The sequence below is a fragment of the Herbaspirillum sp. genome, from assembly GCF_017744395.1.
Taxonomy (GTDB): domain Bacteria; phylum Pseudomonadota; class Gammaproteobacteria; order Burkholderiales; family Burkholderiaceae_D; genus Herbaspirillum.
This window is the reverse complement of record NZ_JAGIBI010000003.1, coordinates 576,716-633,944: the sequence shown is the minus strand read 5'-3', so window position 1 is coordinate 633,944 and position 57,229 is coordinate 576,716. Positions and strand designations below refer to the sequence as shown.

Annotated in this window: 49 protein-coding genes and 1 tRNA gene (2 of these 50 cut by a window edge); 23 read left to right on the top strand and 27 right to left on the bottom strand. The window is 64.0% G+C overall.

Translation table 11 applies throughout. The features are described from left to right. On the bottom strand, window positions 1–260 hold the 5' portion of the coding sequence (locus J7548_RS11675; RefSeq protein ID WP_290974753.1) for a DUF2282 domain-containing protein. It extends 19 nt beyond the left edge of the window; 260 of the gene's 279 nt are visible here — the first part of the coding sequence; it begins with the start codon at window positions 258–260; its stop codon lies beyond the left edge, outside the window. Between the two features lie 229 nt (window positions 261–489). On the opposite strand from J7548_RS11675, the gene J7548_RS11670 reads away from it, so the two are divergent. From J7548_RS11670 to J7548_RS11660, 3 genes are read left to right on the top strand one after another with little or no spacing between them, the layout of a single operon-like run. Beyond that, window positions 490–1,116: a DUF1109 domain-containing protein gene (locus J7548_RS11670; RefSeq protein ID WP_290974935.1), complete on the top strand. Its 627-nt coding sequence runs from the start codon at window positions 490–492 to the stop codon at window positions 1,114–1,116. 16 nt (window positions 1,117–1,132) lie between these two features. Further along, window positions 1,133–1,747, top strand: coding sequence for a sigma-70 family RNA polymerase sigma factor (locus J7548_RS11665; RefSeq protein ID WP_290974752.1), 615 nt, complete (start codon window positions 1,133–1,135; stop codon window positions 1,745–1,747). 3 nt (window positions 1,748–1,750) lie between these two features. Then, a complete protein-coding gene (locus J7548_RS11660; protein ID WP_290974751.1) occupies window positions 1,751–2,392 on the top strand; it encodes a DUF1109 domain-containing protein in 642 nt (213 codons plus the stop codon). 43 nt (window positions 2,393–2,435) lie between these two features. On the opposite strand, the gene J7548_RS11655 is transcribed toward J7548_RS11660, so the two are convergent. The 4 genes from J7548_RS11655 to J7548_RS11640 form a co-directional block, all read right to left on the bottom strand. Continuing rightward, on the bottom strand, window positions 2,436–3,824 hold the full coding sequence (locus tag J7548_RS11655) for an FAD-dependent oxidoreductase (protein WP_290974750.1): 1,389 nt from the start codon (window positions 3,822–3,824) through the stop codon (window positions 2,436–2,438). 83 nt (window positions 3,825–3,907) lie between these two features. Beyond that, window positions 3,908–5,356: a phosphonoacetaldehyde dehydrogenase gene (gene phnY / locus J7548_RS11650; RefSeq protein ID WP_290974749.1), complete on the bottom strand. Its 1,449-nt coding sequence runs from the start codon at window positions 5,354–5,356 to the stop codon at window positions 3,908–3,910. Window positions 5,357–5,401: 45 nt separating this feature from the next. After that, window positions 5,402–6,634 (bottom strand): phosphonoacetate hydrolase, encoded by a 1,233-nt coding sequence (phnA, locus tag J7548_RS11645; RefSeq protein ID WP_290974748.1) that lies wholly within the window; start codon window positions 6,632–6,634, stop codon window positions 5,402–5,404. Window position 6,635: 1 nt separating this feature from the next. After that, window positions 6,636–7,367: a phosphonate utilization associated transcriptional regulator gene (locus tag J7548_RS11640; RefSeq protein WP_290974747.1), complete on the bottom strand. Its 732-nt coding sequence runs from the start codon at window positions 7,365–7,367 to the stop codon at window positions 6,636–6,638. 146 nt (window positions 7,368–7,513) lie between these two features. On the opposite strand from J7548_RS11640, the gene J7548_RS11635 reads away from it, so the two are divergent. From J7548_RS11635 to J7548_RS11610, 6 genes are all read left to right on the top strand, one after another. Further along, entirely contained in the window at window positions 7,514–8,551 is a 1,038-nt protein-coding gene (locus J7548_RS11635) for a putative 2-aminoethylphosphonate ABC transporter substrate-binding protein (protein WP_290974746.1), read from the top strand. 66 nt (window positions 8,552–8,617) lie between these two features. After that, the gene (locus J7548_RS11630) at window positions 8,618–9,748 is read left to right on the top strand and encodes a putative 2-aminoethylphosphonate ABC transporter ATP-binding protein (protein WP_290974745.1); all 1,131 of its coding nucleotides are present in this window, start codon (window positions 8,618–8,620) and stop codon (window positions 9,746–9,748) included. Continuing rightward, entirely contained in the window at window positions 9,745–11,484 is a 1,740-nt protein-coding gene (locus tag J7548_RS11625; protein ID WP_290974744.1) for a putative 2-aminoethylphosphonate ABC transporter permease subunit, read from the top strand. Before J7548_RS11630 ends, J7548_RS11625 begins: the two co-directional genes overlap by 4 nt. Before the next feature lie 25 nt (window positions 11,485–11,509). After that, entirely contained in the window at window positions 11,510–12,640 is a 1,131-nt protein-coding gene (locus J7548_RS11620) for a 2-aminoethylphosphonate--pyruvate transaminase (RefSeq protein ID WP_290974743.1), read from the top strand. 237 nt (window positions 12,641–12,877) lie between these two features. Continuing rightward, complete coding sequence (locus J7548_RS11615) at window positions 12,878–13,915, top strand: M4 family metallopeptidase (protein ID WP_290974742.1); 1,038 nt, start codon at window positions 12,878–12,880, stop codon at window positions 13,913–13,915. Beyond that, the gene (locus tag J7548_RS11610) at window positions 13,908–14,261 is read left to right on the top strand and encodes a protealysin inhibitor emfourin (RefSeq protein WP_290974741.1); all 354 of its coding nucleotides are present in this window, start codon (window positions 13,908–13,910) and stop codon (window positions 14,259–14,261) included. The genes J7548_RS11615 and J7548_RS11610 overlap by 8 nt, the downstream gene beginning before the upstream one ends. 155 nt (window positions 14,262–14,416) lie before the next feature. Here the strand turns inward: J7548_RS11610 and J7548_RS11605 are convergent, their stop codons facing one another. Beyond that, window positions 14,417–14,662, bottom strand: coding sequence for a hypothetical protein (locus tag J7548_RS11605; RefSeq protein ID WP_290974740.1), 246 nt, complete (start codon window positions 14,660–14,662; stop codon window positions 14,417–14,419). Between the two features lie 252 nt (window positions 14,663–14,914). On the opposite strand from J7548_RS11605, the gene yddG reads away from it, so the two are divergent. Next, the gene (gene yddG, locus J7548_RS11600) at window positions 14,915–15,838 is read left to right on the top strand and encodes an aromatic amino acid DMT transporter YddG (protein WP_290974739.1); all 924 of its coding nucleotides are present in this window, start codon (window positions 14,915–14,917) and stop codon (window positions 15,836–15,838) included. A gap of 873 nt (window positions 15,839–16,711) precedes the next feature. Here the strand turns inward: yddG and J7548_RS11595 are convergent. Both J7548_RS11595 and rpoD read right to left on the bottom strand, forming a co-directional pair. Further along, window positions 16,712–16,790 (bottom strand) — tRNA-Ile (locus J7548_RS11595). Between the two features lie 56 nt (window positions 16,791–16,846). Further along, the gene (gene rpoD / locus J7548_RS11590) at window positions 16,847–19,069 is read right to left on the bottom strand and encodes an RNA polymerase sigma factor RpoD (protein WP_290974738.1); all 2,223 of its coding nucleotides are present in this window, start codon (window positions 19,067–19,069) and stop codon (window positions 16,847–16,849) included. A 112-nt stretch (window positions 19,070–19,181) separates the two neighbouring features. Between rpoD and J7548_RS11585 the strand changes: the two genes are divergently transcribed. Next, window positions 19,182–19,421, top strand: a complete 240-nt coding sequence (locus tag J7548_RS11585; protein WP_290974737.1) for a hypothetical protein — start codon at window positions 19,182–19,184, stop codon at window positions 19,419–19,421. 396 nt (window positions 19,422–19,817) lie between these two features. Here J7548_RS11585 and dnaG read toward each other — a convergent pair whose 3' ends face one another. The 8 genes from dnaG to J7548_RS11545 form a co-directional block, all read right to left on the bottom strand. After that, window positions 19,818–21,611, bottom strand: a complete 1,794-nt coding sequence (dnaG, locus tag J7548_RS11580; protein WP_290974736.1) for a DNA primase — start codon at window positions 21,609–21,611, stop codon at window positions 19,818–19,820. Between the two features lie 34 nt (window positions 21,612–21,645). Then, entirely contained in the window at window positions 21,646–22,092 is a 447-nt protein-coding gene (locus J7548_RS11575) for a GatB/YqeY domain-containing protein (protein WP_290974735.1), read from the bottom strand. A 248-nt stretch (window positions 22,093–22,340) separates the two neighbouring features. Further along, window positions 22,341–22,553: a 30S ribosomal protein S21 gene (gene rpsU, locus J7548_RS11570; RefSeq protein WP_006462949.1), complete on the bottom strand. Its 213-nt coding sequence runs from the start codon at window positions 22,551–22,553 to the stop codon at window positions 22,341–22,343. Window positions 22,554–22,746: 193 nt separating this feature from the next. Then, on the bottom strand, window positions 22,747–23,952 hold the full coding sequence (locus J7548_RS11565; protein ID WP_290974734.1) for an NAD(P)/FAD-dependent oxidoreductase: 1,206 nt from the start codon (window positions 23,950–23,952) through the stop codon (window positions 22,747–22,749). A gap of 396 nt (window positions 23,953–24,348) precedes the next feature. Continuing rightward, on the bottom strand, window positions 24,349–25,584 hold the full coding sequence (locus J7548_RS11560) for a YbdK family carboxylate-amine ligase (protein ID WP_290974733.1): 1,236 nt from the start codon (window positions 25,582–25,584) through the stop codon (window positions 24,349–24,351). Beyond that, window positions 25,581–26,789, bottom strand: coding sequence for a cation:proton antiporter (locus J7548_RS11555; protein WP_290974732.1), 1,209 nt, complete (start codon window positions 26,787–26,789; stop codon window positions 25,581–25,583). Before J7548_RS11555 ends, J7548_RS11560 begins: the two co-directional genes overlap by 4 nt. 258 nt (window positions 26,790–27,047) lie before the next feature. Continuing rightward, window positions 27,048–30,473, bottom strand: a complete 3,426-nt coding sequence (locus tag J7548_RS11550; protein WP_290974934.1) for a UvrD-helicase domain-containing protein — start codon at window positions 30,471–30,473, stop codon at window positions 27,048–27,050. Further along, window positions 30,464–33,217 (bottom strand): PD-(D/E)XK nuclease family protein, encoded by a 2,754-nt coding sequence (locus J7548_RS11545; protein WP_290974731.1) that lies wholly within the window; start codon window positions 33,215–33,217, stop codon window positions 30,464–30,466. Before J7548_RS11545 ends, J7548_RS11550 begins: the two co-directional genes overlap by 10 nt. A 589-nt stretch (window positions 33,218–33,806) precedes the next feature. Here J7548_RS11545 and trxA point away from each other — a divergent pair. Both trxA and rho read left to right on the top strand, forming a co-directional pair. Further along, a complete protein-coding gene (trxA, locus tag J7548_RS11540) occupies window positions 33,807–34,133 on the top strand; it encodes a thioredoxin TrxA (RefSeq protein WP_016836562.1) in 327 nt (108 codons plus the stop codon). 128 nt (window positions 34,134–34,261) lie between these two features. Further along, window positions 34,262–35,524, top strand: coding sequence for a transcription termination factor Rho (gene rho, locus J7548_RS11535; protein ID WP_008325783.1), 1,263 nt, complete (start codon window positions 34,262–34,264; stop codon window positions 35,522–35,524). An 85-nt stretch (window positions 35,525–35,609) separates the two neighbouring features. On the opposite strand, the gene J7548_RS11530 is transcribed toward rho, so the two are convergent. Both J7548_RS11530 and J7548_RS11525 read right to left on the bottom strand, forming a co-directional pair. After that, on the bottom strand, window positions 35,610–35,972 hold the full coding sequence (locus J7548_RS11530; RefSeq protein ID WP_290974730.1) for a cupredoxin domain-containing protein: 363 nt from the start codon (window positions 35,970–35,972) through the stop codon (window positions 35,610–35,612). Then, window positions 35,969–36,868: a metallophosphoesterase gene (locus J7548_RS11525; protein WP_290974933.1), complete on the bottom strand. Its 900-nt coding sequence runs from the start codon at window positions 36,866–36,868 to the stop codon at window positions 35,969–35,971. The genes J7548_RS11530 and J7548_RS11525 overlap by 4 nt, the downstream gene beginning before the upstream one ends. A 144-nt stretch (window positions 36,869–37,012) precedes the next feature. On the opposite strand from J7548_RS11525, the gene J7548_RS11520 reads away from it, so the two are divergent. The 5 genes from J7548_RS11520 to J7548_RS11500 all read left to right on the top strand — a co-directional run bounded on the left by J7548_RS11520 (window position 37,013) and on the right by J7548_RS11500 (window position 42,244). Beyond that, complete coding sequence (locus J7548_RS11520; RefSeq protein WP_290974729.1) at window positions 37,013–37,561, top strand: sigma-70 family RNA polymerase sigma factor; 549 nt, start codon at window positions 37,013–37,015, stop codon at window positions 37,559–37,561. Further along, on the top strand, window positions 37,561–38,325 hold the full coding sequence (locus J7548_RS11515) for an anti-sigma factor (RefSeq protein WP_290974728.1): 765 nt from the start codon (window positions 37,561–37,563) through the stop codon (window positions 38,323–38,325). Before J7548_RS11520 ends, J7548_RS11515 begins: the two co-directional genes overlap by 1 nt. 249 nt (window positions 38,326–38,574) lie before the next feature. Then, the gene (locus J7548_RS11510; protein ID WP_290974726.1) at window positions 38,575–38,847 is read left to right on the top strand and encodes a type B 50S ribosomal protein L31; all 273 of its coding nucleotides are present in this window, start codon (window positions 38,575–38,577) and stop codon (window positions 38,845–38,847) included. A 245-nt stretch (window positions 38,848–39,092) separates the two neighbouring features. Then, a complete protein-coding gene (locus tag J7548_RS11505; RefSeq protein ID WP_290974932.1) occupies window positions 39,093–40,817 on the top strand; it encodes a glycosyltransferase in 1,725 nt (574 codons plus the stop codon). Between the two features lie 29 nt (window positions 40,818–40,846). Continuing rightward, the gene (locus J7548_RS11500) at window positions 40,847–42,244 is read left to right on the top strand and encodes an MATE family efflux transporter (protein ID WP_290974724.1); all 1,398 of its coding nucleotides are present in this window, start codon (window positions 40,847–40,849) and stop codon (window positions 42,242–42,244) included. Here J7548_RS11500 and J7548_RS11495 read toward each other — a convergent pair. Then, complete coding sequence (locus tag J7548_RS11495; RefSeq protein ID WP_290974722.1) at window positions 42,234–44,360, bottom strand: EAL domain-containing protein; 2,127 nt, start codon at window positions 44,358–44,360, stop codon at window positions 42,234–42,236. The two genes, J7548_RS11500 and J7548_RS11495, sit on opposite strands and share 11 nt — an antisense overlap. Window positions 44,361–45,262: 902 nt before the next feature. Here J7548_RS11495 and J7548_RS11490 point away from each other — a divergent pair. Next, entirely contained in the window at window positions 45,263–45,721 is a 459-nt protein-coding gene (locus J7548_RS11490; RefSeq protein WP_290974720.1) for an XRE family transcriptional regulator, read from the top strand. Window positions 45,722–45,751: 30 nt separating this feature from the next. On the opposite strand, the gene ybiB is transcribed toward J7548_RS11490, so the two are convergent. Beyond that, window positions 45,752–46,732 carry a DNA-binding protein YbiB gene (gene ybiB, locus J7548_RS11485; RefSeq protein WP_290974718.1) on the bottom strand — a complete coding sequence of 327 codons (981 nt, stop codon included), beginning with the start codon at window positions 46,730–46,732 and terminating at the stop codon, window positions 45,752–45,754. A gap of 127 nt (window positions 46,733–46,859) precedes the next feature. Here ybiB and tsaD point away from each other — a divergent pair, with 127 nt between their 5' ends. Continuing rightward, window positions 46,860–47,897 (top strand): tRNA (adenosine(37)-N6)-threonylcarbamoyltransferase complex transferase subunit TsaD, encoded by a 1,038-nt coding sequence (gene tsaD, locus J7548_RS11480; protein ID WP_290974716.1) that lies wholly within the window; start codon window positions 46,860–46,862, stop codon window positions 47,895–47,897. 46 nt (window positions 47,898–47,943) lie between these two features. Here tsaD and plsY read toward each other — a convergent pair whose 3' ends face one another. The 4 genes from plsY to J7548_RS11460 form a co-directional block, all read right to left on the bottom strand. Further along, window positions 47,944–48,561 carry a glycerol-3-phosphate 1-O-acyltransferase PlsY gene (gene plsY / locus J7548_RS11475; protein WP_290974714.1) on the bottom strand — a complete coding sequence of 206 codons (618 nt, stop codon included), beginning with the start codon at window positions 48,559–48,561 and terminating at the stop codon, window positions 47,944–47,946. Between the two features lie 44 nt (window positions 48,562–48,605). Then, the gene (locus tag J7548_RS11470; protein ID WP_290974712.1) at window positions 48,606–49,103 is read right to left on the bottom strand and encodes an aminoacyl-tRNA deacylase; all 498 of its coding nucleotides are present in this window, start codon (window positions 49,101–49,103) and stop codon (window positions 48,606–48,608) included. Window positions 49,104–49,220: 117 nt separating this feature from the next. Then, window positions 49,221–50,144, bottom strand: a complete 924-nt coding sequence (gene xerD / locus J7548_RS11465) for a site-specific tyrosine recombinase XerD (RefSeq protein WP_290974710.1) — start codon at window positions 50,142–50,144, stop codon at window positions 49,221–49,223. Window positions 50,145–50,148: 4 nt separating this feature from the next. Beyond that, window positions 50,149–50,658 (bottom strand): methylated-DNA--[protein]-cysteine S-methyltransferase, encoded by a 510-nt coding sequence (locus tag J7548_RS11460; RefSeq protein ID WP_290974708.1) that lies wholly within the window; start codon window positions 50,656–50,658, stop codon window positions 50,149–50,151. A 91-nt stretch (window positions 50,659–50,749) separates the two neighbouring features. Between J7548_RS11460 and J7548_RS11455 the strand changes: the two genes are divergently transcribed. Further along, complete coding sequence (locus tag J7548_RS11455) at window positions 50,750–51,406, top strand: VOC family protein (RefSeq protein ID WP_290974706.1); 657 nt, start codon at window positions 50,750–50,752, stop codon at window positions 51,404–51,406. A gap of 434 nt (window positions 51,407–51,840) precedes the next feature. Here J7548_RS11455 and J7548_RS11450 read toward each other — a convergent pair whose 3' ends face one another. The 3 genes from J7548_RS11450 to J7548_RS11440 all read right to left on the bottom strand — a co-directional run bounded on the left by J7548_RS11450 (window position 51,841) and on the right by J7548_RS11440 (window position 54,804). Then, window positions 51,841–53,121: a TRAP transporter large permease subunit gene (locus tag J7548_RS11450; protein ID WP_290974705.1), complete on the bottom strand. Its 1,281-nt coding sequence runs from the start codon at window positions 53,119–53,121 to the stop codon at window positions 51,841–51,843. Further along, the gene (locus J7548_RS11445; RefSeq protein ID WP_290974704.1) at window positions 53,118–53,678 is read right to left on the bottom strand and encodes a TRAP transporter small permease; all 561 of its coding nucleotides are present in this window, start codon (window positions 53,676–53,678) and stop codon (window positions 53,118–53,120) included. The genes J7548_RS11450 and J7548_RS11445 overlap by 4 nt, the downstream gene beginning before the upstream one ends. 121 nt (window positions 53,679–53,799) lie before the next feature. After that, window positions 53,800–54,804, bottom strand: a complete 1,005-nt coding sequence (locus tag J7548_RS11440) for a TRAP transporter substrate-binding protein (RefSeq protein ID WP_290974703.1) — start codon at window positions 54,802–54,804, stop codon at window positions 53,800–53,802. Window positions 54,805–55,007: 203 nt separating this feature from the next. Between J7548_RS11440 and J7548_RS11435 the strand changes: the two genes are divergently transcribed. Both J7548_RS11435 and J7548_RS11430 read left to right on the top strand, forming a co-directional pair. Continuing rightward, window positions 55,008–57,026, top strand: coding sequence for a PAS domain S-box protein (locus J7548_RS11435; protein ID WP_290974931.1), 2,019 nt, complete (start codon window positions 55,008–55,010; stop codon window positions 57,024–57,026). Window positions 57,027–57,080: 54 nt separating this feature from the next. Further along, window positions 57,081–57,229, top strand: the start of a protein-coding gene (locus J7548_RS11430; RefSeq protein WP_290974702.1) for a response regulator. Its footprint extends 442 nt past the window's final position; only the first 149 of its 591 coding nucleotides appear in the window; the start codon lies at window positions 57,081–57,083; the stop codon falls past the right edge of the window.

Genomic DNA, 57,229 nt, shown 5'->3' with positions numbered 1-57,229 from the left:
CCCATGCCGCGCGGGGTCTTGATCGATGTGCAGGTGCCGGCCGGCACGTTCTTCCAGGCGTTGCCCTGGTAGTCCATCTTGGCGGTGCCAGCGCAGGTGGTGCCTTCGCCTGCCTTGCAATCATTCTGGCCGGCCATCGAGACGCCGTAGCACTTTTCGACCGCGGGCTTGGCGGCGGGCTGCTGGGTTTGCGCCATGGCGACGCCCGAGGCCAGGGTGGCGAGAGTGAAGGTAGCGGTGGCAATGGTACGGATGTTCATGGTGCGACTCCTTATGTGATGGAAAGTGGATGCGACCGGCGTGTCGTTGCTGCCGGTCTGTACGTTATTTCGCCGCCCCGTGCGCCGCGGTTACAGCCGGCGGCGCAAATATATTTTTCGCTTGCCCTGTAACCGGATCGGCCCGGCCGGCGAATAGAAAGAAAAGCGGCGCCACGGCGCGCCGATGACGAAGAAGGGAAACCGGATGAAAACAATGGAATTGGTCAACATGCTGGCGGCCGGGAACGATGGCGGCAAATGCCCGCGCGGCGGCCCGGGCGCCCGCATGGCGGCCGCGCTCGCGATGGGGCTGGCCGGTTCCGCGCTGCTGCTGGCCGTGATCTACGGCGTGCGCAGCGACATGCCGGAACTGCTGCTGCAGCCGCGCTTCTGGCTGAAGGTATCGTTCCCGCTGGCGGTGCTGCTGGCGGCGCAGGATGTGGCCGCGCGGCTGGCCCGCCCAGGCATGCGCATCGGCCTCGGCCCCGCCGCCGCCCTGATGCTGCCGCCGCTGGCGCTGTGGCTGGCCGGAGCCGGCTGGCTGGCGCTGGCGCCGCCCTCGCAGCGCCTGGAACTGCTGCTGGGCGCCACCTGGGAAGTCTGCTCGCTCAACATCGCCCTGCTGTCGCTGCCGACGCTGGCGGCCATGTTCTGGTTCATGCGCGGCCTGGCGCCGACCCGGCTGGCGGCCGCCGGCGCCGTCGCCGGCCTGGTGGCCGGCGCCCAGGGCGTGCTAGTCTATTCGCTCTACTGCGTGGAAATGGCGCCGCCGTTCTGGGGCATCTGGTACGTCCTGGGCGTGCTGGCGCCGACGCTGCTGGGCGCCTTGTCCGGCCCCGTGTTGCTGCGCTGGTAAACAAGTGGCATACCCCATGACCAAAAGCCAACCGTTCCCCGCCCATGAATTGCCCGCCTTCGGGGACAATGCCGGCGGCCGCTCCGCCCATCCGGCGGAAGAGCGCCTCAAGGCCCTGCTCCTGGCCGGGCTGGAAGGCGACGCGGCGGCCTACCGCGACTTCCTGTCGGAATTGAGCGGGCGCTTGCGCGCCTTCCTGCGCAAGCGGCTGCAGCATATGCAGGACGAGGTCGAGGACATCGTCCAGGAAACCCTGCTGGCCGTGCACAACGCGCGCCACACCTACCGCCCCGACCAGCCGCTCACGGCCTGGGTATACGCCATCGCGCGCTACAAGCTGATGGATTTCCTGCGCGCGCGCTCACGCCGCGAAGCCCTCAACGATCCGCTGGAAGACGAGCACGAACTGTTCGCCGCCTGCGACGAGGAGCCGGCGCAAGCGCGGCGCGACGTCGGCGCGCTGCTGGAACAATTGCCCGACAAGCAACGCCTGCCGATCGTGCACGTCAAGCTGGAAGGCCTGTCGGTCGCGGAAACCGCGCAACTGACCGGCATGACGGAATCGGCGGTCAAGGTAGGCATCCATCGCGGCCTCAAGGCGCTGGCCGCCAAAATTCGAGAGAAACTGTGAACCATGAAAACCGATGACCTGATATCGATGATGGCTACCGGCGTCGCGCCGGCAGACCGCCGCCTGCCGGCGCGGCGCATGGCGCAGGCGCTGGCGCTGGGCGGCGCCGGTTCGCTGGCGCTGCTGTTGCTGCTCTACGGACTGCGTCCCGACCTGAAGGCGATGCTGTCGGTGCCGCTGTTCTGGATCAAGCTGGCCTTCCCGGCCGCGCTGGCGGCGGGTTCGCTGCTGGTGCTGCGCCGCCTGCTGCGTCCCGGCCTGCGCGTAGGCATCAACTGGGCCGGCGTCGCCGTACCGTGCGCCGCCATCTGGAGCGGCGGCGCGCTGGTGCTGCTGGCCGCGCCCGCGGCCGAACGCATCGGGCTGCTGATGGGGCTCACCTGGCGCACCTGCCCTTTCAACATCGCGCTGCTCTCGCTGCCGCTCTGCGCCGCCATCGTCTGGGCGGTGCGCGCGATGGCGCCGACGCAACTGCGCCTGGCCGGCGCCATCGCCGGCCTGCTGGCCGGCTCCGCCGCCGCCGTGGTGTATTGCCTGCACTGCCCGGAAATGGGCGTGCCGTTCTGGGGATTGTGGTATTTCCTCGGGATGACGATCCCTGCCGTGGCGGGCTTTCTGTTCGGGCCACGCCTGCTGCGCTGGTAATCCTTTTCAAGGACCGTGCGCCAGACGCGTCGGACCGTTTCCGCTATGCCTTGTCGGACTTGCCCGCGGCATTGGCCAGCTTGCTGAGCTGGCGGTCGATCCAGGCGGGCGTACGGTTTTCGTCTTCGGCGCGCTCCTTGCGGCGGATGGCGTTGCGCACCACGATCGAACCGGCATAGCGCAAAGGCTCCGGCGGGAATAAGCCTAGCGGGCCTTGCGTAAGCGGGCTGCGGGTCCAGGCGTTGTCCTCGTCCAGCACCAGCGACGACAGGATCTGCCCGCCCATGTAACTGGGCCCCACGCCATTGCCCGAATAGCCGAAGCCATAATAGATATGCGCGGCGCCCTCCAGCCGGCCGAAAAAGGGAAAGCCGCTGACCGAGCGGTCCGAAGGGCCGTTCCAGCTGGCCGTGATGGGCGTGCTGCGCAACGTCGGGAAAAAGCCATGCAATGCCCGCGTCAGTTCCGCCTCGTAGGGCGAGCGCTGGTCGAACACCGGCGCGATGCGCCCGCCGCGGGCGAAGGTATTGCCGCCCTTGCCCAGCATGAGCCGGCCATCCGCCGTGCTGCGGTAGTAGTAGACGAAGGTGCGCGAGTCAAGCACCGAGACGCCGTCGACGAGACCCATCGCATGCAGCAATTCGGGACAGCGTTCGGTGATGACCATGTCGCTGGAGACGATGGCGATGCTGCGTTCGAAGCGGGGAAAGGTTTCGGCCATCCAGGCATTGAGCGCGAATACCAGCTTGGCCGCCTTGACGCTGCCGCAAGGCGTGCGCACGACGGCCGGCGGGCCAGGCTGGAAATCCAGCATGGGGCTGCGTTCATGGATGCGGATGCCCATCTGCATGGCCGCGCGGCGCAGGCCGCGCACCAGCTTGCCGGGATGCACCGTGGCGGCGATGGGCGAATACACGCCGGCCAGGTTGCGCGCCGAACCGGAGCGCCGAGCCACCTCTTCGCGCGGCAATGCATGGTAGGAATGGATGCCGGCGGCCTCCAGCGCCCGCATCACCGGATCCATCGTGCCGATCTGCGCCTGCGAGGTCGCCGTGTAGAGCGTGCCGTCGCGTCGGAACTCGGCATCGATGCCGTGCTCCTGCAGGAAGGCGCCGATGTGATCGACCGCTGCTTCCGAAGCCAGCACCAGTCGCCGCGCCTCGGCCTCGCCGAACAGCCGCCGCAAGGTAAGGAACTTGGCCGACCAGGTCAGCAGGCAGCCGCCGTTGCGCCCGCTGGCGCCGGCGCCGCACAGGTCGCGCTCCAGCACGACGATGTCCAGCGCCGGATTGCGCTGCTTGGCCTGGATCGCGGTCCACAGCCCGGTAAAGCCGCCGCCCACGATGCAGACGTCGGCACGCTGTTCGCCCTGCAATGCCGGCGCGAGATCGCCGTCGCCGAACAAGGCTTGCTCAATCCAGAAAGGCCGCATGGCCGGCTCCCTAATATGGATGGGTATGGGGATACGGCCGTTTCCGGCGCCACCAGCGGCACAGGAAACGGCGCAGGCTGCGCTTACCAGGGCAGCGAGTAGGTCTTGGTATTGGTGAAGCTCTTCATCGCCTCCAGCACGCCCTCCTTGTAGCCCAGGCCGGAGTCCTTGATGCCGCCGAAGGGCGTGAGCTCGAGCCGGTAGCCCGGCACCTCGCGCACGTTGACGCTGCCCACATTGAGTTCGCGCACGAAGCGGGTGATGTAGTCGAGCCGGTTGGTGCACACCGAGGACGACAGGCCATAGGCGGTGCCGTTGGAGATGCGGATGGCTTCGTCGATATCGCGGAAGCGGATCACCGGCGACACCGGGCCGAAGGTCTCGTGCTTGGCCACCGTCATCTCGGGGCGCACCTGGTCGAGCACGGTCGGCGCATACAGCGCGCCGCGGCGCACATGGCCGGCCAGCAGTTTGGCGCCGTCGGCAATCGCTTCGCTCACGACCTTTTCGAAATGGATCGCGGCTTCTTCGTCGATCACCGTGCCCATGTCGGTATGCGGGTCCATCGGGTCGCCGTATTTGACGGCCTTGGTTTTCTGCGCCAGCAGCTCGACGAACTGGTCGGCCACCTTTTCGTGCACCAGCATGCGCTTGACGGCGGTGCAGCGCTGGCCGGAATTCTTGTAGGAGCCGCCGGCGGCCAGCGTGGCCGCTTCTTCCACGTCGGCGTCTTCCATGACGATGATGGGATCGTTGCCGCCGAGCTCCAGGATCTGGCGCTTGTAGACCGCCTTGCCGGCGATATATTTGCCGATCGCCACGCCGCCGGTAAAGGTCACCAGGTCGACATCGGGATGGGTCAGCATCTCGTCGGCGATCTCGCGCGGGTCGCCCGTGACCACCGAGAGCATCTCCGGCGGCAGGCCGGCTTCATACAGGATGTCAGCCAGCACATAGGCGGTCAGCGGGGTTTTCTCGCTGGGCTTGAGGACGATGCGGTTGTTGGTCGCGATCGCCGGCGCCACCTTGTGGATCACCTGGTTCAGCGGATGGTTGAACGGGGTGATGGCCGTGATCACGCCCAGCAGCGGTTCCTTGGTGGTGTAGACCTTGCGGCTCTTGCCGTGGTGCGTGAGGTCGCAGGAGAACACCTGGCCATCGTCGACCAGCGCCTGGTTGGCGGCGAACAGCAGCACGTCCGATGCGCGCCCCACTTCGTAGAGCGTGTCCTTGCGCGACAAACCCGATTCGAGCGTAATCAGGCGCGAGATCTCGTCCAGCCGCGACGCGATGATTTCGCCCGCGCGCATCAGGATCTTGTAACGCTCGTAGCGCGTCAGCGTGGGCTTGTAGTCGCGCGCGATCTTGTAGGCGCGGCGCACGTCCTCAAGCGTCGCCTTCGGTACGGTGGCGATGACTTCGCCGGTGTAGGGGTAAGTGACCTCGATCACCTCGTCGCGCCGGACGCGCTCGCCGGCGATGCGCAGTGCTTCATGACGGATCTCGATTGGCTTGTGCTGGGCTAGGCTCATTGCTCTTGTCTCCTCCGGTGCTGGGTCTGATGTCGGCTTGCGGGGTCAGGCGACGGTATGGTTCAGAGCCAGGTCCAGCGCATCGAAGTTGCGCAGGCGCCGGTCGCTGGCGATGCCGCTGACGGGGCGGTTGCAGATCAGCGGCACGCGCTGCTCGGAAATGCCGCCGTGCGAACGCAGCGGCGCATCCAGCCCGGACAGGTCGTGGCGGCTGACGCTGGTGCCCAGCACGGTGCTCTGCTCGCTGACCACGACGATGTCGCCGATGCGATCCGGCGGCAGTTCGAATTTCTTCGCGGCTTCGGCACGGGTCAGCGCCAGCTCCACGCCCGGCAGTTCGCGGATGCGGCCGATCCATTCGGCGGCGGTGGCTTCGTCGGGCGCGTAGACGGTGGCATACGAACCCAGCGCGCCGTGGTGCACCACATAGGGGTCGGTGATCGGCAGGATCACGCGCGCACGTTCGGGGCCGTACCAGGCGTCGAGCTGGTCTTGCAGGTAGATCACCTTGGGCTGGCCGTCGGCGCTGTGCTTGTCGTTCATGCCGTGGTCGGCGGTGAGCACGATGGTGGCGCCCAGCGCGTCGAGCTGCGCCAGGTATTTGTCCATCATCGCGTAGAAGGCGTTGGCCGCCGCGCTGCCCGGCGCGGCCTTGTGCTGCACGTAGTCGGTGGTGGAGAGGTACATCAGGTCGGGACGGCGGGTTTCCATCAGCTTGACGCCGGCGGCGAACACGAACTCCGACAGTTCGGCGCTGTACACCGACGGCACCGGCATGCCCACCAGCTCCAGCACGCCGGTGATGCCGTGTTCTTCCTCTGTCACCTGGTCGGCCTTTTCGGACGAGAAGCAGATGCCCTTCATATGGTTGCCCAGCAGCTTGCGCAGCTTGTCCTTGGCGGTCACCACCGCCACCTTGGCGCCGGCGTCGGCGAACGCGGCCAGCACGGTGCCGGCGCGCAGGTACTTGGGGTCGTTCATCATCACTTCCTCGCCCAGGTCGCGGTCGAAGAAGTAGTTGCCGCAGATGCCATGCACCGCCGGCGGCGCGCCGGTAACGATGGACAGGTTGTTGGGGTTGGTAAACGAAGGCACCACGCAGTCGGCCAGCAAGTCGGCGCCCTTGGCCCGCATGCGCGCCAGATAGGGAGTCACGCCGGCGGCAACGGCGGCGTCGAGATAGGCAGGTTCGCAACCGTCCACGCACACTACGACCACGGGACGCTGCATCCAGCGGTAGCTGCGGCTGTTCACTTCGATGGTTTGGGGTGTCGTCATCTCAGGCTTCCTTGGTGGGTGAAGAAGTGTGGGCTACGGATTGTTGCGCCTCGGCGTCGCCGCGCCCCAGCGCCTTGTGCATGCGTGCGCGGCTGTCGGCGACGTGGCGGCGCAAGGCCTGGCCGGCGCGCTCGGGATCGCGCGTGGCGATGGCGTCGACGATTTCGCGGTGCTCGTCGGCCGACACGCGCAGGCCGCCGCCGGCCAGCGCGCGCAGGCGGAACAGCGAGAGTTCCTTGATCAGGCGCTGGTAGGTCTCGGTCAGCTTGGCGCTGCCGGCGGTGTCGAGCAGGACATCGTGGAATTGCAGGTTGAGCTGCGCGTACTGCTCCAGCTCCTTGGCCTGCGCGGCCTCGCGCATGGCTTCGGTCATCCCCCGCAGGCGTTCGATGCCGTCCGGCGTGATGGCCTGGGCCACGCGGCGGCCGATGATCTCTTCCAGCGCTTCGCGCAATTCATAGATCTCGTCGGCTTCCTCGAACGTGATCTCGCGCACGAACATGCCGCGGTTCTTCTCGGTACGCAGCAGGCCGGCCTCTTCCAGCGCGCGCAGCGCCTCTCGGATCGGGCCGCGGCTGGTATTGAAGCGCTGCGACAGCTCGCTCTCGTTGAGGCGGCTGCCCACGGGCAGCTCGCCGGTCATGATCATGCGCTCGATCTCTTCCTGCACCAGCATGGGCAGGGAGCTCGATTGCAGGAACGCCAGGGCGGAAGAAGGTTTTTTGGTATCCATGAGGTCGGATTATTCCGTAGCGCCCACAAACTGTCAACAGTTTTCAATTGACAGTCTTCAGTTTGCAATTTATATTGCATTTCACCGACGCCAAACGACCGCCGGTGCGGGCCGCCAGCGCCCACAACTCAACAGGAGAAAAATCGATGAGAAAGACAACAGGCATGGGCCGCATCACGATGACTCTATGCGCCGCGGTATTGGGAATGGCGGCGGGCGCGGCGATGGCGCAACGCACGCCGGTGCTGGTCTATACCGCCCTGGAAACCGACGCGATGAAGCTGTACAAGACCGGCTTCGAGAAGGCCAACCCCGACATCGAAATCAAATGGGTGCGCGACTCCACCGGCATCATCACCGCCAAGCTGCTGGCCGAGAAAGCCAATCCCCAGGCTGACGTGATCGCCGGCGTGGCCGCCAGCAGCCTGGCCCTGCTGGAGCAGGAAGGCATGCTCCAACCCTACGAGCCCAAGGGCTTCGACAAGCTGACCCCGGCCTATTCCGACACCAAGCGCCCGCCGGCCTGGGTCGGCATGGACGTCTGGGCCGCCGCCATCTGCTTCAACACCGTCGAAGCCAAGAAGCGCGGCTTGCCCAAGCCGGAAACCTGGAAGGACCTGGCCAAGCCTATCTATAAGGGCGCCATCGTCATGCCGCACCCGGCATCGAGCGGCACCGGCTTCCTCGACGTCTCGGCCTGGCTGCAGATGTGGGGCGAGGCCGACGGCTGGAAATACATGGATGCCCTGCACGAGAACATCGCCCAATACCAGCACTCCGGCTCCAAGCCCTGTAAAGCGGCGGGCGCCGGCGAGTTCCCGATCGGCATTTCGTTCGAGTTCCGGGCCCACCAGGTGCTCAAGTCGGGCGCGCCGGTGGAACTGATCTTCCCCAAGGAGGGCCTGGGCTGGGACATCGAAGCCACCGCCATCATGAAGACCACCAAGAAGATGGAGCAGGCCAAGCGCGTGGCCGACTGGTTCGCCAGCAAGGAAGCCAACGAAGTCACCGCCAACTGGTGGGCCGTGGTGGCCTATCCGGGCGTGGCCAAGAAGCTGGAAGGGATTCCCGCCAACTATGAACAGCTGCTGGTCAAGAACGACCTGAACTGGGCCGCCAAGAACCGCGAGCGCATCCTGGCGGAATGGGGCAAACGCTACGAAGGCAAGGCCGAGGCCAAGTAAGCCCGGCCCCGAAGCCCCCTGCGGCAGGCGCCGCGGGGGAATTTCCCTTCCCACGATGAGCTCACCATGGATATGACAACCAGCAAGATGATCGCCGAGGCAGTCAAGCAAGCGGCGCCGGCGCTAGAAATCACCGGCATCACCAAGAACTTCGAAGGGTTCACCGCGCTGCGCGACGTGAACCTGAGCGTGCGTTCGGGCGAAATGTTGTGCTTCCTCGGCCCTTCGGGCTGCGGCAAAACCACACTGCTGCGCATCATCGCGGGGCTGGAGACGCAGACCGCGGGCAGCATCGTGCAAAACGGCCGCGACATCTCGTGGCTGCCGCCCGAAAAGCGCGACTACGGCATCGTGTTCCAGTCCTATGCATTGTTCCCCAACCTGACCATTACCGACAACGTGGCCTACGGCCTGGTCAACGGCAAGATGAAGAAAGCCGACATCAAGGCGCGCGCGGCCGAACTGCTGGAGATGGTCGGCCTGCCGACCGCCGGCGGCAAATATCCGAGCCAGCTCTCCGGCGGCCAGCAGCAGCGCGTGGCGCTGGCGCGCGCACTGGCCACCAATCCCGGCCTGCTGCTGCTCGACGAACCGCTGTCGGCGCTGGACGCCACCGTGCGGGTGCGCCTGCGTGCCGAGATCCGCCGCCTGCAAAAGCAGGTCGGCGTCACCACCATCATGGTCACGCACGACCAGGAGGAAGCGCTGTCCATGTCCGACCGCATCGTGGTGATGAACCACGGCGTGATCGAGCAGGTCGGCACCCCGATGGATATCTATGAGCGCCCGGCCACGCCTTTCGTGGCCGATTTCGTCGGCAAGGTCAACGTGCTGCGCGGCAAGGCGCTGGGCGGCAAGCGCTTCCGCGTCGGCGAGATGGAAATGGAGTGCGAATCCTGCGAAGGCAGCTTCACGCCCGGCCAGGACGTGCGCCTGTACCTGCGCCCCGAAGACCGCGTGGCCGAGAACCTGCAGCACGATACGCCGCATCGCCTGACTGCGCTGGTCACCAAGGTCGAATTCCTCGGCGGCCTGTGCATCGCCGAAGTCACCTCCGACGCATTGCATGGCCAGAGCCTGGGCCTGCACTTCTCGCTGAACCAGATGCACGACCTGGGCATCCGCGAAGGCCACCGCATCGATATCGCGCTGCGCGCCCATCGCGTGCGCGTCTTCACATCCGGAGCCGCCGCATGACCCAGACCACCACAAGCGCCGGCCGCATGGCCGCCCCCGCGCCCACCACCGCGCCCCGCCTGCGCTGGAGCCGCGACGCGCTGGTCGCCCGCGTGATGATGGTCGGCGTGATGGCGCTGCTGCTGGCCTTCCTGATCGCGCCGCTGTTCTCGATCCTGGTCAACGCGGTGCTCGACAAGCAAGGGCATTTCGTCGGCCTGGCGCACTTCATGGCCTATTTCCAGACGCCCAGCCTGCTGCGCGCGGCCGGCAACTCGGTCTGGGTGGCGGCCATGGTGGCAATGATCTCGGTGCCGATGGCCTTCGTCTGCGCCTATGCGCTCACCCGCACCTGCCTGCCCACGCCCTTCAAGGCGACGGTGCGGCTGATCGCGCTGATCCCGCTGCTGGCGCCTTCGCTGCTGTCGGCCATCTCGTTCGTGCAGTGGTTCGGCAACCAGGGGGCGCTCAAGTCGCTGCTGGGCAGCGCCTCCATCTACGGCGCGCCCGGCATCATCCTGGCCGAGGTCTACAACACCTTCCCGCATGCGCTGATGATTCTGGTGACCGCGCTGTCGCTGGCCGACGGCCGCCTGTACGAGGCCGCCACCGCGCTGCGCACGCCCGGCTGGCGCCAGTTCCTCACCATCACCCTGCCCTCCTGCAAGTACGGCCTGATCAGCGCCTGTACCGTGGTGTTCACCTATGTGGTAAGCGACTTCGGCGCGCCCAAGGTCATCGGCGGCAACTTCAACGTGCTGTCGGTGGATGTGTACAAGCAGGTGGTGGGACAACTCAACTTCTCGATGGGCGCGGTCGTGGGCATGCTGCTGCTGGTGCCGTCGATCGTCTCGTTCGCCATCGACTACAGCGTGCGCCGCAAGATCAAGGCGCAGCTCACCGCGCGCTCGGTGCCCTACACTCCCCAACCCCACCGCGTGGCCGATGCGCTGCTGGCGCTGTTCTGCGTCTGCGTGTGCGGCATGCTGCTGGCCACCATCGGCATGGCGCTCTATACCTCGGTGATCAAGCTGTGGCCCTATGACCTGGTGTTCACGCTGGACCACTACCGCTTCGTCCTGTTCGAAAGCGACATGGCCGACGCCTACACCAACAGCCTGACGGTGGCGCTGTGCACGGCGGTCGGCGGCTCGCTGGTGGTGTTCTTCGGCGCCTACCTGATCGAGAAGACGCGCAACCTCGGCTGGATGCGCAACGCCATGCACCTGATGGCGGTGCTGTCGATGGCCGTGCCGGGACTGGTGCTGGGCCTGGGTTACGTGATGTTCTTCAACCATCCGGCCAATCCGCTGAACTTCCTCTACAACACGATGCCGATCCTGGTCATCTCGATGGTGGTCCACTACTACACGTCCAGCCACCTGACGGCGGTGACGGCGCTGCAGCAGATCGACAACGAGTTCGAAGCCGTCTCGGCCTCGCTGAAGGTGCCCTTCTTCAAGACCTTCGTGCGCGTGACCGTGCCGGTATGCCTGCCGGCCATCCTCGACATCGGGCGCTACTTCTTCGTCGTCTCGATGGCCAGCCTGTCATGCGCCATCTTCATCTACACGCCCGAAACCATCCTCGCCTCGGTCGCCATCATGCACATGGACCAAGCCGGCGACGTCGGCCCGGCGGCGGCGCTGGCCAGCCTGATCGTGCTGACCTCGGTCGCGGTATCGATCCTGTATTCGCTGGCCACGCGCGTCCTGCTGGCCCGCACCCAAGCCTGGCGCAACCTGAGCCGGGGCTAACCCTCTTCCCCCACTGGAGATCTTCATGAGCCAAGCCACCTCCCCCATCCTCCTCACCCCCGGTCCGCTGACCACGTCCAACCGCACGCGCCAGGCGATGCTGCGCGACTGGGGTTCGTGGGACGCCGACTTCAACCAGATCACCAGCCGCATCCGCACTCGCGTGCTCGACATCGTGCATGGCCAGGGCACGCACGAATGCGTCCCGATGCAGGGCAGCGGCACCTTCTCGGTGGAAGCCGCCATCGGCACGCTGGTACCGCGCCACGGCCATGTGCTGGTGCCCAACAACGGCGCCTACTGCGCCCGCCTGGCGCGCATCTGCAAGGTGCTGGGCCGCAAGCTGACCACCATCGACTACAGCGAAGCGCTGCAGGTGAACCCGGCCGACGTCGACCGCGCCCTCGCCGCCGATCCGACCATCACCCACGTGGCCCTGGTGCATTGCGAAACCGGCGCCGGCGTGCTCAACCCGCTGCATGAAGTGGCGCAAGTCGTCGCCAAGCACGGCCGCGGCCTGATCGTGGATGCGATGAGCTCGTTCGGCGCCATCGAGATCGATGCGCGCAAGACGCCGTTCGACGCCGTCATCGCCGCCTCCGGCAAATGTCTCGAAGGCCCGCCGGGGATGGGCTTCGTCATCGCCCGCCGCAGCGTGCTCGAGAAGTGCGAAGGCAACGCCCACTCGCTGGCGCTGGACCTGTACGACCAGTGGATCTACATGCAGAAGACCACGCAATGGCGCTTCACCCCGCCGACCCACATCGTGGCCGCGCTGGACGAAGCGATGACGCAATACATCGAGGAAGGCGGCCTGGCTGCACGTGGCGGGCGCTATGCGCGCAACTGCAAGGCGCTGCTGGAAGGCATGCGCAAGCTGGGCTTCCGCTCCTACCTCGAAGACGCGATCCAGGCGCCCATCATCGTCACCTTCCACGCCCCGGCCAGCCCGGCCTACGAGTTCAAGGCCTTCTACCAGGAGGTCAAGAAGCGCGGCTACATCCTCTACCCGGGCAAGCTCACGCAGCTCGAAACCTTCCGCGTGGGCTGCATCGGCCACTTCGGCGAAGCCGGCATCCCCGGCGCCGTGGCGGCGATTGCGGATGCGTTGCAGTCGATGGGGGTGAACCAGGTGGCTGTCCCTGAAATGGCCTGATCATCTATCGGCTCAATAGTGGTCCAGCCCTGAACGGCGCCGGCGCAGGTGGTTTCCTGCGCCGGCGCCGTTTAATTTAATCCGGACACATGTAAGCAAGCCGCATAAGAAGGGAACCTCTTACTCCGGACAGGAACCAATTTGTATCGGATCGCTGATATCCGCATCCTGGTTCGCCCTGCATCGCTACGCCCAATGGACAATCTTGGCGCCGCGATCCGGAATGGGAGGTATTGCATGTCTTATCCCTATTACTTCATTCCCCCGTATCTGCTCGAACGGCTCTCGGTCCATCCTGCCCCTGAGCTCAGCCATGGCGCGGCCCAGACGCTATTATTGGATCAGCAGGTCCGCACGGAACGCGCGCAATTTGCCGGCGCAGCCATCGCCCGGCAACAACGTGCGCGCAGGACTGTAACGTTAAAGCGCTCGATTTACGACGCAAAGAACGGTACAGCCTTGCCCGGCACGTTAATCCGCTCCGAAGGCAAGGCGGTTAGCGGCGATGCGGCAGCGGATGAAGCCTACGACCATATGGGCACCACTTGGCAGATGTTTCACGACGTGTATGAACGCAACTCCATCGACGATGCCGGCCTGCCTCTGGTTGGAAGCGTACATTATGGGAAGGACTACGACAACGCATTCTGGAATGGCAGCCAGATGGTATTCGGGGACGGAGACGGACGGATCTTCAAGCGCTTCACAATCGCGCTGGATGTGATCGCGCATGAGCTTGCACATGGCGTTACCGCCAGCGAAGGCGGCCTGGCCTATCAAAACCAGTCCGGCGCGCTTAACGAATCGCTGAGCGACGTGTTCGGCATCCTGGCCAAGCAATTCCATCTGCGGCAAACTGCGGATCAATCCGACTGGCTCATCGGCGCCGGACTTTTTTTACCGGGGATAAATGCCCGCGGCCTGCGTTCAATGGCTGAGCCTGGAAGCGCCTATGATGATCCTGTGCTGGGGAAAGATCCTCAACCGGGCCACATGAGGGATTATGTCGATACGGAACAAGATAATGGCGGCGTGCACATCAATTCCGGCATTCCCAATCACGCCTTCTACCTGGCTGCGACGGAGCTTGGCGGCCATGCCTGGGAAAGGGCCGGACGCGTGTGGTACGACACCTTGCGGCATCACCGGCTTCGGCCAGACGCGGATTTTGCCGAATTTGCCGGCCTGAGCATGGAAACCGCCGCTGCGCAGGGTAAGGATGTTGCCGCAGCCGTGCGATCCGCCTGGCGCGGCGTGGGAGTACTGCATGATTGATTTGCCGCCATTGGATGAAGTGGAAGTGGTGCGCCTGTCGCGCGAAGGCGGGCTGGCTTACATCCCGAACTTATCCCGGGTTCGCATCTTCGAGTTGAACCGTTGTTCGACTACGCTGCGGGGCCAAGTCTGCCAGGCAATAACGCAAGCTTCGCAGATAGTGCAAACGCCGCAACCGGCCAACGGCGGCGACCAGCGTTTTTTCCGCGTGGAACTCGATGTCCGGACGCAGCCCCATGCAACGATGTACAGCTTTGAAGTGCCGGAAGCCGAAGCGCCGCTCATGCTCGTTGCATTGTGGCAGACTCCGCCGGATGAGGAACTGAATAAGGCGGAGGAACGTTGATCAGGCTATTAGCAATTCCCTTTCTTGGCTTGCCCAGGCGGGCAGAAATTTCCTGGCCCCTGATCCACGGGAACCACCACGCACCCCGCCAGAACAAACCCTGTCAACAAAATGAGTAATGCATTTCTTATCATCATATTCCCCTTGGAATCGGCTTATCTTGAAACGGATTTTTGAGTGTGGGCCTTGTGCTTGCCGCTCCTGTTCTTGATGCTCCGGCCATTACGGCGGTCAGCCGCCCGTGCCAATCCCTTGTCCCTGTCCACGGCATTCTTGCCGTTGCCATTCATAGCAGAATGGCTGGAACCGCCTCCCGCATTTCCTTTGGCCAAGGCTGCGGGAGAAAGGCTTGCCGACGCAAGGCCGGCTACTAAAATAGTGATGCCAAGAATGGTGCGCATGTCTGGATCCTCCATATTGGTTGGAATAATAGTTAGAGATAGAACGCAGGAATACATACCATTAAAGCGCCGCACCGGGCTTTAGGCCAGAGTGGGATTGGTAAGGGATGTAACGGACTGTATCAATCGCCTGAGCGAATGGCGTTGCCAACATTACCGATGGGCATCATCGGCGATAATCTCCGGCAAGCGGGCGACTAATCAACTAATCGCGCCCACCTGATAATTATCGGCCTGAATTTTCAAACATCAATGAACAACAAGAAAGCTACGCTCATCGGACTCTCTGCGGTGGTCCTTTGGAGTTCCATCGTCGGACTGATCCGCGGCGTCAGCGAGCACCTCGGCGCCACGGGCGGCGCCGCCGCTATCTATACGGTCGCCTCCGTTTTCCTCCTGGCCTCGGTAGGATTTCCCAAACTGAATACGCTCCCCAAGCGATACCTGCTCTGGGGCAGTTTGCTGTTCGTGGCCTACGAGCTCTGCCTGTCGCTCTCCATTGGCTATGCTAATACCGGCAGGCAGGCGATCGAGGTAGGCATGGTCAACTACCTGTGGCCGACCTTTACGCTGATAGCGGCCATCGCCTTCACCGGCCAGCGCGCGAATCTGCTGGTCGTGCCCGGCTTCATCCTGTCCATGCTGGGTATCTGCTGGGTCCTGGGAGGTGACCAGGGAATCGATCCGGCCGGCATGCTGGCCAATGTCCGGGACAATCCGCTCAGTTATGGCCTGGCCTTTGTCGGCGCAATCATCTGGGCCGCCTATTGCGCCGTGACAACCAGGATGGCCAAGGGCAAGAACGGCGTCACGCCGTTTTTCATGATGGTGGCGGCGACACTCTGGCTGAAATTCTTCCTGGGCAACCATACGGAAGAAATGTCCTTCACTATCCCCGCGCTGGTCTACCTGCTGTTGGCCGCGGCCGCAATGGGCTTCGGCTATGCCGCCTGGAACGTCGGCATCCTGCACGGCAACGTTACCGTACTGGCCGGCGCATCGTATTTCATCCCGGTATTTTCTTCGGCGCTGTCGGCTGCGCTGCTACACGCGCCGTTGCCCAAGTCGTTCTGGATCGGCGCCTCCATGGTGTGCGCGGGCTCGATCCTGTGCTGGCTGGCGACACGGTCGGGGAAGCTGGCGAGGATGCGGCCGGGAGCCGTTGCAGAAAGCTGACAGGAAATTCCCCCATGGAGCGCTTGTCCGAGGGGACATGAAAAAAAGGGTTGCAAGCCCGATCGGCTTGCAACCCTTTCACCTTGTAGCCTCGCAATCACTCCACCATAAGGCCACAAGAGTTGCATTCATTGCGGCACTTCGTCAGCATCTATGATCAATGATTTATAAGTTTGCCATTTTCCAAACTAACTGACTTCGCCTGCACAGGCGCAAGAAAAAAACCGCGCTATCGGCGCGGTTCCATTTCTACTGTTCCCTATTTGGGAGTGGTAGGGCAGCAATGCCCTGGGGTGCAGCGTTGCGGATCTTTCATGCACTCCATGGCCGCTTCCCCCCCATCTTTGGAAGCTGCAAAGGTCGACGACGCGGCACAAGCCAGCATCATGATGACAACAATTTGACGACAAAGCTGCATATACCCTCCAAAAGAAAATAGTCCAAGTACCACAACAAATATCGGGCGTTCAAGCGAACTCAGTGTTCGCTCACGAAACGCTTACAGTTTCCGTACGACTTCTTTTTGAGCCATGTAATGCTAGCGAAAGCCAAACGATCGCACATCACCCATTTAAGGTATGCGCCTGTCTCTCACGGGCGTTCAAACAGCAGCCAGGGCATTCGCCGGCGGAGAACCACCTTAACGGTCAAGTCATGTACGCCCTTCACCTCTGAGGCTGGTTACAGTGGAGACAAGCGAGGCATCGGCTTCGTGTACAAACGGGAGACAGATAGACCTGTCCTTGTGAGGGACGAGGGGACGATATGGAACGGATAGATGATGCTATTTCTGGCATGTAATCTCGTTCTATTTTTCAAATTCTGCACGACAAAAAAGCCGCTGTGCATCCCACACAGCGGCTTTTCGATGTTTGGTGGCCCCCCCGTGAGTCGAACACGGCACCAACGGATTATGAGTCCGCTGCTCTAACCAAGCATGAGCTAGGGGGCCAAAAAGATAGCCGGCGATTTTAACATCCTCGCCGGCTTTCCCTGGCACCCTTCAGGTCAATTCCCTTCGAGGAAGGACTTGAGCTTGTCGGAGCGCGACGGGTGGCGCAGCTTGCGCAGCGCCTTGGCTTCGATCTGACGGATACGCTCGCGGGTGACGTCGAACTGCTTGCCGACTTCTTCCAGCGTGTGGTCGGTCGACATTTCGATGCCGAAGCGCATGCGCAGGACCTTCGCTTCACGCGGGGTCAGCGAGTCCAGGATGTCCTTGACCACGCCGCGCATCGAAGCGTGCAACGCCGCGTCGGCCGGGGCCAGCGTGTTGTTGTCCTCGATGAAGTCGCCCAGGTGCGAATCGTCGTCGTCGCCGATCGGCGTTTCCATCGAGATCGGTTCCTTGGCGATCTTCATGATCTTGCGGATCTTGTCTTCCGGCATTTCCATCTTGATGGCCAGCGTCGCCGGATCCGGCTCGGCGCCGGTTTCCTGCAGGATCTGGCGCGAGATGCGGTTCATCTTGTTGATGGTCTCGATCATGTGCACCGGGATACGGATGGTGCGTGCTTGGTCGGCGATGGAACGGGTGATCGCCTGGCGGATCCACCATGTCGCGTAGGTCGAGAACTTGTAGCCGCGGCGGTATTCGAACTTGTCCACCGCCTTCATCAGGCCGATGTTGCCTTCCTGGATCAGGTCGAGGAATTGCAGGCCGCGGTTGGTGTACTTCTTGGCGATCGAGATCACCAGGCGCAGGTTGGCCTCGGTCATTTCGCGCTTGGCCATGCGCGCCTTCTTCTCGCCGGCGCCCATCTTCTTGTTGATGCCGCGCAGGTCCTGCAGCGGCAGCACGACGCGCGCCTGCAGGTCGATCAGCTTCTGCTGCAGTTCCTTGATGGCGGGCACGTTGCGGCCCAGCACGGCGCTGTAGCTGTGGTTGGCGGCGACTTCGCCGTCGACCCAGTCCAGGTTCACTTCATTGCCGGGGAAGACCTTGATGAAGTGGGTGCGCGGCATGTTGCACTTGTTGACCGCCACATCCAGGATCTGGCGTTCGACCTGGCGCACTTCTTCCACTTGCGCACGCAGGGTATCGCACAGCTTCTCGACGATCTTGGCGGTGAAACGGATGCCCAGCAGTTCGTTGGAGATGATTTCCTGCGCCTTGACGTAGGGCTTGGAGTTGTAACCTTCCTTCTCGAAGGCCTTGCGCATGTTCTCGAACTGCTCGGCGATGACGCCGAACTTGCCCAGCGCGTCGCGCTTCAGCTGTTCCAGCTGCTCGGCCGAGAAACCGGCGGCGCCGGCGGAGCCGCTGCTCTCGCCTTCGTCCTCTTCCTCGTCCTCTTCCTCTTCGTCCTCGTCGGCTTCCTCTTCATCGGAAGCGGCGGCTTCGACTTGCTGCTCGGATTCGTTCAGGTCGACCAGGCCGTCGACGATTTCGTCGACCTTGATCTCATCCTTGGCGATGCGGTCGGCCGCGGCCAGGATCTCGGCGATCGTGGTCGGGCAGGCGGAGATCGCCTGGATCATGTCCTTCAGGCCGTCTTCGATGCGCTTGGCGATTTCGATTTCGCCTTCGCGGGTCAGCAGCTCGACCGAACCCATTTCGCGCATGTACATGCGCACCGGGTCGGTGGTGCGGCCGAAGTCGGAGTCGACCGTCGACAGTGCGGCTTCGGCCGCGGCCTCGGCGTCGTCGTCGCTGGCCACGTTGGCCACGTTGTCCGACAGCAGCAGGGTTTCGGCGTCAGGGGCGTGCTCGTAGACCGAGATGCCCATGTCGCTGAAGGTGCCGATGATGCCTTCGATCGCTTCCGGATCGACGATGTTTTCCGGCAGGTGGTCGTTGATTTCGGAGAAGGTCAGGAAGCCGCGCTCCTTGCCCAGCTTGATCAGGGTCTTGAGCTTCTGGCGGCGGCGTTCGAGTTCTTCCTCGCTGGCCTCGGTGTCGGACGAGAAGGCGTCTTTCAGCAGGGCCTTTTCCTTGGCCTTGCGGTCCTTGGCCTTGGCCTTGTCGACGGCCTTCAGTTCGGCGCGCTCGACGGCGTTGAGCGCGGCGATTTCGTCGCTCTCGGGCTGGAATTCCTTGGGCTTGCGGCCACGGCGGCCCGGGACCTTGACGGTCGGCAAGATGTAGCCGGAGGTGTCGATGGCGGCCAGTGCGGCGGCATCGGTGGTTTGGCTCACGCTGGACGACGCGCTGGCTGCATTATCTTTGGCTGCGACCTGTGCTGCTTTGGTCGTCTTGGCGGTCTTGGTTTCGGGTTTCTTGGTGGTCACGGAAGTCTTCGATTTCACTGAAACCGCTTTTTCGGCGGCTTGAGATAACTTTTTGGCTGGTGCCGCAGGCGCCTTGGGCGCTGCCGCACGTGCCGGCTTGACGGGAGCTGCCTTGGCTACCGCTTTTTTGGGCGTTGCTGCTGTGGCGGCAACCTTGGCCGTCGGTTTCACTGCTTTGGAGGTTGTCGCGGCCGGCTTGGCTGCCGGCTTGGCCACCACCTTGGCGGCCTTCGCAACAGCGGTGGATTTTACCGCCGTTGCCGCTTTCGTGCTTTTCGTGCTCTTTGCGGACGCTGCTGGAGTTTTTGCGGGTTTCTTCATTGCATTTGCCATAGAATCAACTGCCAATTGAGATTTACCCATTGCGCCAATCAAGTCATGCTAATGATGCAACTTCGGCACCGGCCTGGACAACCCGGTAGACCCCGGCTGCACGCGCAACGTTCCTTTTCGCCTCTTTGCCCAGCGCTTCCGGAAAACAGGCAGTTTCGTCATTCCGGGAGTCGCATTTACCGTACCTGCAGCGCACCGCCGAGTAAATTTCGGGGGCTTCGCACAGGGCCGCCAGGGCGAGAAGCAAGAGCCATCCGGCGGAACTAAAGCCCTATAGTATAGCAGATATAGGGGCCTTTTCTTCCCGATCAAGCTGCGAAAACCGCTTATCGGGCGCGCAAATAACGGCAATTTGCGCGGCTTTACCCTTCTTTGATGCTTTTTCGTCCAGAAACCGGGACAAGCGGCGCAAGGATCACCCCGCCACGCCCACCCCGGGCTGCCGCTTGAGCGCTTCCTTGTGCTGCATCAGCTCACGGTAGCGGTTGCGATCCTCCTCGGTGCGCAGGTTCGACGTCACCAGCGCCTGCATTTCCTCTTCGATTGCGCGGATCTTGCTCTGCCGGATGGCGCCGGCCATCTCCGCCCGCACCACGTCGAACTCGGATTCAGACTCGGAGGCGATCTCGGCGATCATCGAATCGAACTCCGGTCCCGCTTCGCGCAGGTGCTCGACCAGGCTGGCGAAGCTGGCCTGCTCGCCCATGCTCTGCGCCACGCCGACCAGATGCGCCAGCATCTGCGCGCGGTCGGGCGCGATGCTGCCGACCGCCTGCAAGGCCTCGGCATCGAGGTCGGCCGCCAGTTGCGGATGCGCCACCAGCAAGCGCATGATCTGGCGTTCCAGCCCGACCGGGGCCGTGCGCTTGCCGCGCGGCGGCGCCACCTTGACGCGCGCTACCGGCTTTTCCAGTTCAAATAAGGTTTCAAGCTCGCCCGGGGTTGACTGCGTCGCCTGCGCCACGCTGCGCACGATCTGCAAACGCAACGCCGAAGCCGGCAGCGCCTGCAGCATGGGCTTGGCGGCGAACTGGGCATGCGCGCGGCCTTCGGGCGTGCGCAAGTCGTTCTCGCCGATGATCTCCCGCAGCAGGAACTGCGACAGCGGCAGCGCTTCGCGGATCTGCTCCTCGAATGCGGCGGCGCCCATTTCGCGCACGTAGCTGTCGGGGTCGTGCTCGGCCGGCAGGAACAGGAACTTGATGGTCTTGTTGTCCGAGGCATGCGGCAGGCAGGCTTCCAGCGCGCGGCGCGCGGCGCGGCGGCCGGCGGAGTCGCCGTCGAAGCTGAAGATCACCTGGTCGGTCTGGCGCAGCAGCTTTTGCACGTGGACCGGCGTGCAGGCCGTTCCCAGCGTGGCCACCGCTTGCGGGAAGCCCAGCTGCGCCAGCGCCACCACGTCCATATAGCCTTCGGTCACCAGCGCGTAGCCGGCTTCGCGGATCGCCTGGCGCGCCTCGAACAATCCGTACAGCTCGCTGCCTTTCTGGAACAGCGGCGTTTCCGGCGAGTTCAGGTACTTCGGCTCGCCGCCGTCCATCACGCGCCCGCCGAAACCGATCACCTGGCCCTTGGTATTGCGGATGGGGAACATGACGCGGCCGCGAAAGCGGTCGTAGCGCTTGCGGTGGCCGCCGCCCTCTTCGCTCTTGTCGATCACCAGGCCGGATTCGACCAGGGCCTCGTTCTCGTATTCGGGAAACACCTGGCGCAGGCTGTCCCATTCGTCGGGCGAATAGCCCAGCCCGAAACGCGCCGCGATCTCGCCGGTCAGGCCGCGCCGCTTCAGGTATTCGATGGCCGGCTGCGCGGCGCGCAACTGCTGGCGGTAAAAATCGTTGGCGCGCGCCATCACGTCCGACAGCGCCATGCTCCTGGCCTGGTTCTCGGCGCGCTGCGCGGCGGGAATGCGGTCTTCGTTTTCCGGCAGCACCATGCCCACGTTCTGGGCCAGGTCCTTGACCGCCTCGACGAAGCCCATGCCCGAATATTCGATCAGGAAGCTGATGGCGGTGCCGTGCGCGCCGCAGCCGAAGCAGTGGTAGAACTGCTTGGTCGGGCTGACGGTAAAGCTGGGGGATTTCTCGTTATGGAAGGGGCACAAACCCATGTAGTTGGCGCCGCCCTTCTTCAACTGCACATAGCGGCCCACCACGTCGACGATGTCGACGCGGGTCAGGAGATCCTGGATGAACGACTGTGGAATCACCGGATAAGGGCCGCGCGCAGGAAGTCAGGAACGATCAGGACGCCAGCGCGGCCTTCACCAGCGCGGACACCGCGGTCATGTCGGCACGGCCGGCCAGCTTGGGCTTGAGTACGCCCATCACCTTGCCCATATCCTGCGGGCCAGCGGCGCCGGTGGCGGCCACGGCGGCCTGCACTTCGGCCTTGATCTCGTCTTCGGACAGGCTGGCCGGCATGTAGGCGGCCAGCACCGCCAGCTCGGCCTTCTCGATATCGGCCAGATCCTGGCGGCCGCCGGCTTCGAACTGGGAGATCGAATCCTTGCGCTGCTTGACCATCTTGTCGATGATGGCCAGCACGTGCGCATCGGTCAGCTCGACTCGCTCATCGACTTCCTTTTGCTTCATCGCGGCCGTCAGCAGGCGGATGGTGCCCAGCTTGCCCATGTCCTTGGCGCGCATGGCGGCTTTCATGTCTTCCGTGATTTGCTCTTTCAAACCCATTGGGTGCTCCGAAGATGAGGTAGATGGTTGCAATGTTGCCGATCTTTAAGATCGTAGAACATTGATGGGCTTATCGCCAGAATAAAACATCGGGCTTGACCTCCATATGCGGCTACCGGGATAAAAATAAACCGATGGCGCTCCTGAAGCTCATCCGACGCGATCCGACGAAAAATGCGAAAACCCGCTGCGGACCAACACCGGAGCGGGTTTACACATCGGCCGCGCGAGCACGCGGCGAGAAATTCTTAGTACAGCTTCTTCGGCAGTTGCTGGCTGCGGATGCGCTTGTAGTGGCGCTTCACAGCAGCGGCCAGCTTGCGCTTGCGCTCAGCAGTCGGCTTCTCGTAAAACTCGCGAGCGCGCAGTTCGGTCAGCAGACCAGTCTTTTCAATGGTGCGCTTGAAGCGGCGCATTGCGACTTCGAACGGCTCGTTTTCTTTTACACGAATAGTGGTCATTTAATTCAAACCAAAAAGGTTAGGTTGGATTAGCAAAGAAAGCGATTCTAGCAGACTGCGTATCCGATTGGAAGGCCAAACGTGGCATTTTTTCCACCCGAAACGCAAAAATCGGATAAAAATCAACCACTTATTGCAGGCAAGCTGAGGCTGCGCATGAACTTCCCGCTCTTTGCCGGCAAAACCGGCCAGATCAGACCGCCGATCCCGCCGCCACGCCCGAAGCCCAGGCCCACTGGAAGTTGTAGCCGCCCAGCCAGCCGGTGACGTCGACCGCTTCACCGATGAAATGCAGCCCCGGCACCTTGGCCGCCATCATGCTCTGCTGCGACAGCTCGCGGGTATCGACGCCGCCCATCGTCACTTCGGCCTTGCGATAGCCTTCCGAGCCGCTGGGCAGCACCACCCAGCGGTTGAGCGAGTCGCCGAGCTGGCGCAGCGCCTTGTCCGGCATGTCCGCGATGCGCGCGCCTGCATCGAAGCCGTTGACCTTCAGCCAACCCTCGGCCAGCCGGCTTGGCAGCCATTGCGCCAGCAGATTGCCGAGGTTCTTCTTGAGCGTGCCCTTGCCGGCTATCAGCGCCTCGGCCACGTCGACCTCGGGCAGCAGGTTCAGCGTCAGCGGCGTGCTCAGTTTCCAGTAGCTGGAAATCTGCAGGATCGCCGGGCCGGACAGCCCGCGGTGCGTAAACAGCAAATCCTCCAGGAAGTAGCCGCGCTCCTTCCTGGCGCCCGTTTCCACCTCCACCTGCAACGCGACGCCGGCCATCTCGACAAACGGCTCCCAGCCGCGCCCGTCGAAGGTCAGCGGCACCAGGCCGGGGCGCGTCTCGACCAGCTTGAGGTCGAACTGGCGGGCGATGCGGTAGGCGAAATCGGTGGCGCCGATCTTGGGAATGGACAAGCCGCCGGTGGCGATCACTACGCTGGAGGCGAGGATCTCGCCGGCGCTGGTGTCGAGGCGGAACAGGTCGCCGCTCTTGCCCACCTGCTCCACGCTGCACGGCATGCGCCAGGCGACATTGCCGGCATCGCATTCGGCCTTGAGCATGGCGATGATGCTTTCAGACGAATCGTCGCAGAACAACTGGCCCTTGTGCTTCTCGTGGAAGCCGATGCGGTGGCGTTTGACCAGCCCGATGAAATCCTGCGGCGTATAGCGCGACAAGGCGCTGCGGCAGAAATGCGGGTTCTGGGAAAGATAGTTTTGCGGACCGGCGCCGATGTTGGTGAAGTTGCAGCGGCCGCCGCCGGAGATGCGAATCTTCTCGGCCAGGCGCTGCGCATGGTCGATCAGCACCACGCTGCGCCCGCGCTGCCCCGCCACGGCGGCGCACATCATGCCGGCGGCGCCGGCGCCGATTACGGCGACATCGAATTGCTGTTGCTTGCTGTTCATTAAGAACTCATTTCATCAATAGGCGTGAGTGCGAGCTTTCCCCATTTGGGATGAAGTGCAAGGCGCGAAGTTGGGTCAAGACTGGACGTCTTGACCCAACTTCGTAACGCAGCAATTCGCCCAAATGGGTCGCTCCCTCCGGGTTCTGCTTAGAAAGGGCGCTGGCCGCGTTGCGCTCCTTGCGTGTGGCACCGCCACACGACGCGTCGCACGCCTTGCCAGCGCCCTTTCTAAGCAGAACGCATCTCACGCCTATTGATGAAATGAGTTCTACCTCTCCGGCCCATCTCTCGGATGCAGCCCGAGGTCAAAACCGTGATTGTCCGCGATCCAGCCCTGCAAAGACAAGGGGCCGGCATCTTTCGATACCGGCCCCCGGTGCGGCTGCCGCTTGATTTACTGGAAGTAAGGCGGCGGCGTCTCGCCCATCCACAGTTCGGATGACAAGCGCATCATGTCGTTGAGCGAACCGCGCTGCGCGAACATCTGGCGCAGCCAGCCGGCGTCGGACAGGCGGTCGAGCGCCATGCGGCGCAGCCGCTGCAAGGTATGCTGCTCGGCCTCGTTCTGCACATAGGGCTCCAGCAATTGCAGTTGCTGCAACAGGTGCTCGAAGATGGGCAGCTTGCGCGACTCCGAGGGCGTCGCGCCATGCAGCGCCAGCATGCCGTTCAGGCCGAAGCGGCTGGCTTCGAAACGGTTGTACTGGTACAGCAGGTAGAAATCGTCGGTCACCGTGAAAGGCCGCTCGGTCAGCACCCAGCGCGCCAGCAGTTGCGCATACGCGCCCAGGTGGGCGGCATGCTCGATGGTCAGCGGCGTATCGCACACGCGGATTTCGACGGTGCCGTATTCGGGCTTGGGGCGGATGTCCCAGTAGAAATCCTTCATGCTGGCGATGATGCCCATCTGCATCAGTTCATCGTAATAGGTTTCGAACTCGGCCCACTTGGTATGCACCGGCGCCGTCCCCGACAACGGGAAGGCGCGCACCACGTTGCTGCGCGAGGAATCGAAACGGGTATCGGCCCCCTGGTAGAACGGCGAGGCGGCAGACAGCGCGATGAAGTGCGGCACATAGCGCGAGAACGCATGCGTCAGGTACAGCGCGTCGTCGCCGCTGGGCACGCCGATGTGGATATGCTGGCCGAACACGGTGAAGGTCTTGGCCAGGTAGCCGTACTTCTCGTGCAGGTGGTGGAAGCGCTCGCTGGGCGTGATGCGCTGCTCGTTCCAATGCTGGAACGGGTGCGCGCCGCCGCCGGAGACGTCGATGTTGAGGTAGCGCGCGCCGTTGTTGAGCGCGGCGCGCAGGCCTTTCAGCTCCTCCACCAACTGGTCGACGCGGGTGTGGATGTTCGAGTTGAGTTCGATCATCCCCTGCGTCATCTCCAGCTTGATCTGCTTTTTCAGTTCGCGCGGCGCGATCCAGTTCAGCAGGTCGACCGCATCGCTGGCCAGGTTGTAGTTGCGGCGGTTGACCAGCTGCAGCTCCAGCTCGATGCCCATCGTGAAAGGCGACGACGAAGTGAACGGCAGGATGCCGGCGCTGCCTTGCGGCTGCTCGACATGCGCGGCATGCGTTGGAGCAGCGGAGACGGTTTCGTTTCGGTTCAGTGTTTCAGTATTCATTCGCGCCCACTTTCACCAGATTTGATCAGCGCAAACTGCGTCGCGATCGGGCCCAGGAACTCCAGTACGATCAGCGAACCCGCCAGCAGCGGCAATACATTGGCCGTGGTGTGCGGGTACAGCGACGACACGGTTTGCATCAGCCCCACCCCGACTTCCGTCATCGGCAGGGTCCCCAAAGTCAGCAGTCCGGCCTGGCGCCAGTTCATGCGCGCGAAACGCGCGAACAGGAACACGCCCAGGCCCATCGCCAGGAACCGCGCGGCCATCAGGATCAGCACCGAGAAGCCGAGCAGGCCAAGATCCGACAGGCGCATCGAAGCGCCCACGGTGACGAACAGCATGACCACGAACAGTTCGTTGGCGATACCGAATTCGAGTTCCATCAGATCGAACTGGCGGTCCAGGTTCTTCGACAGGATGGCGAAGATCAGCATGGTCAGCATCACCGGCAAATGCAGCGTGTGCGCCACGCCGATGGCCAGCGCGATCACCGAGATCACCAGCACGAACTGCGAGCTGCCGGCGCGGCCGAGCAGGCGCGCCAGCGGCATCATCAGCCAGTAGGTCAGGTAGGCCAGCAGCGCCGAACCGAGCAGCGAATACAGCGTATGCAGGATCAGCGTGGACACCGGCGTGCCGGCCTCGTGCGCGATCACCGGCAGCAAGGCGTAGGCCGCCAATACGGCCACGAAATTGTTCAGCGCGGTCATCGCCGCCAGGCGACGCGTGACCTGCCCCTCGGCCTTGAGGTCGCGCAGCACCACCAGCACCACGGCCGGCGCGGTGGCGATCGCCATCACGCCGCCCAGCAGCGCCACCACCGGGTCGGAACCGAACCAGATCAGCGCCGCGCTGACCAGGCCGAAGCACAGGATGGCGGAAGTGCCGACGGTGATGAGCAGCCACTTCTCGCGGCGCAGCCAGCCGATGTCGACATAGCGCCCGAGCTGGTAGAGCACCAGCGCCACGGCGATGTCGGCGAATACGTTGGTGACCTTGAGCACTTCGCCCGACAGCACATTGAGGCCGCCGGCTCCCAGCACGAAGCCGACCAGCAGGTAGCCGGTGATGCGCGGCACCCAAGGCGATTTAGAAACCACGTAGCCCGCAATCAGCCCGAACAGCAGCAGGCCGCCGAATACCAGCAAGGCATTCCTTTGCAGCGTCTGCGCAAGGGTGAAAGACGGAAGAGCCCACTCCATATCTCCTCCCGAATAGTGAATCCAATGATCCGGATTATTGATGCCAGGCGATGCAAAGCGCGCATCGTGCGGATCGCGGAGTACCGGTAGAGGCTTGCCTGATGATGACAGCGCTGGCGATGTGCGCCGGTTGGTGAATACTGCTCCGCGATGATCTTTTTTATATTACAACGGAATAATTGATTTTCTTCGTCTGCTGTTTTTCGCTTGGATTTTATCCGTGGCGCACTAGGCGCCGGAGACAATAATGTTGAGGCCTCATTGTTCCCAGAAGTTTCCATCAGCGGTAATCAGCGCAGACCTGATTCGCTTGTCAGAAAACACCGACACCAGCGCGCTGCGATAGCGCGCCAACTGCGCCGCGTAATCGGCGCGTTCGCTGTCCAGCAGGCGCCGCTTGTAATCGAGTACCCAGACCTCGTCGTCGAACATCACCACGCGATCGCAGCGCAGCACGCCGGCCGGCGTGACGATTTCCATCTCGTTGCGCGCCGCGCGGTATAGCGCGGGATTGAAGAAGCGTTCCAGTCCCGGCTGCGCCAGCACATGCCGCGCCTGCGCATGCACCACCTGCGCCATCTCCGCCGAAATACCCAGCCAGCGCACCAGCACCGGCGCGGGCGGCACCTGCGGCGGCCAATGTTCCGCGTAGGTCAGGCGTTCGAGCAAGGCATGCAATGCAACGCCTTCGTCGATGGCGGCATTGCTGGCCAATGTGCCGTCTTCGGTGATGACAGGCGCCGCATCGTCCTCGTCATCGGCCGGCATGCCGAACAGGGACGGCGGCATCGGGCGCGGATCGAACAATGCGATCTCGAAATCCGGCGCGACGGCAGCCGCCTCGGCGCCGTCTGCCGTTCCGGCATCGATATCGCGCACCGGCGCCTCGGTATCGAACAGGAGCTGGTACCAACTGCCTTCCTGCAAGCCCCCCTCGCTCGCGCCGCGGGTGCCGGCCACGCCGGACACCAGCAGCAATTGCTTGGCGCGCGTGACGGCGACATACAGCAAGTTCCAGTCTTCCTGCAGGCGGAACGATTCCTCGGCGGCGAACAGATCCTGGCGCGCCCGACCGCGTTCGCTGCGGCGGCCGAAGGCGGAGAAATGCGTGGGAGCATCCTGGTCTTGCGGCCAGTCGCACAGGATGCCGATGTTGTCTTCCACCGAGTCGCTGTGATTGGCGTCCAGCAGCGCCACCACCGGCGCTTCCAGTCCCTTGGCGCTGTGCACGGTGAGGATGCGCACCGCATCGGCGGCGGCATCGACGCTGGCCTCGTCGGGCGCGTCGCCGCCGGCGCTGCGCTGCAGCACGCGCAAGGCGTCGATGAATTTGGGCAGGCTGGGATAACGCCCGGCATCCATGTTCAGCGACAGTTCGACGAAAGCCGCGATGTTGCCCAGGGTCTGGCTGCGCGTGAGCGGCGAGGCGTTCTGCGCATAGCGCGCCACCAGTTGCCCCTGGTGCAGGATCCGGTCCAGCAAGTCATGCACCGGCAGATGGGGCGCGGCTTGCAGCCAGCGCTCCAGCAGGTTGACCGCGCGCACGATCTCGGCCGAGGCGCTGCCGTCGCGCTGCATGGCCTGCATGCGCTGCCACCAGTGGCCGCCGTCGGCGTCGCCGCCCGATTTTCCACGAATCGCGATCTGGATCAGGTCGCGGTCGGTCGCGCCGATGATCGGGCTTTTCAACACATGCGCCAGCGCGCGCGTGTCGTTGGGCGTGATCAGGAAGGTCAGCAAGGCGATCAGGTCGGCGATCTCCAGCGACTCCAGCAAGCCGCCGCGCCGGTCGGAGATGAACGGGATGCCGGCCGCGCGCAGCGCGCTTTCATAAGCGGCGAGATGGGTGCGTTTGCGCACCAGCAGCATGATGTCGCCCCAGCGCATGGCGCGCTTCGACTTGCCATCGGCCACCGGCACTTCGCGGTATGCCTTGAGCAGCGCCTGCGCCAGCGCTTCGCCTTCCAGGCGGCGGCGCGCATCCTCTTCCTCTTCGCGCGGCGTGGTCAGCGGATTGCGCCAGGCAAGTACCGGTTCCTGCTCCTCCGGCGCTTGCGCTTCGACCGCCTTGGCCAGCGGCAAACGCCATACTTCGCCGCCATCCATGCCCAATGTGGTCTGCTGCGCGAACAGCGAATTGCCGCCCCGCATGAAAGACTGGTTCAGCACCGCCACCACCGCGCTGGGGTTGCGCCGCGTCTGGTTGGCGCGCAGGATGGCCGCGCCCTGCTCGCGCAATAACTCGCGCGCGGCCACGAACACGCGTGGCTCGGCGCGGCGGAAGCGGTAGATCGATTGCTTGGGGTCGCCCACCACGAACACGCTGGGCTGCTCGGCATCGCCGCCATAGGCGCGCAGCCAGGAGCGCACGATGCTCCATTGCAGCGGGTTGGTGTCCTGGAACTCGTCCAGCAGGATATGCTTGTAGCGCGCATCCAGGCGCGTCTGCAGGTAGGCCGCGCTGGCCTCGTCGTTGAGCAGCCGGTAGGCCTGCCATTCGAGGTCGGCGAAGTCGAACACGCGCTGCTCGGACTTCACTTCCTGGTAGAAGTCGAGATAGGCGCGCCCGGCAGTGAACAATGCCCGGTTCAATTGCAGCACGGTCTTTTCCTTGCTGCGCTGCTGCAGCGCCGCCAGCGCTTCGCCGGCCGCGTTGAAATCCTGCTCGAAGGCTTCCAGCGCCGGCTCTTCGTCCATGCCGTAATGCTTGACCAGCGCCGCGAGGAAGGCTTTCACCTTGCCGTTCTTGCGGGGCTTGTCCTTGTCGTCGTAGAACTGGCTGAACAAGGCCTCGAAATTGTCCAGCGATGCGCCTTCGGTCAGCGCCGTTTCGATTGCCGTCGCCCGCGCCTTGTTGGCGGCCGAGCCCTGGCCGAGCAGGAGCGCCAGTTGGCCGATGCGTTCGCGCAGGCCGTTGTCGTCCCACAAGCTCAGGCGCGCATCGAGGCGGGCGTCGTTGCCGCATAGTTGTTCCAGCCAGGCCAGCGGCGTCGGCTCGTCCTCTTCGTCGTCCTGCTGGGTCGAGGCCCACCACTCGGCGCGCTTGTCGAGGAAGGCGTCGAGCAGGTTGCGGGCATTGAAGTCGCCGGCCAGTTCGTACAGCTCCAGCAGAGCGGCCTTGACCGCTTCGCCCTTGGACGAGCGCAAGCTTTGCATGAAGCGGCGATAGGCCTCGTCCAGCATCTCGCCGTTGGTTTCGCTCAGCGTATAGCCGTGCGGCACGCCCGCCGCCAGCGGCGCGATCTGCAGCAGGCGCGCGAACCAGCTATGGAAGGTATCGATCGACAAGCTTTGTTCGCTCGACAGGATCCGCTCGTAAAGCCCGCGTGCTGTCGGCAGCAGGCGCGCAAGATCGGCTTCGGCCACGCCGCGTTCGCGCAGCAGGCCGGCGGCTTCCTCGTCATCCGCTAATGCCAGTTGGTGCAACAACTCCATCAGGCGTTCGCGCATCTCCTGTGCAGCCTTGCGCGTGAAGGTGATGGCCAGCAGCTCCGGCGCCTGGGCGCCGGCCAGCAGCAGGCGCAGCATGCGCGCCACCAGCAGCCAGGTCTTGCCGCTGCCGGCGCAGGCCTCGACCACCACCGAATGCCGCGGGTCGCACGCGGCGCGCGTGAAGGTAGCAGCGTCAACGGCGGCGCCGTTGACCTCGTAGGCGGCCGGTTTTCCTTGCGCGCTCACAGCCACGCTCTCTTGCGGCACAAGCCGCGCATGTCGCAATACTGGCAGACCGATTCGATGCCGTTGGCGGGCAAGGCGGCGCCATGCGCCACCGCTTGCATGGTGGTGGAAATCTGTTGCTTGAGCATCTGCTGTTTCTGCGGGAAATCGGGGGCGGCGGCATCGCCGGTTTTCTTGTCCGCGCCCAGTTCCAGCGCGACATAATGGGCGGCGTCGATGCGGCTGTCGGCCAGCAGGCCGTAGAAGGCCAGCTGATAGTCGTCTTCATCCTTGACCTTTTGCCGCAGGCTGGCCGCCGAGCGCGTCTTGTAATCCAGCAGCGCGCGTTCGCCCTGTTCGTTTTCGTCGACGCGGTCCAGGCGGCCATACAATTCGATGGCGCCGTCCTCCCATGCCAGCGCGTGCGACAAAGCCTCTTCGCCCATGACGAAATGCCAGCCCTGCGCTTCGCGCTCGCCGGCCCACAGCAGGTAGGCCGGCATCACCTTCTGCCAGCGCGCGTAATACGCCAGCGCGGCGGGGTGCTGGTTCAGCGCGCGGTTGAAGACCTCGGCCGAGATCGCTTCCAGCAAAGCGGTGCGTTCCGATGCCGGCGTCCGCTCGTCGCGCACCGTTTCGTGGTAACGCGTCAGTATTTCATGCAGCCAGCTGCCGTAGTCGCGCTTCTCGGGCATGTCGGACAGTTCGTCCATCACCGCCACGCGCAGCATGCGCGCCGCGAAGAACTGGTATGGGCACGCCAGGAAACTGCCGTAGGCGCTCGACGACAATTTCGGCGGCAGCAAATCGGGCGCAGACGGCGCCGGCATGGCGCAAGGCTGCACCTGCAACGTCTTGGGCGGCAGCGGCAAATCAATTTCGGCCAGCGCCGGCAAACCCTCTTGTGCCAGCTTCAGCTCCAGCCGCTGGATCCAGGGGCTGACCGGATTGGGTTCGCCATCCTGCTGCGTCTGCCAGCACAGCACCACCTCGTCGTTCACGCACAGCAGCTCGGCCAGGTCGCGCAATTGCTGGCGCTGGCGCGACGCCCGCGTGGCCAGTCCCAACTCGCGCCGCACGGCGTTGGAAAAGAACAGCGTTTCCTGCGGCGGCGACGGCAGGTGGGCGGCGTCGGCGCCGATCACCAGCACCGCCTCGAAGCGGCGCAGGCGCGCGCCGTTCAGCGGCAGCATGACGACGCGGCGGTCGGCGATGGGTGGCATGTAGGAGGTCGCATCCAGCCGCAGGTTGAGCAAGGCGCGCCATTCGGCGAAAGAGAATTCGTCCTGCAGCGCCGCGCCGTATTGCTCGGCGGCGATCTCGTCGAGCAGCAGCAGGCATTGCTCGCCGGCCACGTCCTGGCGCAATGCGGCATCCATGCCGAGCGCGGCTATCATCGCGCGTTCGGTGCGGCACCATGCGGCCAGCGTCTTGCGCCCGGTGAATTGCGCGGCCTGCTGCGCCAGCGTGGCGATGCATCCAAGATCGTCGGCATCGGCAATGGCGCCCTGCACCGCCTGCCAATCGCCGGCGATGTTGTTGCGGCGCAGGCGCGCCTCGATGCGCATGACGCGGTCGGCCTTGGCCTCGTCGCCGGGGAACACGAAAGGGGATTTCAGCAAGTCCAGCAAGGCGCCGGTTTCGCCGCGCGCGGCGACCACGTCGTTCCAGGCGGCCAGCGCGGCGGCGGCGCGGGTGGTGGACAGCTTCCAGCCGGTCTCGTCGGCCACCGCCACTTGCGCGCGCTCCAGCAAGGCGCGCAGGCGGCGCGCGGTGACGCGGTCCTGTGCCACCACGGCGATTTCCTGCTTGCCCTGCGCCAGCCAGCGCAGCACGACCTGCGCGCTTTGCACGGCGGCGTCTTCCAGGTCGCCAGCGGGGCACAAGGCGGGCAGCACGGGCGGCAGCGGGTCGCCGGCTTCGGCGGGCGGATACGCGCCCTCTTCCTCGTCCGCCAGTTCCGGCCAGGCCTGCATATATAAGGGATGGCGCTGCGCGATGGCTTGCCGGTTCCAGTCCAGCGTCACCACCCGCACCGTTTCACGCTCGGCATAGGCGCGCAGGAAGGCGGCGTCCAGCGGCTCGGGCGCGGTCGGGCTGATCCAGACCAGCGGCATGGCGGCGCGCCCGGCCAGCTCCAGCATCGCCGAGAAGCGCTGGGCGATGCGGTCGCTGGCGTCGAGCTGCCCCTTCCAGACCTGCCACACCAGTTGCGCCTCGTCTGACAGCATGCCGTGCGCCGACGGCGCCAGCGGCTCCAGCAACTGCGCCAGCGCCTGGCGCCAGCGATCGTCGGCGATATCGGCGGCACCGGCATTGGCGCGGATCTCGGGCAGCAGCGCCAGCGTCAGCTCGTCGGCCAGCGACAGCAAGGTATGCGCCAGCGGCAACAGGTCGGCGTTGCGGCGCGCGGAAAACATCTTTTTGAGCCAGCCGTGCTCGCGCAGTTGCGCATAGAGCTGCATCAGGCGTTCGCTTTCCGGCGGCGCGGCCTGCTCGTCGGGCGCGGGCGGCAGCATCGCCAGCCAGCCGGACAGGGTATTGATACGCGGCGCCAGGTAAGGCCGGCCCAGTTCGCGCGCCAGCGCGGCCTTGAAATTCTGCGCATGCGAGAACGCCGGCACCAGCAACTGGCAGGACGAGAAATCCAGCGCGCCGTCCGCCTGCGCGCGCCGCGCGTCGCCCAGCGGCTGGCCGTCCATCAGCAACAGGCGCACGGCCTGCTGCCAGAAATCGGCGGAAGGGGGGATCGGGATCGTCGCTAAAGGCATGCGTGATGGCAAAGGGGCAAAGCGATTGTATTTTTCTCTCGGCCCGACAGTTTTTATCAATCGCCAGGCCTTAGAACCTGTTTACGATCTCTGAGGGAGCCGGTCAAATGTCATTTCAGGATGGGATGCAAGGCGCAAAACGCAGCCGGGCCGGTGGCCCGACGAGGCTTTGCAACGCCGCAGACCGCCTGAAAGGGCATTTGAACGGCCCCACATGAGATCGTAAACAGGTTCTTAAATATGCTGCGCATTGTATGCCAGCGAGGCCGGCGTTTCAGGGCTTTTTCGGCCAAACTGGCCGCAAATCCGCGCCAGGGGCGGAAGCAGGCCGGCCGCCCCCGTTGATGGCGGCTGACAACAACCCTGACGGCGTTGCCCACACTTTTGCAAAAAATCGGTTATGATTGTTTCCGTACCCCGCCGAATACCCCTGCCGCGCTTCAAAAACAACTTGAATTGGCGCGCAACGACTCCACGTAGACTCTGCAATTCCGGAAGCGTTGATGGCTAACGCCAGGCAAAATGGTATTTATCCACGGCGCTATTGACTACTGACTACCCTTACACTGCCTCATACCGAGGATTAGCCATGAGCGAAAATATCAAACATATCTCCGACGCCTCTTTCGAAGCCGACGTGCTGAAGTCCGACAAACCCGTCCTGGTCGATTTCTGGGCCGAATGGTGCGGTCCCTGCAAGGCGATCGCCCCGATCCTGGAAGAAGTCGCCAAGGAATATGACGGCAAGCTGCAGATCGCCAAGCTGGACGTCGACGCCAACCAGGCCATCCCGGCCAAGTTCGGCATCCGCGGCATCCCGACCCTGATCCTGTTCAAGAACGGCGCGGCCGCCGCGCAGAAAGTCGGCGCACTGGCCAAGGGCCAACTGACCTCGTTCATCGACAGCAACATCTAATATGCACCAGACGGCGGCGCGCCCGCGCCGCCGTTCGCTTGATGCAGGTTCCCGCGCCAAGCACATTCTTAGACCCACACCACGCAACTCCCTCCCCCACCTTTATTTTTCCCGTCCCGGGACATCATATGCACTTATCAGAACTAAAAGCGATGCACGTCTCTGCGTTGCTGGAAATGGCAATCAGCCTGGACATCGAGAACGCTGCGCGCCTGCGCAAACAGGAACTGATGTTCGCGATCCTGAAGAAACGCGCGAAATCAGGAGAACAGATTTTCGGCGATGGCGCCCTCGAAGTGTTGCCTGACGGCTTCGGCTTCCTGCGCTCGCCCGACGCCAGCTACATGGCGTCCACCGACGACATTTACATTTCGCCTTCCCAGATCCGCCGCTTCAACCTGCACACCGGCGACTCCATCGAAGGCGAAGTGCGCACCCCCAAGGATGGCGAGCGCTACTTCGCGCTGGTCAAGGTCGACAAGGTCAACGGCGAACCGCCGGAAGCCTCCAAGCACCGCATCCTGTTTGAAAACCTGACGCCGCTGCACCCCAACAAGCTGCTGCAGCTCGAGCGCGACATGCGCGGCGAGGAAAACATCACCGGCCGCATCATCGACCTGATCGCCCCGGTCGGCCGCGGCCAGCGCGGCCTGCTGGTGGCCTCGCCCAAGTCCGGCAAATCGGTGATGCTGCAGCACATCGCGCACGCCATCACCACCAACCATCCCGACACCGTGATGATCGTCCTCCTGATCGACGAACGTCCGGAAGAAGTGACCGAAATGCAGCGCTCGGTGCGCGGCGAGGTCGTGGCATCGACCTTCGACGAACCGGCCACGCGCCACGTGCAAGTCGCCGAAATGGTGCTGGAAAAGGCCAAGCGCCTGGTCGAAATGAAGAAGGATGTGGTGATCCTGCTGGACTCCATCACCCGCCTGGCGCGCGCCTACAACACCGTGATCCCGGCCTCCGGCAAGGTGCTGACCGGCGGTGTCGACGCCAACGCCCTGCAACGCCCGAAGCGCTTCTTCGGCGCCGCCCGTAACGTCGAGGAAGGCGGCTCGCTGACCATCATCGCCACCGCGCTGATCGAAACCGGCTCGCGCATGGACGACGTGATCTACGAAGAATTCAAGGGCACCGGCAACATGGAAGTGCACCTGGAACGCCGCCTGGCCGAGAAGCGCGTCTACCCGGCCATCAACCTGTCCAAGTCCGGCACCCGCCGCGAAGAACTGCTGATCAAGCCGGACCAGCTGCAGAAGATCTGGGTACTGCGCAAGCTGATGTACGACATGGACGAGATCGAGGCGATGGAATTCATCCTCGACAAGATGAAGTCCACCAAGAACAATGCCGAATTCTTCGACATGATGCGCCGGGGCAATTAAGCCTTGCCCCCATCCGGTCGCTGCCGTCCCGGCAGCGACCGTGCCCTCCTCAGCTTCCTCCCCCCGCAAGACAATCCGTTCCAGGTCAGCCCACGACAATGGAGCCGGACATGCTTTCATGCCCGGAACCGCAAAAGATGTCGCAATAGAAGGTAAATTCCCCCGTTTTATCCGGCACGATCCGCACCCGCGATATCGCCCCCGGCAACACGTCGGCGCGCACTCCGAAGTCCGGCGCATTGAACCCCATCGTCAGATCGAGGCTGGTGAGTTCCAACACCACCGGCACGCCTTTCTTCAGCCTGATGACGCTGGGCGTGAAGTCGAACCTCTTGGCCGTCACCTTGATCACCTGTTCCTTGCCCTGCCCGAACGCGATGGCCAGGGTACCCAGTCCGGCCGCCGCTCCCGAGGCCAGCACCAAACGCCGCGTTTTGTCGATGCTCATGATTTGGCCGCTCCTATGGCCAGTTCGGCAAGCGCATATTCCGTATCGCGCGGCCCGCCTTTGACCGCGCGCACACCCAGCCCCTGGTAAGGATGCGCCTCATCCCAGGGCAAAGGCGTGCGCTTGGGCTGCGAACCCGGCGCCGGCAAGGGGAAGATCAGCGACTTCGCGGAGTGGTGCGCGATATGCCCGGTCATGTGGTGGTTTTCCTGGTGGATATGGCCGTAGAAGACGGTCACGTTGGCATGCGGCATCAGCAGTTCCACCGCCTTGGCGCCGTCGCGCGTGGCCCAGTCCCATTGCGGATACAGGTCGAACAGCGGACGATGGGTAAACACGACGATGCGGGCATCGGGCGGCAACCGCTGCAGGTCGGCGGCCAGCCAGGCAAGCTGCTCGTCGCCGATCCGGGCCGCCGGATCGGAAACATTGTCCAGCACGATGAAGTGCACGCCCTTGTGATCGAAGGTGTAATGCGTCTTGCCGAAAAACTCCTGGTAGGCGGCGCCGTTGTCCAGCGCGGCGTCATGCTCCCCGGGCATGAAGTACACCGTCTTCACCTTGAGCGCGGAGACGATGTCCCGGAATTCGGCCAGCCGCTGGCGGCGTTCCCTCGGGTCATCCGTGGTATGCGTCAGGTCGCCCGTGAACACGATGAAATCCGGCTGCTGCGCCAGGCTGTTGACCGTCGCCACGGCCTTTTTCAGCGTCCCTTTCGCGTCCGGATTGGGCGGGCCTTCAAAACCCCAGTGGGAATCCGACATCTGCACAAAGAAAAAGTCTTCGGCGCCGCCTGAAGTTGCAGCCCCTGCCCATCCGCTCAATCCGGAGGCATAGACGACCCCGCCCAGTCCGGCCAGGCGCAGGAACTTGCGCCGGTTCATTTGATTGCCCATCACGACCTCCAAGGTTGGATCGATCACGCGATCGATGCCACCCCAAACCGCCCTTCTTGAAAATTTATTCCCGCACTGCCGCCGATTCGGGAATAAATTGATGGTGATGCCAGTCTTGTGGTGATACCCCATGGAAACGCGAGCATGAGCGACTCAACGAAGAACGGACGATTCCAGGCGCTGGTGATGCCGCACCTGGATTCGGCATTCAACCTGGCCTGCTGGCTCACGCGCAGCCGCCCCGATGCGGAAGACCTGGTGCAGGAAGCCTGCCTGCGCGCCTTCCGTTTTTTGGACGGTTTCCATGGCGAGGATGCGCGGGCGTGGCTGCTCACCATCGTCCGCAACACGTTTTACACCTGGTACCAGGAACGCCATGCGCAGCCGCAGAACACGCAGTTCGACGAGGAATTCCATAGTCTCGACATGACAAGCGCCATCGATACGCCGGAGCGCGACAACAATCCCGAAAAACTGCTGATGCGCAAGGACTGCGAGCGCCAGTTGCAACGGGGGCTCGCGGCCTTGCCGCTGGAGTTTCGCGAAGTCATGGTCATGCGGGAGCTGGAGGACCTGTCGTACAAGCAGATCGCCGGCATCGTCGGCATCCCGATCGGCACGGTCATGTCCCGGCTCGGGCGCGGCCGCAAACTCCTGGCAAGGATTCTGGCTCCGGGAAATCAGGAGGAATAATGGACCATAGCGAAATCATGGAACTGCTGGCCGCCTATGTCGACCAGGAGCTTGGCATTGCCGAAACGCTGGCCGTACAGCGCCATCTCGAGGCTTGCGCCGAATGCCGGCGCGAGTACGAGGAACAGGCCGCGTTCAGCAAGCGAATCCGGCAAGCGGCCACCAGCTTCAAGGCCCCCTCGGCGCTTGCCGCACGTATTAGCCAGGCATTGCCGCAAGACAAACCGGCCCGCCCGCCCGGCGCCAAGCGCTGGAACTTCAACTGGCTGCAGGCCGGCGCCGCCATGGCCACAGTGCTGGCAGCCGCCTGGAGCATCGGCCTGTATGCAAGCCTGCCGTCGGCGCAGGAACGCATCGCCGATGAAATCATTTCCAGCCACGTCCGCTCGCTGCAGGCGGAGCACCTGACCGATGTCGCCTCCACCGACCAGCACACGGTGAAGCCATGGTTCAACGGCAAGCTGAATTTCTCGCCGCCGGTCATCGATCTCGCGGCGCAAGGCTTTGTCCTGGAAGGTGGGCGGCTGGACTACCTGGACGGCCAGCCGGTAGCCGCGCTCATCTATCGCCGCCAGAAACATCCGATCAATCTGTACATCTGGCCCGCCGCCGGCAAGGATGCGGGGCCGCAGGCGCAAACCGGCCGCGGCTACCACTTGGTGCACTGGAGAGCCGATGACATGAATTACTGGGCGGTATCGGACGTGGCGGAAAACGAATTGCTGAGGTTTTCAGGAATTTTGCGCCTGGCGACGCACCAGTAAGAGAATAATTATTTCCCTTTCGGCAACAATATGACATGCGCTTGCCCCGCATTGGAGGCGCTTCGCGGAAGGTTGTTGCGGAAAACAACGGAAGCATGGATCGCGGACGTCACAGGATTTGACGCAAATACATGATTTCATTGTATAATTTCCGACTTTTCACCCCCGGCAAGTGATCAACAATCGGGTCAAGAAGCAGGACGACCGACGAAGTGATGATTGGCTACCATTAATTTTCAAGGCAAAAAAATGAAAGAAGGCATCCACCCGGATTACCGCGAAGTCCTGTTCCACGACGTGTCGAACGACTTCAAGTTCATCACCCGCTCGACCATCGGCACCCGCGAAACCGCCGAATTCGAAGGCAAGGAATACCCGCTGGTGAAGATCGAAGTGTCGGCTGAATCGCACCCGTTCTACACCGGCAAGCACAAGATCGTCGACACCGCTGGCCGCGTTGAGAAGTTCCGCCAGAAGTTCGGTTCGGTTGGCTCGAAGACCGCAGTCTCGAAGTCGGCTTAATCCGCGATTTCTCAGAAAAAGGCAGCTCCGGCTGCCTTTTTTGTTTGCGCGGTCCGTCGCGACGCGCCTGCCCGTCGCAACAGCCGCCGCGTAGCAGTCGGAAACAACTATTTACCGCGAATTGCTGCACAATGACGGCTGCGCCAAAATGAGGCGCGCCGCGCAATGACCACAGCCCTGCCTGCGCCACATCGGCGCCGGGCCCGAACCGATCAGCACCACAAGACAAGAGCAATAACATCTTGATGAAGCCAGTCCGTCTTCCAGCAGCCGCCACCAACGCGCTTCCGCGCCTGGTGCTGCTCGCACTCGCCCTTTTGTACATCCTGCCCGGCCTGATCGGCCGCGATCCCTGGAAAAACGAGGACGCCACCAGCTTCGGCATCATGTGGACCATGGCGCACGGCACGCTGGCCGACTGGCTCACGCCCAACGTCGCCGGCCTGCCGCTGCCGGCCGAAAGCCCGCTGGCCTACTGGTTCGGCGCCATCTGCATCAAGCTGTTCGGTTGGCTGCTGGGCGATCCGCTGGCCTCGCGCGTGTCCACCATCGGCTGCTTCCTGGTCGGCTCGCTGTCGATCTGGTACACCACTTACCTGCTGGGCCGCCGCGCCGAAGCGCAACCGCTGAAGCTGGCCTTCGGCGGCCAGCCGGAACCCAAGGACTTCGGCCGCACGCTGGCCGACGGCGCCTTCCTGATCTATCTCGGTTTCCTCGGCCTGCTGCTGCACAGCCACGAGACCGGCCCCAAGACCCTGCAGATCGCGCTGGTGGCCTATGCCATGTATGGCGCCGCCCGCGTGTTCGATCTGCACAAGCTGCGCCATGCGCTCTGGCTGGGCGCCGCGCTGGGCATGCTGGTGCTGACGCGCGGCTGGCTGCTGCCGGCCGGCGCGCTGACCGGCCTGCTGGTGCTGGCCGCGGTGCGCAAGGATGCGCCGGCGGCCCGGCTGCTGCTGGGCGTGTCGCTGCCGGTGGCCGCGCTGATCTGCGCGCTGTGGGTATTCGCTATCCGCACCCTGCTGCCGCAAGAGGCGGCCGGCCAGATCGACCTCTGGATGAGCTGGAACATCTACCAGATCAACGGCCCGACCCTGGCCGCGCTGGCCTACTTCCTCAAATACGGCGTGTGGTTCGCCTGGCCGGCCTGGCCCTTCGCCGGCTGGGCCGTGTACGCCTGGCGCCGCCAGCTGGGCTCGCTGCACATCGCGCTGCCGCTGGCCTTCTTCATCCCGCTGGCGATCCTGGCGCTGGTCAACGTGCACAGCGAAGAAGGCATGCTGCTGCCGCTGCTGCCGGCGCTGGCGATCCTGGCCGCGTTCGGCCTGCCGACCATGAAGCGCGGCGCCATCAACGCGGTGGACTGGTTCTCGGTGATGACGCTGACCACCTCGGCCGCCTTCATCTGGATCGGCTGGATCGCCAAGGAAACCGGCTGGCCGGCGCAGATCGCGCGCAACGCCTACAAGCTGGCGCCCGGCTTCAAGCCCGGCTTCGAATGGATCTCGCTGGCCATCGCCATCGCCGCCTCGGTCGCCTGGATCCTGGTGGTGCACTGGCGCATCTCGCGCCGCCCCTCGGTGCTGTGGCGCGCGGTGGTGCTGTCGTCCGGCGGCGTGATCCTGTGCTGGGTGCTGCTGATGACGCTGTGGCTGCCCTGGGTCAACTACGGCAAGAGCTACGCCGGCGTGGCCCTGCAGATCGAATCCAAGCTGACCTCGGTCAAGCAATGCGTGCAGAGCAATGTCGGCACCGCCCAGCGCGCTTCCTTCGCCTATTTCGGCAACGTCCGCTTCGCCGACGAGCGCGGCCAGCGCTGCGATTACCTGCTGTTGCAGGACGACATCAGCAACCAGGACGCCTCGCCGATGCTGCGCCAGTATCCGGGTTCCTGGACCATGGTGTGGGAAGGCCGCCGCCCGTCCGACCGCGACGAGCGCTTCCGCCTCTACCGGCGCGCCGGCGAGTAAGGCCGGTGCGCGTTTCCCCCTGATCCGATTTGAATTCCGACACGTCTTCCCTGTCCTCCCGCATCCATGTCTGGCGCATCGCGCGCCTGGCATGGCCGCTGCTGGTCGGCCAACTGGCGCTGATCGCCAACGGCGTGATCGATACCGTGATGGTGGCGCGCTTCTCGGCGCTCGACCTGGCCGCGCTGGCGCTGGGCGTGTCGATCTACGTAAGCGTGTTCGTCGGCCTGTCCGGCGTGCTGCAGGCCTTGCAGCCGACCATCGGCCAACTGTTCGGCGCCGGCCGCAACAGTGAGATCGGCAATGAGGTCAAGCAAGGCTTGTGGCTGGCACTGTTGCTCTCCATCGTCGGCTGCCTGGTGCTGGCCTTCGCGCCGTTTTTCCTGTCCTTCGCCAAGGCTTCGCCGGAGCTGGTCGAAAAAGCCACGCTCTACCTGCGCATCGAAGCGCTGGCGCTGCCGGCCACGCTGGCATTCCGCGTCTACGCCTCGCTCAATACCGCCATCGCGCGGCCCAAGATGGTGATGGCGATCCAGCTCTGCGGCCTGCTGCTGAAGCTGCCGATGAACGCCCTGCTGATCTTCGGCGGGCTGGGGCTGCCGGCCTTCGGCGGCCCCGGCTGCGCGATCGCCACCACGCTGATCGCCTGGCTGATGATGGCCGTGGCCTGGCTGCTGGTGGCGAGACTGCCCGCTTACCGCCCGCTGAAACTGTTCGGCAGCGGCTTCGTGGCGCCGTCGTGGAAGATCCAGCGCACGCTGCTGCGGCTGGGCATCCCGATCGGCCTGTCCTATTTCATCGAAGTGACCGCCTTCACGCTGATGGCGGTATTCATCGCCCGCCTGGGCGCGGTGCCGGTAGCCGGGCACCAGATCACCGCCAACGTCGGCACGGTGCTGTACATGCTGCCGCTGTCGATCGCCAGCGCCACCAGCACCCTGGTGGCGCAAGCCATCGGCGCCGGCCAATGGCGCGGCGCCAGGAAGATCGGCTACGCCGGCATCCGCCTGTCGGTGACGCTGTCGGTGCTCATCGGCATCGCGGTCTGGTTCGCGCGCGCGCACATCATCCGCGCCTACACGCCCGATCCCACCATTGTCGGCGCGGCGCTGCCGCTGTTCCTGTTCATCGCCTTCTACCAGTTGTTCGACTCGCTGCAGGTGACCACCGCCTTCGTGCTGCGCGCCTACAAGGTCGCGGTGATCCCCACCGTGATCTATGCGGTGACCTTGTGGGGCGTGGGATTGGGCGGCGGCTACCTGCTCGGCTTCGATACCCTGGGGGTAACGCCGGCCAGCCTGCAGGGCGCGCCCGGCTTCTGGCTGGCCAACAGCGTCAGCCTGGGGCTGGTGGGAGCCGGCCTGCTGGCCTACCTGCGCAGTATCCAGCGCCGTGCCGGCACGGCCGGCGCCGCCTTCACGGTCTAGGTCCAGCCGGGACGTTGCGCAGCATGGCGCCGAACAGGTCGTCGTTGCTGGCCTCCAGCACGCTCCCTGTCTTGGCCGCCTCGGCCGGCCGGCCCAACAGGAAGCCTTGCACCTGGTCGCAATGCAGCGCCTGCAGTTCGCGCAACTGCTCTTCCGTCTCCACGCCTTCGGCCACCACTTCCATTTGCAAGGCATGCGCCAGCGCGATGATGGCCGACACGATGGCGCGCCCCGAATGGTCGCCGGCGTCCAGGCGTGAAGTGAAGAAACGGTCGATCTTGACCTGGCGGCAATGGAACTGCGCCAGGTAGGCCAGGCTGGAATAGCCGGTGCCGAAATCGTCGATGGCGATATCGAAGCCCAGCGCCTGCAAATCGCTGATGATGCGGGTGCTGCGCTCCACGTCTTTCATCGCCGCCGTCTCGGTGATCTCGAACATCAGCCGCTGCGGCGCGATGCCTGCCTGGCCGACGATGCCGGTGATGGTATCGACCAGGTCGGTGCGCATCTGCATCGGCGACAGGTTCAGCGCCACCTTGACCGGCTTGAAGCCCTCCGCATCCCAGCGCCTGATCTGGTCGCACACCGCGCGCAACACCCAGTCGCCGATCTGGATGATCTGGCCCGAGCGCTCGGCGATGGGAATGAATTCCGACGGCTGCATCTCGCCCAGTTCAGGATGGGTCCAGCGCAGCAAGGCCTCGACGCCGGTCAACTGGTGGCTGCCGCCCCGGTACTTGGGCTGGAAATGCAGCGTGAACTGCTCTTGCTCGATGGCCTGCTGCAGCGCCTGGCGCACCGTCAGGTGGCGCATCGCGCTGGCATGCATGGCCGGCTCGAAGAAGCGGTAGGTGTTGCGGCCGTTTTGCTTGGCCTCGTACATGGCGGCGTCGGCATTCCTCATCAGCGCGTCGACCGAATCGCCGCTGTTCGGATACACCGCGATGCCGATGCTGGAGGTCACGCGCAAGGTCGCCTCCTCGATCTGGAAATCCCGGCGCAGCGCCGACAGGATGTTTTCGCTCAACTGCTCCACCACTTCCGGCGAAGCCAGGTTGCTCATCACGACCACGAACTCGTCGCCGCCGATGCGCGCGACCATGTCCTCGCCGCGGATGCAGCCGCGGATGCGCTGCGACACCGCCACCAGCAAGCCGTCGCCCACCGCATGGCCCAGCGAGTCGTTGATCGCCTTGAAACCGTCCAGGTCCATGAACAGCACCGCGAAAGGCTTGCCATTGCGGCGCGCGACCTGAATCGCATGCTGGATGCGGTCGGACAGCAGCGCCCGGTTCGGCAAGCCGGTCAGCACGTCGTGCGTGGCGAAATGCAGCAGCTTGTCGTTGGTGCGGCCGACGATCTTCTTGAGCACGCTGTTGCGCTGCGCCCCGCTCACCACCAGCGCCAGCGCCATCGCGAAGAAGGCGCAGAACACGATGCCGTTGATCAGGTGCTCGCGCGTGACGCTGCGCAGCGCATGGCTTTGCGCATCGGGCATGATGGCCACGGCGCGCAGGCCGGCGCAGGCGCTAGCCACCAGAGCCGCCCCCACCAGCACCGCCGCCAGTACGCGCCGGGCCTGCTGCGAATTGAGCGAGCCCACCGGCGCGGCGCCGACCTTGCGCGTATTGGTCACGGAAAACAGCGCCACCGCGAACACCGCCGTCAGTTCGGTCGCCACTACCGCCAGCAGCAGCAGCGATTTCTGGTATTTCAATTCCGGCACCAGCATCATGGCCATGAGCGCCATGTGCAGCACGGCATTGAGCGCGGCGCCGATGGCCATGCCGCCCACCAGCAGGCGCGTCACATGCGGCCGCCGCAACCCCGACAGGTGCATCAGGTAAAACGCGCTGCCCACCGCCAGCGCCAGCGCCACCACGCCCAGCCGCGCCTGGAAACCGACCGCCATCGGCAGCCGCAGCGCCGTCACGCACAAGAACAGCGCGGCCCAGATGCCCAGGCCGAACACGACGGCGCCCAGCGTCCGCCATAACCTGCGGTACTGCGCCTCCTGGGTAGAGGTGCGCTCCGACACTTCCAGCGCCGCATAAGCCGACAAGCTGGCCACCAGCAGCGCGAACGCCAACAGCAGAAAATTGTACGAACCAGGCATAGACGGACCCGCGTTCCTTGGCCGTTAGCGCATGGGCAATCGCTGGAAGCCCATGGGGAAACGGCTCTTGCTCAGTATCGCGGCCGCGCCGCACTTCACGCGCCTTGCCGCACGCGGGCGCGGCAGCCAGAAGCGGAAGGCGTCAGTCGATCTTCCGCTGCATGCCAACGGGTCGCCGCGTTCCATTCCGAAGATCTCCCAACGAGGCCGGCCATGGCCGCATGCATGAACGCACGCGCCCAACCCGGACCCGGAGGTTTCGGAAATTCAAAAATTACGTAAGAAACTGTTCCAAAAAAACGGTACTGCCGAGATGCTGCCGATTACTTTGATTATTCGATTTGTTTCATCCAGCCTGGGCACTGCAGCAGGAGAGTCCGCCTATCCCATTGGCGAACCGGCTTCGGAAATTTCTCCCCTGATGAGAAAGAAAGCCTTGTGACAACTGCGCCGCGATTGCGGCGCTCCCCTGATGAGCCAGTATTCTAGCCGCTCTGCGCAAAAAAAGCCGCTGCGGGGCGATATGCGGCAAGCCATCGCAAACGTTTCGCGCCGGCACAAAAATTACATAAATAACAACAATAATCCGACAATCTTTCGAATCTGGACTATAACGATAGAGAGACAGCCCTCGAACGACGACTTCCCGAGCATGCGCAAGGCATGTTCCTTGCCGGAAAATCCTGCGGGCATCGCCGGCGCCCCTCTTCCGGAGAACCGCACATGGCGCTCTTCCGACCATTCGACAAGCGATGCAGCCGCCCTGAAAACGGCGCGGCCGGGCGACGACGACGCGCTTCCCGGCCCGGATCAGGGCAGTGATTATAAATCACGTTTGCCGCGTAACTCATTCCGGAGGCAAACGTACCCCGGGAAATGCTGCACCCAAGTAACGTCGAATCATGGAAACCGCCAATCAAAAATTTGCCAAGCGCCTGCGCGCTTCGATGGAGCAAGCCGGATACGAACCAAAACCCGCTGTCCTGGAAAGGGAATTCAACCTGCGCTACTGGGGCAAGCCGATGACGCTGCACGGGGTGCGGCGCTGGCTGCTTGGGGAATCCATGCCCAAGCAGGACAAGCTGGAAACGCTGGCCGAATGGCTGATCGTGACGCCCCAGCACCTGCGTTTCGGCGAAGAAATCGGCAAGCGCATCGACAAGCGCCGCGCCCGCTGGGAAGAGGCCATCGGCTACCGCGAACGGGAAGCCTTCGAAGCCTTCATCAACCTGCCCGCGCCGCAGCGCAAGATCGTCAAGGAAGTGATCTTCGCATTTTCCCAGGCGGTGAGCAGCAACGCCGCGGATAAAGGCGCGATGGTGGCAAAAACGGCGACGCGGCGACGCAGCAAAACCTCATGAACAGCAGCCCCGGCGCAGCCCGGGGCGCGCTTACCCGCGCCGCCTGATATCGGCGGACACTCGCACGCAGTGCTCCACCTGCTCGGCAATCGCTTCCGGCACCGGGCGCCGTCCTTCCAGCACCGAGGCGATCCAGGCCGCCGTGGTTTCCGCATCGCGCCCTTCCGGCAGGTCCGGCAAATCCTGCGCCACGCTCTGCTTTTCCACCAGCACCGTCCTGGCGCCGCGGCTGAACCAGTCGATGCGCTGCGCGCGGTGCGCATTGGCGACGGTCTCGCCCTCGGTGCCGCGCATCAGGAAGGCATCGCCGCGCGCGTGCGGCGCGGCATTGCCGAAGTAGTCGGACAGCATTTCCAGGTACTCGGGGTGGGTGTAGGAGACCAGCCGCAGCGCGGGCTCGGCGAACGGCTGCATGATCTTCACCAGCGTATGGGTCGAATTGCGCACGCCGAGGATGCGGCGCATGTCCAGCAGGCGGGCCATCTTCGGCGCCAGCGCCCGGATCGGGATGAACGCCGGCTTGCCGGCCGCCATCAATGCCTGCGCCTCGCCGGCCGAGGCCGCGTGGGAGATGCCCAGGGCGCTGAAGATTTCGGCGCTGGTCACGCGCTGCGGATCGTGGGTGACGCCGTGCATCAGCACTGGCACGCCGCGCTGTACCAGCAGCATGCACAACAGCGGCGCCAGGTTGGCCATCTTGCGCGAACCGTTATAGCTGGGCAGCACTACCGGAGCATAATCAGAAAACTGCGCGGACGGCGGCGCCGCCAGCGCGGGGAACGAGGCTTCGGCCGCATCGAGAAAACCGCCGACCTCATCCACCGACTCGCCCTTGATGCGCATGGCCAGCAGGATCCCGCCCAGCTCCAGGTCGGAAACGCGGCCGTCGAGCATGGCCTCGTACATCAGGCGCGCATCATCGCGCGACAAGCTGCGCGCGCCGTCCTTGCCGCGGCCGATTTCCTTGATGAATGGAGCGGCGGCGAAAGTGGAAGTCTGTTCGTTTTGCATGCCCGAAGGGTACACCAAAAGCCGCCGCGCCTGCAGCGCAAAGGCGCATGGAACCGGGCTTTCCAGTACAATAGCGCCTTTTCCGCCGGGCCCTTGCAAGGGCCGGCCGCACTCCCATATTCCATCCATGATCGTTCTCGGCGTCGAATCCTCCTGTGACGAAACCGGCCTGGCTCTGTACGACACCGAGCGCGGCCTGCTGGCGCATGCCCTGCATTCGCAGATCGCCATGCACCAGGAGTACGGCGGCGTGGTGCCGGAGCTGGCTTCGCGCGACCACATCCGCCGCGCCATCCCGCTGCTCAGGCAAACCCTGGCCGATGCCGCGATCGCCCCGCACGCCATCGACGCCATCGCCTACACCCAGGGACCGGGCCTGGCCGGGGCGCTGCTGGTGGGCGCCTCGGTCGCCTGCGGCCTGGGGCTGGCGCTGGACAAGCCGGTGCTGGGCATCCATCACCTGGAAGGCCACCTGCTGTCGCCGCTCCTGGCCAGCAAGCCGCCGCAATTCCCGTTCGTCGCCCTGCTGGTCTCGGGCGGCCATACCCAGCTCATGCGGGTCGATGGCGTGGGCCAATATGAGTTGCTGGGCGAAACGCTGGACGACGCCGCCGGCGAAGCCTTCGACAAATCGGCCAAGCTGCTCGGCCTGGGCTATCCGGGCGGCCCGGCGATTTCGCGCATGGCCGAGTTCGGCGATCCCTCGGCCTACCAGTTGCCGCGCCCGATGCTGCACTCCAAGAACCTGGACTTCAGCTTTTCTGGCCTGAAGACGGCGGTGCTGACCGTGGTCAAGCGCCACAGCAGCAATATCTGCGAACAGGACAAGGCCAACATCGCGCGCGCCTTCGTCGACGCCATCGTCGAAGTGCTGGTGGCCAAATGCATGGCGGCGTTGAAGCAAACCAAGCTCAAGCGGCTGGTGATCGCCGGCGGCGTCGGCGCCAACCGGCAACTGCGCGAAGCGCTCAATGCCGCGGCCGCCAAGCGCCGCTATGAGGTGTTCTATCCCGAACTGCAGTTCTGCACCGACAACGGCGCCATGATCGCCTTCGCCGGCGCCATGCGCCTGCGCCAGCAGCCGGATGCGGCGAAGAAGGAATACGGCTTCAGCGTGCGGCCGCGCTGGCCGCTGGACGAACTGCGCGCGCCGCAGGCGGCATGAAAAAGGGCCGTTCTCACGGCCCTTTTTCATTGGTAGTCACAGCGTCTTATTTGGTGGCTTTCTTCTTGTCGCCGATCCGGCTTTCCTTGCCCGCCAGCAGGTTGCCGATGTTCTTGCTGTGGCGGTAGATCAGCAGCGCGCTCATCGCCACCACCGCCAGCAGGATGCCGTCGGTGCTGCCGAACAGCAGGCCGTAGTAGAACGGCGCGAACAGCGCCGCCACCAGCGCCGCCAGCGAGGAATAGCGGAACGCATAGGCGATCACCAGCCAGGTCGCCAGCGTCGCCAGCCCCAGCCAGACGTTCAGCGCCAGCAGGATGCCCAGCGCGGTGGCCACGCCCTTGCCGCCGACGAAGCGGAAGAACACCGGCCACAGGTGGCCAAGGAACACCGCCAGCGTCACCAGCGCCAGGCCGGTGTCGTCGACGCCGAATTGCGGCCCGAACTTCTGCGCCAGCCATACCGCCAGCCAGCCCTTGAAACCGTCGCCCAGCAGGGTCAGCGCCGCCGCCTTCTTGTTGCCGCTGCGCAGCACGTTGGTGGCGCCGGGGTTCTTGGAACCGTAAGTGCGCGGATCGGCCAGGCCGAACAGTTTGGAGACGACCACCGCGAAGGAGAGCGAACCGATCAGGTAGGCGGCGATGGCGAACAGGATGTTGTACATGGATGAAAATCTTTCAGATGGTTTTTGTCGTTATCGATGGCCGATTATGCGTCCTTGAGCGCGCACTGCACCGGCTTGGCTGGCAGCACCTTGAGGATCGCCGCCGGGTCGATGCCGACCAGGAAGCCGCGCCGCCCGCCATTGATGTAGATCTTGCCGAGTTCGAGGATGCTCGACTCGACATACACCGGCATCGCCTTGCGGGTGCCGAACGGCGAGGTGCCGCCGATCAGGAAGCCGGAATGGCGGTTGGCCACCTCCGGCTTGCAGGGCTCGACCGATTTGCAGCCGATCTGGCGCGCCAGGTTCTTGGTGGAGACCTTGCAGTCGCCGTGCATCAGCACCAGCAGCGGCTTGGCGGCCTCGTCCTGCATCACCAGCGTCTTGACCACCGCGTGCTCTTCCACGCCCAGTTCGCGCGACGATACCGAGGTGCCGCCATGCTCTTCATAGTCGTAGGGATGTTCGCTGAAGGCCACGCCGTGCTTGCGCAGGAACTGCGTGGCCGGGGTCTCGGAGATATGTTCTTTCTTGGAACTCATGGAATTCGATCAGTCGTCCGGCGTCTCGCCCATCTTCGGGCCGCGCCGCCATGGGCGCACATTATGCCGCAAGAACGGCCCATTGCGGACCTTGCATTATTACCATCATGCAACAACTTATCCCCGCGGATGGTGCTGCGCATGCAACTGCTTGAGGCGCTCGCGCGCCACGTGGGTATAGATCTGCGTGGTCGAAATGTCGGCATGGCCCAGCAGCAGCTGCACCACGCGCAAGTCGGCGCCGTGGTTGAGCAGATGGGTGGCGAAGGCGTGGCGCAACGTGTGCGGCGACAGGCGCGCGGTGATGCCGGCCTGCAGCGAATATTTCTTGATCAGGGTCCAGAACATCTGGCGCGTCATCGGGCCGCCGCGGGCGGTGACGAACAGCGCGTCGTCGACCTGGCCCTGCATGATCTGCGGCCGGCCTTCGACCAGGTAGCGCGCGATCCAGGCGCCGGCCTCCTCGCCGAACGGCACCAGGCGCGTCTTGCTGCCCTTGCCGGTCACGCGCAGCACGCCTTCGTTCATGCCCACCTCGATGCTCTTCAACAGTACCAGCTCGGAAACGCGCAGGCCGCTGGCGTACATCAGCTCGATCATGGTGCGGTCGCGCAAGCCCAGCGGCTCGCTCACGTCGGGCGCCGCCAGCAAAGCCTCCACCTGCCCTTCCGACAAGGTCTTGGGCAAGCGCCGCGGCTGCTTGGCCGAACGCATCTTCAGGCAGGGATCGGCGCTGATGCGGTTCTGCCGCAGCGCCAACTGGAAGAAGCGCTTGAGCACCGCCAGCCGGCGATTGGAGGAACTCGGTTTGGTCTGGTCGTGGCGCGCGGCGAAATAGGCGTTCAAATCCTCCGGCTGGGTGGCGTACAGCGGCTTGGCGCGCTCCTGGCCCAGCCAGTGCGCGTACAGCGTCATATCGCGCCGGTAGGCGTCCAGCGTATTCTTCGACAAGCCGTCTTCCAGCCACAGGCTGTCGCAGAATTCATCGATGGCGTCGCGGCTCTCTGGCGGCGCTTCGATCTTTGGCGTGGTGCGTCCCATCGTCTCAATATCCCGCCACGCCTTCGTGCCTGAGCAGCCAGCGCTTGACGTCGAGATAAAAGCCGTCGACATCGTCGTGGTGCGAGAAACCACCCAGCCCGCCGGCCGCCGTCACGCGGTGGCACGGCACCAGCAGCGGATACCAGTTGGCGCCGCAAGCCTGGCCGACGGCGCGCGGCCCCGACTTGATGCGGCGCGCGATATCGCCATAGGTCAGCACCTGGCCGCTGGGGATTTCCGCGACGGCGTTCCAGACGCGCTGCTGGAACGGGCTGCCGACATCGGCCACCGGCAGCTTGATGCGGAATTCCGGATCCTTCAGGTAGCGCGCGATCTGCTTGACCGCTTTCGCCGCCAGCGGATCGGTCGCGTCCTTCTCGGCGAAATGGCGCGGCAGATAGACCATCTCGCGCACCACGCCCGCTTCGGTGCGGATGCCCATGCCGCCGAACGGCGTGTGGACGACGGCGGCGAACATATCGGTCAGTTGGCTGGCGGGAGTGGCTGTCTTCATGTGGAAGTCGGTGGCAATGGCGCAGCGCTATTTTAAGCAATTCAGGGCGCCGCTTGATACCATCGCCATTTCCCAAACCAATGGAGCCTCCATGACGACCGGCACGCCACGCACCGACCCCGACCACCTGGTGGTGACCGCCGCCACGCTGGAGCAAGGCATGGCCTGGGTGGAACAGAAACTGGGCATCGGCATGGCGCCGCGCATCGGCGGCCAGCATGTGCGCCTGGGCACGCACAATGCGCTGATGTCGCTGGGGCCGGGGTTCTATCTCGAAGTGATCGCGATCGATCCGTCGGCACCGGCGCCGTCGCGTCCGCGCTGGTTCGGCCTGGATGCGCTGTCCGGCGACGCGCCGCCGCGCCTGGCGCACTGGGTGGCGCGTACCGATGACATTCATGCGGCATTGCAAGCCATGCCGCTCAAGCCCGGCATCGCCGAGGAAATGAGCCGGGGCGCGCTGCACTGGCTGATCACCATCGCCGCCGACGGCCGCCTGCAATGCGACGGCGTGCTGCCCTCGCTGATCCAGTGGCAAAGCCAGCCGCATCCGGCCGCCGCCCTGTCGGACCTCGGCTGCCGGCTGGTGAAACTGGAAGGGAGGCATCCGCAGGCGGGCGCGATCTCGGCCGCGCTGCAGGCCATCGGGCTGGAAGATGAAAGGATTGCCCTGCGCCAGGCGAAGACGGAGGGGCCGGTCTTGTCCGCCGCCATCATGACGCCCCACGGCGTGCGCATGCTGGACTGAAGCTGCCATCACGGCGGCACAAAAAGAAAAAGGCGCATCGTCGATGCGCCTTTAAAAACTCCTGATGCATTCCCGGCTGTTTAGACAGCTCAATCGAATGCACGTCTCCTCAGTTTCCTCGGTATAGATACCGTTTGTTATGCACCACCCGCTTGTATTCGGTCCGGCCCCGGCGCCGCTTTCCGATGTGTCGGAAAAGCCTGCCGCACGAGGCGCTGCACATTACAACAAAAAACATCAACAAAGACTGACAAACCTGATCGCCGCAGCGGGAAGCAGTGCCTGCCGTTTCAGCGAAGTCCGCACTTTAACAGCACTCAATACGCTTTACAAAGCATTTTTGACACATTTTGATACATGCTTCTTGGCAACTCAACAGACATCTGACGAAGGCGGCGTTACGCGCCGGCAGCACCGCCTTCGTCATACCCGCATCAGTCGAACACCATATTCGGCAACCACAGCGACAGCGCCGGCCAGTACGTCACCAGCGCCAGGAAGCCCAGCATGGTCAACAGCCACGGCATGACCGCGATGGTCAGCTCGGTGATGCCCATCTTGGTGATGCCCGAGGCCACATACAGGTTCAGGCCAACCGGCGGGTGGCACATACCGACTTCCATGTTGACCACGATCAGGATGCCGAAATGCACCGGGTCGATGCCCAGTTTCATCGCCACCGGGAACAGGATCGGCGCCATGATCAGCACGATCGAGGAAGGCTCCATCACATTTCCCGCCAACAGCAGCAGCACGTTCACCACCAGCAGGAAGGTGATCGGCCCCAGGCCGGTGTCGGTGATCCAGGCCGCCATCGACTGCGGGATGTTCTCGCTGGTGACCAGGAACGAGAACAGCACGGCGTTGGTGATGATGTAGAGCAGCATGGCCGACATCGAGGCCGAGTCCAGCAACACCTTGGGCACCTGCTTGAGGCTCATGTCCTTGTAGACGAACACGGCGATGATGAAGGCATACACCGCCGCCATCGCGGCCGCCTCGGTCGGCGTGAAGATGCCGGTGTAGATCCCGCCCATCACGATCACGATCAGGAACAGCCCCCAGCCGCTCTTGCGGAACGCCGCGAAGCGCTCCTTCCAGCTCGCCTTGGGCAGGCGCGGGTAGTTGTTCTTGCGCGCCAGGAACCAGGTGGTCAGACCGAGCAAAAAGGCCAGCAGCAAGCCCGGCACCACGCCGGCCATGAACAGCTTACCGACCGAGGTATTGGTCGAGACCGAATACATCACCATCACGATGGACGGCGGAATCAGGATGCCCAGCGCGCCCGAGGTGGTGATCACGCCGGCGCCGAAGCGGTTCGGGAAACCCTGCCGCACCATCGCCGGCAAGATGATCGAACCGATCGCCACCACGGTGGCCGGCGACGAGCCCGACACCGCCGCGAACAGCGCGCAAGCCATCACGCCGGCCAGCGCCAGGCCGCCGTGCCAGTGCCCGACCATCGACGTGGCGAAGTTGATCATGCGCCGCGCCACGCCGCCGTGCGTGAGGAAATTGCCGGCCAGGATGAAGAACGGGATCGCCATGATCTCGAACTTCTCGATCCCGGTGAACAATTTCAACGCCACCGACTGGATCGGCACGTCGGTCATGGCGAACAGGAAGGTGAGCACGGTCAGGCCGAGCGAAATCGAGATCGGCATGCCGGTCAGCATCAACGCGAACAGCAGGACGAAGATGATCATGGCGTTCATGCTTTTTCTCCTTTGATTTCTTCATCCAGGCCTTCGACATAGGCGTGGTCATGCTTGGGCAGCTCGCCCGTCCGGGAGAAATTCCACGCCACCTGCAGGAAGCGGAAACACATCAGGTAAGAACCCAGCGGCACCGCCAGGTAGACGATCCACATCGGCACTTCCATCACTTCGGAGGTGCTGTCATGCTGGGCGATGTCATACACGAACTCGGCGCCGAAGGTGCCGACGATGCCGGTAAACAGCGCGCCGGCGAGCAGGCCGAAGATCACGAACTTGTTGCGCCACGGCGTGCTCAGGCGGTTGATCAGCACGTCGACGCCGACGTGGATGCCGGTGCGCACGCCATAGGCGGCGCCGAACTTGGCCATCCACACGAACATGTAGATGCACAGCTCCTGCGCCCAGCTCATGTTGATCTGGATCAGTTCATCCTGCAGCCAGGGAATATCGAGGCCGGACGCATAGCGGTGCACCACGGCCACGAAGATGATGACGGTCGCCGCCGCCATCAGGAAGGCGATCAGCCATTCCTCGAGATGGTCGAGAAACTTCATTTTGTCTCCTGCTTCGATGCGGCCGCCATCCTCGGGAGGCGGCTATCGAGCTTGGTTTTTGAGGTCTTCTTGTCGGCATGCGCCCGCCTGTGCGGCGAACGCATGCTTGCCGGCGCCGGGATTACTTCTGTCCCAGCGCTGCCGCTTCCTTGTTGACGGCTTCGATCAGGTCTTTGCCGATACGGCCTTCCATCTGCTTTTGCACCGGCAGCAGGGCCTTGCGCCATTCCGCCTTTTCCTTGTCGCTCAAACGGTAGATGGTGGTCTTGCCGGTCTTCTGGACGGCCGCCAGCGCGGCGTCGTTTTCTTGCTGGGCGATGGCGTTGGCGTACTTGGTGGCATCCTTCATCGCGCCTTCCAGCTGGGCGCGGACGTCGGACGGCAAGCCATCCCAGAACTTCTTGTTGACGATCACCGCATAGCCCAGGTAGCCGTGGTCGGACACGGTGACGTGCTTCTGCACTTCATGCATCTTCTGGGTATAGAGGTTCGAAGGAGGGTTCTCGGTACCGTCCACCACGCCGGTCTGCAGCGCCTGGTAGACCTCGGAGAAAGCCAGCACCTGCGGGTTGGCGCCCAGCGCGCGCATCTGCGCGTCCAGCACCTTGGAGGACTGGATGCGCATCTTCAGGCCGCGGAAATCGGACGGCGCATGCAGCGGCTTGTTGGCCGACATCACCTTGAAGCCGTTGTCCCAGTAGGCCAGGCCGGTGATGCCCTTGGGTTCCAGCTTCTTGAACAGGTCGCGGCCGATCGGGCCTTCGGTCACCCGGTACAGCACTTCCTTGCTGGGGAAGATGTAGGGCAGGTCGAATACCTCGAATTCCTTCACGCCCAGCGGGCCGAACTTGGCCAGCGACGGCGCCAGCATCTGCACCGCGCCCAGTTGGAGCGCTTCCAGTTCTTCCTTGTCTTTATACAGCGTGCTGTTCGGATAGACCTCGACCTTCACGCGGCCCTTGGTGGCCTTCTCGGCCAGTTCCTTGAAACGCTCGGCGCCCTTGCCCTTGGGCGTATCGTTGGCCACCACGTGGCTGAACTTGATGATGATGGGCTGCTGCGCGAAGGCGCTGCCGCTGGCGATGGCCGCCGCGGATAATGCGAACAGCAAGGACTTGAGTTTCATGGTGTCTCCCCTGATCAGGAATTTAGTAATTAGTAATAAGAATTTTCAGGCTGCTGGCACGCAGGCCAAGTGGCCCGGCGATTCTGCATAGCTCACCAAAATGGGGCAACTGTGGATAACCACAATCCAAGCACTGCGGCGCAGCCCGCATGCCCCCCCCGGCGCTGGCGCCGGGCCGCGCCCGCGGCTACACTGGCGGCGTCATGAAACCCTCGCCGCCCACCCTCACCCAGCCCACGCCGGCCTCGCTGCTGCTCGCGTCCGGGCGCAAGACCACCATGCGCTGGCTGATCCCCATCCTGCTGGTCTTCCTGTTCCTGGCCACGCTGATCTGGCTGCCGCGCCAGGCGCAGCAGATGGAAGCCAGCGAACGGCTGGAGCAACTGATCGCCGATTCCCTGTGGGTGGAACAGGCGATCCGGTTCCAGCTGAGCCGCGACGACGAAAGCATGCGCATCATTTCCCGCGAGATCATCCAGAACCACCTGCGCCAGGACCATTTCCGCAGCCGCCTCAACGCCCTGCTGCGCAACAACCGCGAGCTGTACCGCGTCACCTGGTTCGGCGCCGACGGCAAGCCGGTGGCGTCCACCGACGACTTCCCCATCGCCCACGACAACCTTTCCGCCCCTTCACTCATGACCAGCGAGCGTGCGCGCCAGCTCCGCCGCCCGCTATACAGCCCGCCGGCGGTGCCGCCCGGCATCGCCGAGCCATCGCTGATGGACTACCACGTGCCGATGTTCCGCGACGGCCACTACATCGGCAGCCTGGTCGCCAGCTATGCGGTGTCGCGCATCCTCAGCGAAATGGTTCCGTGGTGGTTCGCCCAGGACAATGAGATCTCCCTCACCGACACCGACGACAACGTGGTGGCGCGCCGCACCGCCGGCGGCCCGGGCCTGAACGTCTATACCCACCGGCGCGAGCTGGAGCTGCCCGGCCTGACGCTGGTGCTGCATACCAACAGCACCAAGAGCGCCCCCAAGCTCCTGCCCAACCTGCTGGCGGGTTCGGTGATCGTGCTTTCGCTGGGCCTGCTGTGGAGCCTGTGGGCGCTGTGGCGCGACATCAACCGCCGCACCAAGGCCGAAGGCGCGCTGCTCAATGAGGCGACCTTCCGCGCCGCGATGGAAAACTCGCTGATCACCGGCATGCGCGCGCGCGACCTGCAGGGCCGCATCACCTACGTCAACCCGGCCTTCTGCAAGATGGTGGGCATCCCGGCCGAGGAGCTGGTGGGCAAGATCCCGCCCATGCCCTATTGGGCGCCGGAAGCGATGGACGAATACCAGGAACGCTTCTCCAACGTGCTGGCCGGACGCATCACGCCGCAGTTCGAAACCATCTTCCAGCGCAAGGACGGCGAACGCTTCCCGGTGCTGATCTTCGAAGCGCCGCTGCTGGACCAGAACGGCAAGCAGACCGGCTGGATGGGCTCCATCCTCGACGTCTCCGAGCGCAAGCGCGCCGAAGACCTGAATCGCAAGCAGGAAGAAAAGCTGCAGGCCAGCGCGCGCCTGGCCAGCATGGGCGAGATCGCCTCCACGCTGGCGCACGAGCTGAACCAGCCGCTGGCGGCCATTTCCAGCTTCACCACCGGCGCGCTCAACATGATGCAGCAAGGCACGGCCGATCCCAGGACGCTGCAGCCGGCGCTGGAGAAGATCCACGCCCAGGCCCAGCGCGCCGGCCACGTGATCCGCAGCGTGCACCAGTTCGTCAAGAAACGCGAACCGGCGCGCCAGCGGCTGCAGATCGGCGACTTGATCGACAATATCACGCCGCTGGTGGAATTGCAGGCGCAGCAATTCCTGGTGGTGCTGCAAACCCATATCCCGCCCGGCCTGCCCCCGATACTGGGCGACCAGGTGCTGCTGGAGCAGGTCATCCTGAACCTGACGCGCAACGGCATCCAGGCCATGACCGATACGCCCCCGGAACGCCGCATCCTGCGCATCGCGGCCGAGCTCGACCGCAGCCCGCCCAGCGCGGAGTCGGTGGTGGTCTCGGTGACCGACCAGGGCCACGGCATCCCGGAAGATGTCGCGGCGCGCCTGTTTTCGCCGTTTTTCTCGACCAAGGCCGAGGGCATGGGCATGGGCCTGAACATCTGCCGCACCACCATCGAATTCCACGGCGGCACGCTGACGTACACCAACAACCCGGCAGGCGGTACAATCTTCCGGTTTTCGCTGCCCGCGCAAAGCGGGGCCCACTAAAAAAATCAGGGAAGAGACAAACGGAAACGCCCTGCCGCGCTCCGTTGCACACCGATGCTTCACATAGTCGACGACGAAGAAATCATCCGCGATTCGCTGGCCTGGCTGGCGCGCTCGCGCAATATTGCCGCCGCCGGCTACGAGAGCGCACAGGCGCTGCTGTCGGCGTTGGACAATCCTTCCGGTTTCGATCCCGACGGCGA

Coding starts and splice junctions, on each gene's coding strand:
- J7548_RS11670 (WP_290974935.1), top strand. CDS start 490: ATGCTGGCGGCCGGGAACGATGGCGGCAAATGCCCGCGCGGCGGCCCG.
- J7548_RS11665 (WP_290974752.1), top strand. CDS start 1,133: ATGACCAAAAGCCAACCGTTCCCCGCCCATGAATTGCCCGCCTTCGGG.
- J7548_RS11660 (WP_290974751.1), top strand. CDS start 1,751: ATGAAAACCGATGACCTGATATCGATGATGGCTACCGGCGTCGCGCCG.
- J7548_RS11655 (WP_290974750.1), bottom strand. CDS start 3,824: ATGCGGCCTTTCTGGATTGAGCAAGCCTTGTTCGGCGACGGCGATCTC.
- phnY (WP_290974749.1), bottom strand. CDS start 5,356: ATGAGCCTAGCCCAGCACAAGCCAATCGAGATCCGTCATGAAGCACTG.
- phnA (WP_290974748.1), bottom strand. CDS start 6,634: ATGACGACACCCCAAACCATCGAAGTGAACAGCCGCAGCTACCGCTGG.
- J7548_RS11640 (WP_290974747.1), bottom strand. CDS start 7,367: ATGGATACCAAAAAACCTTCTTCCGCCCTGGCGTTCCTGCAATCGAGC.
- J7548_RS11635 (WP_290974746.1), top strand. CDS start 7,514: ATGAGAAAGACAACAGGCATGGGCCGCATCACGATGACTCTATGCGCC.
- J7548_RS11630 (WP_290974745.1), top strand. CDS start 8,618: ATGGATATGACAACCAGCAAGATGATCGCCGAGGCAGTCAAGCAAGCG.
- J7548_RS11625 (WP_290974744.1), top strand. CDS start 9,745: ATGACCCAGACCACCACAAGCGCCGGCCGCATGGCCGCCCCCGCGCCC.
- J7548_RS11620 (WP_290974743.1), top strand. CDS start 11,510: ATGAGCCAAGCCACCTCCCCCATCCTCCTCACCCCCGGTCCGCTGACC.
- J7548_RS11615 (WP_290974742.1), top strand. CDS start 12,878: ATGTCTTATCCCTATTACTTCATTCCCCCGTATCTGCTCGAACGGCTC.
- J7548_RS11610 (WP_290974741.1), top strand. CDS start 13,908: ATGATTGATTTGCCGCCATTGGATGAAGTGGAAGTGGTGCGCCTGTCG.
- J7548_RS11605 (WP_290974740.1), bottom strand. CDS start 14,662: ATGCGCACCATTCTTGGCATCACTATTTTAGTAGCCGGCCTTGCGTCG.
- yddG (WP_290974739.1), top strand. CDS start 14,915: ATGAACAACAAGAAAGCTACGCTCATCGGACTCTCTGCGGTGGTCCTT.
- J7548_RS11575 (WP_290974735.1), bottom strand. CDS start 22,092: ATGGGTTTGAAAGAGCAAATCACGGAAGACATGAAAGCCGCCATGCGC.
- rpsU (WP_006462949.1), bottom strand. CDS start 22,553: ATGACCACTATTCGTGTAAAAGAAAACGAGCCGTTCGAAGTCGCAATG.
- J7548_RS11565 (WP_290974734.1), bottom strand. CDS start 23,952: ATGAACAGCAAGCAACAGCAATTCGATGTCGCCGTAATCGGCGCCGGC.
- J7548_RS11560 (WP_290974733.1), bottom strand. CDS start 25,584: ATGAATACTGAAACACTGAACCGAAACGAAACCGTCTCCGCTGCTCCA.
- J7548_RS11555 (WP_290974732.1), bottom strand. CDS start 26,789: ATGGAGTGGGCTCTTCCGTCTTTCACCCTTGCGCAGACGCTGCAAAGG.
- J7548_RS11545 (WP_290974731.1), bottom strand. CDS start 33,217: ATGCCTTTAGCGACGATCCCGATCCCCCCTTCCGCCGATTTCTGGCAG.
- trxA (WP_016836562.1), top strand. CDS start 33,807: ATGAGCGAAAATATCAAACATATCTCCGACGCCTCTTTCGAAGCCGAC.
- rho (WP_008325783.1), top strand. CDS start 34,262: ATGCACTTATCAGAACTAAAAGCGATGCACGTCTCTGCGTTGCTGGAA.
- J7548_RS11530 (WP_290974730.1), bottom strand. CDS start 35,972: ATGAGCATCGACAAAACGCGGCGTTTGGTGCTGGCCTCGGGAGCGGCG.
- J7548_RS11525 (WP_290974933.1), bottom strand. CDS start 36,868: ATGGGCAATCAAATGAACCGGCGCAAGTTCCTGCGCCTGGCCGGACTG.
- J7548_RS11520 (WP_290974729.1), top strand. CDS start 37,013: ATGAGCGACTCAACGAAGAACGGACGATTCCAGGCGCTGGTGATGCCG.
- J7548_RS11515 (WP_290974728.1), top strand. CDS start 37,561: ATGGACCATAGCGAAATCATGGAACTGCTGGCCGCCTATGTCGACCAG.
- J7548_RS11510 (WP_290974726.1), top strand. CDS start 38,575: ATGAAAGAAGGCATCCACCCGGATTACCGCGAAGTCCTGTTCCACGAC.
- J7548_RS11505 (WP_290974932.1), top strand. CDS start 39,093: ATGAAGCCAGTCCGTCTTCCAGCAGCCGCCACCAACGCGCTTCCGCGC.
- J7548_RS11495 (WP_290974722.1), bottom strand. CDS start 44,360: ATGCCTGGTTCGTACAATTTTCTGCTGTTGGCGTTCGCGCTGCTGGTG.
- J7548_RS11490 (WP_290974720.1), top strand. CDS start 45,263: ATGGAAACCGCCAATCAAAAATTTGCCAAGCGCCTGCGCGCTTCGATG.
- ybiB (WP_290974718.1), bottom strand. CDS start 46,732: ATGCAAAACGAACAGACTTCCACTTTCGCCGCCGCTCCATTCATCAAG.
- tsaD (WP_290974716.1), top strand. CDS start 46,860: ATGATCGTTCTCGGCGTCGAATCCTCCTGTGACGAAACCGGCCTGGCT.
- plsY (WP_290974714.1), bottom strand. CDS start 48,561: ATGTACAACATCCTGTTCGCCATCGCCGCCTACCTGATCGGTTCGCTC.
- J7548_RS11470 (WP_290974712.1), bottom strand. CDS start 49,103: ATGAGTTCCAAGAAAGAACATATCTCCGAGACCCCGGCCACGCAGTTC.
- xerD (WP_290974710.1), bottom strand. CDS start 50,144: ATGGGACGCACCACGCCAAAGATCGAAGCGCCGCCAGAGAGCCGCGAC.
- J7548_RS11460 (WP_290974708.1), bottom strand. CDS start 50,658: ATGAAGACAGCCACTCCCGCCAGCCAACTGACCGATATGTTCGCCGCC.
- J7548_RS11455 (WP_290974706.1), top strand. CDS start 50,750: ATGACGACCGGCACGCCACGCACCGACCCCGACCACCTGGTGGTGACC.
- J7548_RS11450 (WP_290974705.1), bottom strand. CDS start 53,121: ATGAACGCCATGATCATCTTCGTCCTGCTGTTCGCGTTGATGCTGACC.
- J7548_RS11445 (WP_290974704.1), bottom strand. CDS start 53,678: ATGAAGTTTCTCGACCATCTCGAGGAATGGCTGATCGCCTTCCTGATG.
- J7548_RS11440 (WP_290974703.1), bottom strand. CDS start 54,804: ATGAAACTCAAGTCCTTGCTGTTCGCATTATCCGCGGCGGCCATCGCC.
- J7548_RS11435 (WP_290974931.1), top strand. CDS start 55,008: ATGAAACCCTCGCCGCCCACCCTCACCCAGCCCACGCCGGCCTCGCTG.